Annotated in this window: 51 protein-coding genes, 3 tRNA genes and 1 riboswitch (1 of these 55 running past the window's edge); of the genes, 18 read left to right on the forward strand and 36 right to left on the reverse strand. The window is 72.0% G+C overall.

The annotated features are described in order from the left end of the window. Nucleotides 1–235: 235 nt before the first annotated feature. Nucleotides 236–1,000, reverse strand: a complete 765-nt coding sequence (locus OERS_RS21135; RefSeq protein WP_139107816.1) for a hypothetical protein — start codon at nt 998–1,000, stop codon at nt 236–238. A gap of 564 nt (nt 1,001–1,564) precedes the next feature. Between OERS_RS21135 and OERS_RS12120 the strand changes: the two genes are divergently transcribed. The 5 genes from OERS_RS12120 (at nt 1,565) to OERS_RS12140 (ending at nt 9,092) form a co-directional block, all read left to right on the forward strand. Then, on the forward strand, nt 1,565–2,527 hold the full coding sequence (locus OERS_RS12120; protein ID WP_068625954.1) for a carbohydrate ABC transporter permease: 963 nt from the start codon (nt 1,565–1,567) through the stop codon (nt 2,525–2,527). Beyond that, on the forward strand, nt 2,524–3,519 hold the full coding sequence (locus OERS_RS12125) for a carbohydrate ABC transporter permease (RefSeq protein WP_083201412.1): 996 nt from the start codon (nt 2,524–2,526) through the stop codon (nt 3,517–3,519). The genes OERS_RS12120 and OERS_RS12125 overlap by 4 nt, the downstream gene beginning before the upstream one ends. A 66-nt stretch (nt 3,520–3,585) precedes the next feature. Then, a complete protein-coding gene (locus OERS_RS12130; RefSeq protein ID WP_139107817.1) occupies nt 3,586–4,953 on the forward strand; it encodes an ABC transporter substrate-binding protein in 1,368 nt (455 codons plus the stop codon). Beyond that, complete coding sequence (locus tag OERS_RS12135; RefSeq protein WP_068625955.1) at nt 4,950–5,687, forward strand: glycerophosphodiester phosphodiesterase; 738 nt, start codon at nt 4,950–4,952, stop codon at nt 5,685–5,687. Before OERS_RS12130 ends, OERS_RS12135 begins: the two co-directional genes overlap by 4 nt. A gap of 255 nt (nt 5,688–5,942) precedes the next feature. Further along, nucleotides 5,943–9,092 (forward strand): right-handed parallel beta-helix repeat-containing protein, encoded by a 3,150-nt coding sequence (locus OERS_RS12140; RefSeq protein WP_068625956.1) that lies wholly within the window; start codon nt 5,943–5,945, stop codon nt 9,090–9,092. Between the two features lie 13 nt (nt 9,093–9,105). On the opposite strand, the gene OERS_RS12145 is transcribed toward OERS_RS12140, so the two are convergent. The 4 genes from OERS_RS12145 to OERS_RS12160 all read right to left on the reverse strand — a co-directional run bounded on the left by OERS_RS12145 (nt 9,106) and on the right by OERS_RS12160 (nt 13,170). Next, nucleotides 9,106–10,245 (reverse strand): VanZ family protein, encoded by a 1,140-nt coding sequence (locus OERS_RS12145; RefSeq protein WP_083201413.1) that lies wholly within the window; start codon nt 10,243–10,245, stop codon nt 9,106–9,108. Between the two features lie 78 nt (nt 10,246–10,323). Next, the gene (locus tag OERS_RS22355) at nt 10,324–12,009 is read right to left on the reverse strand and encodes a mechanosensitive ion channel domain-containing protein (RefSeq protein WP_068625958.1); all 1,686 of its coding nucleotides are present in this window, start codon (nt 12,007–12,009) and stop codon (nt 10,324–10,326) included. An 80-nt stretch (nt 12,010–12,089) separates the two neighbouring features. Then, nucleotides 12,090–12,686 (reverse strand): antibiotic biosynthesis monooxygenase, encoded by a 597-nt coding sequence (locus OERS_RS12155; RefSeq protein WP_068625959.1) that lies wholly within the window; start codon nt 12,684–12,686, stop codon nt 12,090–12,092. 124 nt (nt 12,687–12,810) lie between these two features. Next, complete coding sequence (locus tag OERS_RS12160; protein ID WP_056652365.1) at nt 12,811–13,170, reverse strand: iron chaperone; 360 nt, start codon at nt 13,168–13,170, stop codon at nt 12,811–12,813. A gap of 197 nt (nt 13,171–13,367) precedes the next feature. Here OERS_RS12160 and OERS_RS12165 point away from each other — a divergent pair, with 197 nt between their 5' ends. From OERS_RS12165 to OERS_RS22000, 4 genes are all read left to right on the forward strand, one after another. Then, the gene (locus OERS_RS12165) at nt 13,368–13,817 is read left to right on the forward strand and encodes a hypothetical protein (protein ID WP_068625960.1); all 450 of its coding nucleotides are present in this window, start codon (nt 13,368–13,370) and stop codon (nt 13,815–13,817) included. Nucleotides 13,818–14,017: 200 nt separating this feature from the next. Further along, nucleotides 14,018–15,289 (forward strand): threonine/serine exporter family protein, encoded by a 1,272-nt coding sequence (locus OERS_RS12170; protein ID WP_082848915.1) that lies wholly within the window; start codon nt 14,018–14,020, stop codon nt 15,287–15,289. A gap of 290 nt (nt 15,290–15,579) precedes the next feature. Continuing rightward, a complete protein-coding gene (locus OERS_RS22260) occupies nt 15,580–15,708 on the forward strand; it encodes a hypothetical protein (protein WP_269452532.1) in 129 nt (42 codons plus the stop codon). Further along, nucleotides 15,708–17,012, forward strand: coding sequence for a M15 family metallopeptidase (locus tag OERS_RS22000; RefSeq protein ID WP_068625962.1), 1,305 nt, complete (start codon nt 15,708–15,710; stop codon nt 17,010–17,012). Before OERS_RS22260 ends, OERS_RS22000 begins: the two co-directional genes overlap by 1 nt. A gap of 203 nt (nt 17,013–17,215) precedes the next feature. Here the strand turns inward: OERS_RS22000 and OERS_RS12180 are convergent, their stop codons facing one another. The 10 genes from OERS_RS12180 to OERS_RS12225 form a co-directional block, all read right to left on the reverse strand. After that, nucleotides 17,216–18,136: a prenyltransferase gene (locus OERS_RS12180; protein WP_068625963.1), complete on the reverse strand. Its 921-nt coding sequence runs from the start codon at nt 18,134–18,136 to the stop codon at nt 17,216–17,218. Continuing rightward, nucleotides 18,133–18,447 carry a lycopene cyclase domain-containing protein gene (locus OERS_RS12185; RefSeq protein WP_068625964.1) on the reverse strand — a complete coding sequence of 105 codons (315 nt, stop codon included), beginning with the start codon at nt 18,445–18,447 and terminating at the stop codon, nt 18,133–18,135. The genes OERS_RS12180 and OERS_RS12185 overlap by 4 nt, the downstream gene beginning before the upstream one ends. Continuing rightward, complete coding sequence (locus OERS_RS12190; RefSeq protein WP_083201414.1) at nt 18,444–18,875, reverse strand: lycopene cyclase domain-containing protein; 432 nt, start codon at nt 18,873–18,875, stop codon at nt 18,444–18,446. Before OERS_RS12190 ends, OERS_RS12185 begins: the two co-directional genes overlap by 4 nt. Continuing rightward, on the reverse strand, nt 18,872–20,593 hold the full coding sequence (gene crtI / locus OERS_RS12195; protein WP_068625988.1) for a phytoene desaturase family protein: 1,722 nt from the start codon (nt 20,591–20,593) through the stop codon (nt 18,872–18,874). The genes OERS_RS12190 and crtI overlap by 4 nt, the downstream gene beginning before the upstream one ends. Before the next feature lie 17 nt (nt 20,594–20,610). After that, nucleotides 20,611–21,516: a phytoene/squalene synthase family protein gene (locus OERS_RS12200; RefSeq protein ID WP_211268475.1), complete on the reverse strand. Its 906-nt coding sequence runs from the start codon at nt 21,514–21,516 to the stop codon at nt 20,611–20,613. Between the two features lie 55 nt (nt 21,517–21,571). Continuing rightward, nucleotides 21,572–22,756 (reverse strand): polyprenyl synthetase family protein, encoded by a 1,185-nt coding sequence (locus OERS_RS12205; RefSeq protein ID WP_068625966.1) that lies wholly within the window; start codon nt 22,754–22,756, stop codon nt 21,572–21,574. 137 nt (nt 22,757–22,893) lie between these two features. After that, a complete protein-coding gene (gene galE / locus OERS_RS12210) occupies nt 22,894–23,877 on the reverse strand; it encodes a UDP-glucose 4-epimerase GalE (RefSeq protein WP_068625967.1) in 984 nt (327 codons plus the stop codon). A 65-nt stretch (nt 23,878–23,942) separates the two neighbouring features. Continuing rightward, a complete protein-coding gene (locus tag OERS_RS12215; protein ID WP_068625968.1) occupies nt 23,943–24,869 on the reverse strand; it encodes a cation diffusion facilitator family transporter in 927 nt (308 codons plus the stop codon). Continuing rightward, the gene (locus OERS_RS12220; RefSeq protein WP_068625969.1) at nt 24,866–25,300 is read right to left on the reverse strand and encodes an ArsR/SmtB family transcription factor; all 435 of its coding nucleotides are present in this window, start codon (nt 25,298–25,300) and stop codon (nt 24,866–24,868) included. Before OERS_RS12220 ends, OERS_RS12215 begins: the two co-directional genes overlap by 4 nt. A 68-nt stretch (nt 25,301–25,368) precedes the next feature. Further along, on the reverse strand, nt 25,369–25,731 hold the full coding sequence (locus OERS_RS12225; RefSeq protein WP_068625970.1) for a metallopeptidase family protein: 363 nt from the start codon (nt 25,729–25,731) through the stop codon (nt 25,369–25,371). Between the two features lie 173 nt (nt 25,732–25,904). On the opposite strand from OERS_RS12225, the gene OERS_RS12230 reads away from it, so the two are divergent. From OERS_RS12230 to OERS_RS12250, 5 genes are all read left to right on the forward strand, one after another. Continuing rightward, a tRNA-Glu gene (locus OERS_RS12230) sits at nt 25,905–25,977 on the forward strand. Between the two features lie 88 nt (nt 25,978–26,065). After that, nucleotides 26,066–26,139, forward strand: a tRNA-Asp gene (locus OERS_RS12235). A gap of 45 nt (nt 26,140–26,184) precedes the next feature. Next, a tRNA-Phe gene (locus OERS_RS12240) sits at nt 26,185–26,257 on the forward strand. Between the two features lie 301 nt (nt 26,258–26,558). Then, nucleotides 26,559–26,981: a phage holin family protein gene (locus OERS_RS12245; protein ID WP_068625971.1), complete on the forward strand. Its 423-nt coding sequence runs from the start codon at nt 26,559–26,561 to the stop codon at nt 26,979–26,981. Beyond that, the gene (locus tag OERS_RS12250; protein ID WP_056652396.1) at nt 26,978–27,265 is read left to right on the forward strand and encodes a DUF3618 domain-containing protein; all 288 of its coding nucleotides are present in this window, start codon (nt 26,978–26,980) and stop codon (nt 27,263–27,265) included. The genes OERS_RS12245 and OERS_RS12250 overlap by 4 nt, the downstream gene beginning before the upstream one ends. A gap of 165 nt (nt 27,266–27,430) precedes the next feature. Here the strand turns inward: OERS_RS12250 and OERS_RS12255 are convergent, their stop codons facing one another. Beyond that, nucleotides 27,431–27,643, reverse strand: coding sequence for a BldC family transcriptional regulator (locus tag OERS_RS12255; protein ID WP_030151000.1), 213 nt, complete (start codon nt 27,641–27,643; stop codon nt 27,431–27,433). Nucleotides 27,644–27,994: 351 nt separating this feature from the next. On the opposite strand from OERS_RS12255, the gene OERS_RS12260 reads away from it, so the two are divergent. After that, nucleotides 27,995–28,294 carry a DUF3073 domain-containing protein gene (locus OERS_RS12260; RefSeq protein WP_369800640.1) on the forward strand — a complete coding sequence of 100 codons (300 nt, stop codon included), beginning with the start codon at nt 27,995–27,997 and terminating at the stop codon, nt 28,292–28,294. A gap of 175 nt (nt 28,295–28,469) precedes the next feature. On the opposite strand, the gene purM is transcribed toward OERS_RS12260, so the two are convergent. Then, nucleotides 28,470–29,588 (reverse strand): phosphoribosylformylglycinamidine cyclo-ligase, encoded by a 1,119-nt coding sequence (gene purM, locus OERS_RS12265; protein ID WP_056652401.1) that lies wholly within the window; start codon nt 29,586–29,588, stop codon nt 28,470–28,472. A gap of 57 nt (nt 29,589–29,645) precedes the next feature. Continuing rightward, nucleotides 29,646–31,193, reverse strand: coding sequence for an amidophosphoribosyltransferase (purF, locus tag OERS_RS12270; RefSeq protein WP_056652405.1), 1,548 nt, complete (start codon nt 31,191–31,193; stop codon nt 29,646–29,648). A gap of 117 nt (nt 31,194–31,310) precedes the next feature. Between purF and OERS_RS12275 the strand changes: the two genes are divergently transcribed. After that, entirely contained in the window at nt 31,311–32,675 is a 1,365-nt protein-coding gene (locus OERS_RS12275; protein ID WP_068625972.1) for a hypothetical protein, read from the forward strand. 159 nt (nt 32,676–32,834) lie between these two features. Here OERS_RS12275 and OERS_RS12280 read toward each other — a convergent pair whose 3' ends face one another. The 11 genes from OERS_RS12280 to gdhA form a co-directional block, all read right to left on the reverse strand. Next, nucleotides 32,835–33,263 carry a hypothetical protein gene (locus tag OERS_RS12280; RefSeq protein ID WP_068625973.1) on the reverse strand — a complete coding sequence of 143 codons (429 nt, stop codon included), beginning with the start codon at nt 33,261–33,263 and terminating at the stop codon, nt 32,835–32,837. Nucleotides 33,264–33,465: 202 nt separating this feature from the next. After that, nucleotides 33,466–38,172: an ExeM/NucH family extracellular endonuclease gene (locus OERS_RS12285; protein WP_068625974.1), complete on the reverse strand. Its 4,707-nt coding sequence runs from the start codon at nt 38,170–38,172 to the stop codon at nt 33,466–33,468. A 389-nt stretch (nt 38,173–38,561) separates the two neighbouring features. Next, nucleotides 38,562–38,939, reverse strand: coding sequence for a sterol carrier family protein (locus OERS_RS12290; RefSeq protein WP_068625975.1), 378 nt, complete (start codon nt 38,937–38,939; stop codon nt 38,562–38,564). Between the two features lie 96 nt (nt 38,940–39,035). Beyond that, nucleotides 39,036–40,634 (reverse strand): RNB domain-containing ribonuclease, encoded by a 1,599-nt coding sequence (locus OERS_RS12295; protein ID WP_068625976.1) that lies wholly within the window; start codon nt 40,632–40,634, stop codon nt 39,036–39,038. Nucleotides 40,635–40,838: 204 nt separating this feature from the next. Then, nucleotides 40,839–41,726, reverse strand: coding sequence for an ABC transporter ATP-binding protein (locus OERS_RS12300; protein ID WP_068625977.1), 888 nt, complete (start codon nt 41,724–41,726; stop codon nt 40,839–40,841). After that, on the reverse strand, nt 41,723–42,637 hold the full coding sequence (locus tag OERS_RS12305) for an ABC transporter ATP-binding protein (protein ID WP_083201415.1): 915 nt from the start codon (nt 42,635–42,637) through the stop codon (nt 41,723–41,725). Before OERS_RS12305 ends, OERS_RS12300 begins: the two co-directional genes overlap by 4 nt. Next, on the reverse strand, nt 42,634–43,794 hold the full coding sequence (locus OERS_RS12310; RefSeq protein WP_068625978.1) for an ABC transporter permease: 1,161 nt from the start codon (nt 43,792–43,794) through the stop codon (nt 42,634–42,636). The genes OERS_RS12305 and OERS_RS12310 overlap by 4 nt, the downstream gene beginning before the upstream one ends. Beyond that, nucleotides 43,787–44,782 carry an ABC transporter permease gene (locus tag OERS_RS12315; RefSeq protein WP_068625979.1) on the reverse strand — a complete coding sequence of 332 codons (996 nt, stop codon included), beginning with the start codon at nt 44,780–44,782 and terminating at the stop codon, nt 43,787–43,789. The genes OERS_RS12310 and OERS_RS12315 overlap by 8 nt, the downstream gene beginning before the upstream one ends. Nucleotides 44,783–44,828: 46 nt before the next feature. Beyond that, entirely contained in the window at nt 44,829–46,514 is a 1,686-nt protein-coding gene (locus OERS_RS12320) for an ABC transporter substrate-binding protein (RefSeq protein WP_248948536.1), read from the reverse strand. A gap of 382 nt (nt 46,515–46,896) precedes the next feature. Continuing rightward, nucleotides 46,897–47,652 (reverse strand): copper homeostasis protein CutC, encoded by a 756-nt coding sequence (locus OERS_RS12325; protein ID WP_068625981.1) that lies wholly within the window; start codon nt 47,650–47,652, stop codon nt 46,897–46,899. 274 nt (nt 47,653–47,926) lie between these two features. After that, on the reverse strand, nt 47,927–49,264 hold the full coding sequence (gene gdhA, locus OERS_RS12330) for an NADP-specific glutamate dehydrogenase (RefSeq protein WP_056652431.1): 1,338 nt from the start codon (nt 49,262–49,264) through the stop codon (nt 47,927–47,929). A 327-nt stretch (nt 49,265–49,591) separates the two neighbouring features. Continuing rightward, nucleotides 49,592–49,703, forward strand: a riboswitch (SAM riboswitch). Between the two features lie 20 nt (nt 49,704–49,723). On the opposite strand from gdhA, the gene OERS_RS12335 reads away from it, so the two are divergent. Together OERS_RS12335 and OERS_RS12340 are read left to right on the forward strand one after the other, a co-directional pair. After that, a complete protein-coding gene (locus OERS_RS12335) occupies nt 49,724–50,473 on the forward strand; it encodes an NADPH-dependent FMN reductase (protein WP_083201421.1) in 750 nt (249 codons plus the stop codon). Next, nucleotides 50,470–51,036, forward strand: coding sequence for a flavin reductase family protein (locus OERS_RS12340; RefSeq protein WP_056652434.1), 567 nt, complete (start codon nt 50,470–50,472; stop codon nt 51,034–51,036). The genes OERS_RS12335 and OERS_RS12340 overlap by 4 nt, the downstream gene beginning before the upstream one ends. A gap of 73 nt (nt 51,037–51,109) precedes the next feature. Here the strand turns inward: OERS_RS12340 and OERS_RS12345 are convergent, their stop codons facing one another. The 7 genes from OERS_RS12345 to OERS_RS12375 form a co-directional block, all read right to left on the reverse strand. Further along, nucleotides 51,110–51,526, reverse strand: a complete 417-nt coding sequence (locus OERS_RS12345; protein WP_235535456.1) for a hypothetical protein — start codon at nt 51,524–51,526, stop codon at nt 51,110–51,112. Nucleotides 51,527–51,726: 200 nt separating this feature from the next. Then, nucleotides 51,727–52,824 (reverse strand): LLM class flavin-dependent oxidoreductase, encoded by a 1,098-nt coding sequence (locus OERS_RS12350; protein WP_068625982.1) that lies wholly within the window; start codon nt 52,822–52,824, stop codon nt 51,727–51,729. Between the two features lie 111 nt (nt 52,825–52,935). After that, the gene (locus OERS_RS12355; RefSeq protein ID WP_248948538.1) at nt 52,936–54,093 is read right to left on the reverse strand and encodes an LLM class flavin-dependent oxidoreductase; all 1,158 of its coding nucleotides are present in this window, start codon (nt 54,091–54,093) and stop codon (nt 52,936–52,938) included. A 56-nt stretch (nt 54,094–54,149) separates the two neighbouring features. Continuing rightward, complete coding sequence (locus OERS_RS12360; protein ID WP_083201416.1) at nt 54,150–54,905, reverse strand: GNAT family N-acetyltransferase; 756 nt, start codon at nt 54,903–54,905, stop codon at nt 54,150–54,152. Beyond that, the gene (locus OERS_RS12365; RefSeq protein ID WP_083201417.1) at nt 54,902–55,303 is read right to left on the reverse strand and encodes a rhodanese-like domain-containing protein; all 402 of its coding nucleotides are present in this window, start codon (nt 55,301–55,303) and stop codon (nt 54,902–54,904) included. Before OERS_RS12365 ends, OERS_RS12360 begins: the two co-directional genes overlap by 4 nt. 129 nt (nt 55,304–55,432) lie before the next feature. Further along, a complete protein-coding gene (locus tag OERS_RS12370) occupies nt 55,433–56,719 on the reverse strand; it encodes an LLM class flavin-dependent oxidoreductase (protein ID WP_068625984.1) in 1,287 nt (428 codons plus the stop codon). A 64-nt stretch (nt 56,720–56,783) separates the two neighbouring features. Continuing rightward, on the reverse strand, nt 56,784–56,984 hold part of the coding region annotated (locus OERS_RS12375; protein ID WP_322788295.1) for an NADPH-dependent oxidoreductase (this coding region is incomplete at its 5' end). The annotated region continues 663 nt past the right edge of the window; 201 of 864 annotated nt are visible.

Here is a 56,984-nt window from a genome sequence, read left to right on the forward strand (position 1 = left end):
CTCACCTCGACATCCGTCTTCGACAGAATGTCCGCCGCATAGATACCAGCAGGACCAGCGCCGACGATAGCGACGCGCAAAGGACGGGAGCTGCTCACAGGAAAGAACGCCTTCCGATCGAGGAGGGAGAGGGGCGGTCCGCGCCGGGGTCGGCGGCCGCACCGTTCGACGGTACGTCCTCAACCAGGGTTGAGGTCAAGGTGCACGGTGGAGGCGGCGGGGAGGACCTGGGCCCTCAGGGCTCGTCGTCCTCGACGAAGCCCCGGATCTCTCGGCGCAGGGCGTCCTCGCTCAGCGGCTCGCGCGTCGAGGTCCCGATCGAGAACCCGTAGCCCTCGATCGGCCCGTTCTCCCAGTGGAAGTCGTAGCTCCCGGGCTCGTGGGGTCGGTCCTTGACCGTGAACACCTGCCCGTCGACCACCATGCGCCAGGTCTGTGGCGCCACGTGGGGGATCGGGAGCGCCCGGCTCTGCAGCCGCTCGATCCGCGGTCTCAGGAGCGCGTCCATCGCCGCCGGGTCCTCCCAGGTGCCGACGCTCACGAGCAGCCGGTGCGGGCCGAGGTCCCGGTGCCACGCACCGCCCACGGGAACGAGCTCGACGTCGTAGACCACCGGGACGTCCGGGTCGCCGATCGGCTCCGGGACGTAGCCAGGGGGAAGATCGGCCTCCGAGAGGAAGGAGCTCGGTCGCACCATCTGCTCCTCCCACGCCCGTGCCTCGTCCACGACGGCGTCGAACACCATGGCCAGCCGCTCCGAGGCCGGACGGACGACACGGCCCGTGGGCGCTTCGGCCAGCCGCTCCCACCATCCGCGCCACTCGGCCGCGAGCGCCGCGGCCTCGTCGCGCGGCAAGGCCTCGACCGTGACGCGGGGAACCAGGGCCGGGACGTCGTCCGCGACAGGGAGCGCGAGACGGTCACGGACGAGCAGCGCGACCGTGAAGCCGATACCGCGCGTCACGCTGATGTTCCGCAGGTCCTGTGGTTCGTGGGTCATCGCTCACCTCGTCGTCGGGCCGGCTTGTCTGCCCGTGCCGGTCCTGCTGCTCCCGCTGTTCTTGCCTGCTCTGCCGGCCTGCCGGTCCTGCTGTTCTTGCCAGCCCTGCGGGTCCTGCCAGTCCCGTTCGGACCGCCCATGCTAGGCGGCCGCCGCGCGCTCGGCGCGCTCTCCCACCGAGGTGCGGTGGCGTGCGGCATGTCGACGCCGTGCCGGTGGGGAGCAGGTCGGCTGCGGGAACAGGTACAGCTGCGGAGCAGGATCGGCTGAGCGGGATCCCCGTTCGCTGAACGAAACCAGTTCCCGCTCAGCGAACACTCTCCGCCAAGAGTTCCCCGTCCGGCCGCGCGGGAGCGTCCTCGCGCAGCGCACGAGCCACGAGCCACGAGACCCGCCCTCGGACGGCTCGCAGATGGCCGCACGGCATCCTCGATGACCTCGCGTCGAGGCGCCGATGAACGCCTCGGGAACGTTCGGGGAACGGAGCCGCTGAGGCCACTTCTCGGACACTTAGCCCTCCTAGGGTGACGGGCGTTCACCCGCTCGTGACTGGAGCCCCACCCCATGACCTCCGTGTCAGCCCCTGCGCGCCTCGCGCCACCGGACCGCCGTCCGTCGATCCCCGGACGGCGCCGACCTTCCCGCCCGACCCCGCGGGCCGTCCGCACCTGGCTCGCGTTCCTGCTGCTCGCGGGGCCCAACGTGGCCCTGCTGCTCGTGTTCGTCTACCGCCCGCTCCTGCAGAGCTTCTACTACTCGACCCTGCAGTGGAACATGGGCTCCCCGACGGCCCGCTCGGTCGGCCTCGGCAACTACGTCGAGTGGTTCCAGGACCCGACGACGGCCGACGTCATGGTCACGACGGGCGTCTTCACGGTCGCGACCGTGGGCGGTTCGCTCGTCCTGGGCCTGGGCCTCGCCCTCCTGCTGAACCGGCGCCTCAAGGGGCGCGGGTTCGCCCGGGCCGTGGCGTTCGCTCCCTACGTCCTGTCGGGCGTCGCGGTCGGCATGCTGTGGCTGTTCATCTTCGACCCGCGCTACGGCCTGCTGTCGGCCGGGCTGCGAGTGATCGGCCTCGAGTCCCCCGACTGGTACACGACCTCGCCGTGGGCCCTGGTCATGATCATCGTCGTCTACCTGTGGAAGAACGTCGGGTACGTCGCCCTCATCTACCTGGCCGGTCTCCAGGCCGTCCCGCTCGAGCTCAAGCAGGCCGCGGCCCTCGACGGCGCGTCCTCGGCCAGGACGTTCCGCTCGATCGTGCTGCCTCTCCTGGCTCCCACGACCTTCTTCCTCACGGTCACGACGCTGCTCAGCTCGCTGCAGTCGTTCGACATCATCCAGGCCATGACGAAGGGCGGGCCGCTCGGCTCGACCACGACCCTCATGTACCAGATCTACGAGGAGGGCTTCGTGACCGGCCGGGCCGGCTACGCGTCGGCCGTCGCGACGATCCTCTTCCTCCTGCTGCTGGTCGTCACGGTCGTCCAGCTGCGCTTCGTCGAGAAGAAGGTGCACTACGCATGAGCGTCCAGAACCCCGTGCGAGAGTCCCCGGCCTCCGCGCCCGCCCAGCACTCGACCGCAGCCTCGGGCGCGTCCAGCGCGCAGCCCCCCGGGTCCCCCGTCGACGCACCACCGGCCCCCGTCGGTGCGGGCCACCGCCCAGGCGGAGGCCGACCTCCGCAGCGCACGCGCCGTCGTCGGCCCCTGCACCTGGGCTCGTACGCGACCCTCCTGGTCGCGACCGTCGTCATGGCCCTGCCGCTCGTGTGGATGGTGCTCGCGAGCTTCAAGCGCCCCGACGAGCTGTACTCGATCCCGCTCCAGTGGCTCCCGCAGAACCTCGACCTCGCCAACTACGTCCAGACGACGCAGAGCATCCCCGTCGGGCAGCTCTTCCTCAACAGCGTGGGCCTGACGGTCGTGGGCTCGACCCTCAAGCTGCTGCTGGGCCTGTGCTGCGCGTACGCGCTCGTGTTCCTGGACTTCCCGTTCAAGCGCGCGGTGTTCGTCCTGGTCCTGTTCACGCTGCTCATCCCGCAGCAGATCACGATCATCCCCAACTACACGCTCGTCGCCCAGCTCGGGTGGCTCAACACCTACCAGGGCATCCTCGTGCCGGGCCTGGCGAGCGCGTTCGGGACCTTCCTGTTCCGTCAGCACTTCCTGTCGCTGCCGATCTCGATCCTCGAGGCCGCCGAGCTCGACGGCGCAGGCCACTGGCGCAAGCTGTGGCGCTTCGTCGTGCCGCTGTCCTACCCCACGGTCGCGGCCGTCGCGCTCGTGTCCGTGGTCGCGGAGTGGAACGACTACCTCTGGCCGTTCCTCGTGACCGACGACGCCGAGAAGATGACGCTCCCCGTGGGCCTCACGCTCCTGCAGAGCGTCGACGGCATGAACAACTGGGGCGTCCTCATGGCCGCGACCGTGCTCGTGACGCTCCCGATCCTCGTCGTCTTCCTCTTCCTCCAGCGCCGGCTCGTCGCCGGGCTCACCGCCGGAGCCGTGACCGGCTGACGCGCCGGTCCCCCTGTCCCCCCGGCACCTGCCGGGTCGCTGTTCCCCACCCCAAGGAGCATCACCGTGAACCAGCCCCTGCCCGCCCTGTGGACCCCGTCGCGTCGCGACGTGCTGCGCCTCGGCGGCCTCGGAGCCCTCGCCCTCTCCCTCGCCGCGTGCGCGGGACCGACCGTCGGTGGCGGCTCGTCCGCACCGTCCGCCTCGGCGGGCACCGACTGGTCCAAGATCAAGCCCGCCTCGCAGATCACGTGGTGGAGCAACCACCCCGGCGCCTCCAAGGCGATCGAGGAGGAGCTCATCCGCCGGTTCAACGCCAAGCACCCCGACATCGCGGTCAAGCTCGTGACCGCAGGAGCCGGGTACGACGAGGTCGCACAGCGCTTCCAGGCCGCGTCGTCGTCGAACAACCTGCCCGACCTCGTCATCGCGAGCGACGTGTGGTGGTTCCGCTACTACCTCAACGGGCAGGTCATGCCGCTCGACGAGGTGTTCGCCCACCTGGACGTCGACGTCGCCGACTACAACCCGACGCTGTACGGCGACTACGAGTACGAGTCGTCGCACTGGGCCGTGCCCTACGCGCGCTCGACCCCGCTCTTCTACTACAACAAGGCCATGTGGGCCCAGGCCGGCCTGCCCGACCGCGGCCCCGAGACCTGGGCCGAGCTCGCCGAGTGGGCCCCCGCCCTGCGCGGCCAGGTCCCGGCCGACGGCGCCCCGCTGGGCCTCGCGACCGGCACGTCCTGGGCCGCGTGGTGGTTCGAGAACATGCTGTGGGGCCAGGGCGGCCAGTACAGCGACAAGTTCACCGTCGCGCTCGACACCCCGCAGGCACTGGCCGCAGGCGACTTCCTGCACGACCTGTTCCACGGCTCGAAGGTCGCGGGCGTCGGGACCGACGCCGGGGCCGACTTCGCCGCGGGCATCTTCGCGTCGACCATCGGGTCCACGGGCAGCCTCACGGGCCTGCTCGAGGCCGCGCCGTTCGAGCTCGGCACGGCCTACCTGCCCGACGGCCCGAACGGCTCCGGGACGCCCACGGGCGGCACGGGCCTGGCCATCCCGGCCTCCCGCTCACCCGAGCAGCAGCTGGCCGCAGCGATGTTCCTGGCCTTCCTCACCGACCCCGAGAACACCGCATACTTCTCCCAGAACACCGGGTACATGCCGGTGCGCACGTCCGCGGTCGAGGGAGAGACCATGAGCAGCATCTACGCGGCCACGCCGCAGTTCCGCACGGCGGTCGACCAGCTCGCCGAGAAGTCGCGCTCGCAGGACTGGGTCCGGGTGTTCGTGCCCTCGGGCGACCAGATCCTCACGGACGGGATCGAGCAGATCGTGCTCAAGGGCACGCCCGCGGCCGAGGCGTTCGCGTCGATCACGCCGCGCCTCGAGAAGGCGTACCAGGAGAACGTGGAGCCCTACCTGTGACGGGCGCGTTCCAGGTCGTCGCGCACCGGGGGAACTCGTCGGTCGCCCCGCAGAACACGCTCGCGGCGTTCGAGGCCGCGTGGCGTGCGGGTGCCGACAGCATCGAGCTCGACGTGCAGCTCACCGCCGACGGCGAGGTCGTCGTGATCCACGACGACACGCTCGACGCCACGACCGACGGGAGCGGGCGCGTCGACGGGCTCCCTCTCGCGGACGTCCGGGCGGTCGACGCGGGGTCGTGGTTCGCCCCGGCGTACGCGGGGCAGCGGGTCCCGACGTTCGCGGAGGTCGTGGACCTCCTCGTGACCCGCCCGGGCATCGACCTCCTGCTGGAGGTCAAGGGCGACTGGGGGCCCGACGACGTCCGCAAGGTCACCGAGCCCGTCCTGCGCGCCGGGCTCGCCGACCGCGTGATCGGGCAGAGCTTCTGGCCCTCGACCGTCGCCTCTCTGCAGAAGGTGGCCCCGGACCTGCGCCGGGGACTGCTGGTCGAGCGATCCTCCGACGACCTGCTCGCGACGTGCGCCGAGCTGGGCGTCATGACCTGCAACCCCGCGGGCACGGTGCTGCTCGAGCAACCCGGGCTCGTCGCCGCGCTGCACGACGCGGGGCTCGAGGTCATGGTCTGGACCCTGAACGAGCCCGAGCAGTGGGCGCTGGCCCTCGAGGTCGGCGTCGACGCGGTCATCACCGACCGCCCCGACCGGCTCCGCGGGTGGCTCTCCGGGAATTGACGAGCTGCCGCTCCGACGCGCTGCGCCGGGGCCCCGCCGAGAAGTGAGCAGATGCCCCTGGATCCCGCGACCCGGGCGCATCTGCTCACTTCTCGGCACAGCGAGAGGCTCGCGGCGGCCGGGTTGCCGGTTCTCCGAGATCGGCTCACGATGGCGGAGCGGCCACAGCCGACCGCACGCGACGGACCGGGGGCGGGCATGCGCAGAGGGCGGGACGGCATGCACAGGTGGCGACGCGCTACGGCGGCGCTCGGTGTGACCGCCCTGCTCGGCGTCGGAGTGGTCGCGGTCTCGCCCGTGACGGCTCCGGCTCAGGCCGCCTCACCGCCCGACACGGTCGACACCGGGGACCCGCCGCCGCCCGCCGACCCGACGACGCCGGGCGGCCTCGAAGAACCGGCCCCCGTGCCGGACGACAGCGTCATCGAGGTACCTCCGACGGCCCCTGGTGTCGTTCCGAACGCGAACACCCTGCCCGTGGCCTGGGTCGGTACCCCGGACCAGCGTCCGGCCGACCCCGCCCTGCTCTCGCTCCAGGCCGCGATCAACGCCGCCCCGGTCGGCGGGACGGTCTCGTTCGACCCGAACGACTACGCCTTCACTGGCGCGATCACCGTCCCGCGCGCCGTGACGCTCGACAGCAGCGGCTCCTCGACGCTCTACACGCGGTTCACCGTGAGCGGGGGCGGTCTGACGCTCGACGACAGCATCACGATCGGCGCGGCCAGCACGGGCGCGATCGTCTCGGTCACGGCGTCGGGCGCCGTGCTGTCGAACCTCACGATCCGCAACCCGACCCCGGCGGCCCGCCCCACGGGAGTCCAGCTCGGCGCGACCGTGACGGGCGTCGTGATCGAGGGACTGGACATGGACGGCGCAGGCGAGGCCTCGTCGTACGGGATCAACCTCACGACGGGGTCCGCGACCGTCACGGGAGCTCGGATCGTGGGCGTCGCGACGGGCATCACCGCCACCGCGGCGTCGACCGCGAGCGCGATCGTGGTCTCCGGCGGCACGATCGGCGCCGCGACGTCGGGCATCTCGCTGGGCACGACGACCACGCCGAGCGTGTCGGGCGTCAGCGTCACCAGCACGCCGAGCAGCACGGGCACCGGGATCGACCTGGCGAACTCGTCCGGCGCTCAGGTCGACGAGGTCACCGTGACCGGCTTCGCCCGCGGAGTCGGCACGGCCCCCGCGAACCCCCGCACGGGCCCCACGATCACGGGCGCAGTCGTCGACGGGAGCACACGCGAGGGCATCTCCCTCGGCGCGACGACCGGTGCGAGAGTCTCGGACGCACGGATCACCCTGGCGGGAGCCACCCAGTCGACAGGCATCCTCACCCTCCTCGCCACAGGTGTCGTGATCGAGCGGCCGACGATCACGGGCGCCATGTACGGCATCACCACGAGCGCGGCCAACACGGGCTCGGGTCCGGCGATCACGGCCCCCACCATCACCGCGTTCGGCGGCATCACCCTGGGCTCGACCCAGAACGCTGTCGTGACGGGCGCTGTCCTCGACGCCGGCACCTGGGGGCCCGCCGGGACCGGCATCAACCTCGTCAACGCCGGACGCGTCACGGTCTCGAACGTGTCCGCCACGGGGTTCCTCTACGCGATCGGGGCGCAGTCCAACGTCGACGACACCTCGGACCGCGTCGACATCTCGATCTCGGACATCGACGTGGTCGGAGCGCCCGACGCGTCGAGCGGCGTGTACCTGCTGGGCGCGCGCAACGCGACGATCTCCCGCGTGACGGCCGACCTCACGGGCGCGGCGCTCGTCGTCCACCAGTCGATCGGGGTCACCGCGCAGGACATCACCGTGACGGGGCACGAAGGGCCGACCTCGGTCACGGGTGCGGCGATCCTGCGCGCCTACGGGTCGCAGGACGTCGACGTCGACCGCGCCTCGATCGACGCCGGGTCGTACGGGTTCTTCTACTCCGCGACCGACGGGTCGACCGTGACGAACGCGACCGTCGCGAACCTCGTCGAGTACGGCGTCTACGGGCGCAGCGTCGCGAACCTCGACGTCAGCGCGACGACGTTCACCCGGAACTCCGGGGTGGGCCTGTTCGTCGTCACGACCCCCGCCAACGGGATCAGCCACGACATCACCGTGCACGACAGCACCATGATCGACAACGACGGCGGTATCCGCGCGCTCCAGGGCACGACCGGCGTGCAGGTGGTGCGCAACACCGTGAGCGGCCAGCCCGACGTCGTGTCCGCGGGCCCGGCCCACGACCTCCTCGTCGCTGACAACACGATCTCCCAGACGGGCGGCGACGGGCTCGCCGCGATCAGCGTCGCCCCGTCGTGGGCCGACGGCGCCCTCCCGGACTCGTACTCGTCGTCCGACGTCCAGGTCACGGGCAACGCTTTCACGGGCGGGGGCACCTGGATCCAGGTCGGTACGGCAGACCCCACGGCGCCCGAGGCCGCCCGGCGCACGCTGCGCGACGACGTGCTCGTCACGGACAACTCCTTCCCCGCGGCCAGCGCGGCGATCCGCACGTACGCGAACGCGGTCGTCGGCGAGGACTCCGCCCCTGCCCTCGCCCGCGCGCTGCCGGTCGACGGCCCGGTCGCCGTGGACGCCCGGGACCACGGCACCCCCAACGACTGGGGGTCTGCGTGCCGGGCCACTGGCTTCCTCGACGGCGTCCCGTACTACGACGGCGGCGGCGCCGAGGTGCACGAGCTCACCGAGGACCCGGTGCTCTACCCGATGAGCTGCATCGACCTGTCCCTCACGGAGGAGCTCGCCGTTCCCCCGGGCACTTCCCTCCGTGCCGGGGACCTGGTCACCTGGACGCTGACCCCGCACAACGACGGCCCACGGGTCGCCCCGGCCGGGTGGACGATCACCCAGCTCCTGCCTGACGGCGTCGAGCTCGTCTCGATGAGGGGAGACGGCTACACGGTCGACGGGACCACGGCCACCGCCACGGCCGACCTCCCCGTGGACGCCGACGGTCCGCCGCTGACCGTGACCGCGCGCGTGGTCTCCCCCGCCCCTGGTGCAGGCGGCATGCGCAACGTCGCCTACGTGGCCGCCGCCCCCGACACCGACCTCGACGAGGACGGCTTCGTAGACCCGATCGTGGAACGGTTCAGCCCGCTCGTCGTGCCCACGATCGACACGGACACCGACACCTCCCCGACCGACAACGACGCCCAGGGCGTCTGGTCGACCGTGGGCGACACCGTACCGGGACCGCCCAGCCCGTGGCCCCCGTCGGGCTCGGGCACCGGCGGGTCCGACGACCGCGGCCCGACCCGGCTCCCCACCACCGGCGCGGACGCCGCACTCACGGCTCTCGCAGCGCTCCTCCTGCTCGGCACCGGGATCGCCGTCACGGCCCTGTCGCGTCGACGAGCGGACCACCGCTGACAGGCGGGCCCTCTCAGCTCCGTGCGTCGACCATCCGAGCCCCCGACACGACTCCCGAGAGCCCTCGCCGGTCGCGGGTGCACAGGACCGAGACGACCGCCACGAAGGCGACGAGACCACCGAGGGGTGCTGCGACGTCGGGAACGAGGCCACCACCTGGTACCTCCGCCAGGATCAGGCACGCTCCCCACAGCCCGCCCGACGCGAAGCCGCGCACCGCACGGCGGAGCGTCGTCCCGCGGCCCAGCCCGTCGGGCCCGACGGACCCCGCCGCGGCGTCGACCGTCCAGCGCGGCTCGAGCCACAGGGCGCGCTGCCCCCACGACGCCCCGCTACCGAGGAACGGCGGCACGAACAGGACCAGCACCACGGGCACCACGGTCCCGAGCGCGACGTCGACGCCGTCCGAGCCGAGCGGGATGTCCTGGCCCGTGGCGACCAGGACCACCCGGTAGGACAGCACCAGCACCGTCCCGACGACCGAGACCAGCAACGCGTCGAGCACCATGCCCAACCACCGCCGCCACACCGTGACCGGGCGCGGGACACCGCGCTGCGCCGCGAGGTCCGTCGCGCGCGGCATCCACCGCAGCACCACCGGTGCGATCAGCGCACCGATCAACCCGCCGAGCGTGTTGGTCAGGAGGTCGTCGACGTCGGCCAGGCGGTACGAGCACGGGATGAGGCCATAGATGCCCGTGCCCTGCGTCGTCTCGATGAACAGCGAGGCCGCGAACGCCGACAGCACCGTGAGCGGCAGCCGCCACCCGAAGAACCGGCGCACCAGCACACCCCACGGGATGAACAGCACCACGTTGAACACCGTCTGCAGCACGGCCGGGCTGCGCAACCGCGCTGCCGTGCTCATGCCCGCGGTGTCCCGGCGGATGTCCTCGACGAACTGGAACGGGTTCAGCTGAGGACCCGAGAACCCGTGCTGCGCGCACCACTGCGCCAGGTCGCCCGAGGGCAGCGGCAGGAGCGTGTACGCGACGAGCGCGACACCGTAGACCGCGACCGCGGCCGACCCCAGCAGGCGCAGCCCGCTGAGCCGCCCGTACCGTCGGTACTGCCACACCACGACGGGCAGCAGGATCGTCAGGAACACGACGAGGCCGCCGATCACGCCCACGTACGCGGGCCAGGTCCACATGCTCACGTCGAGACCCTAGCCAGGCGCGCACGGCGCGGCGCGGTGGACCGGCGTCGCGTGCGTCACGCCGGTGGCCGCTCAGGCGTCGCCGTCGTGCCCGCCGTCGCCGTGCGACTCGCCACGGCCCAGGTCGCCACCGTGGTCGCGGGTCCGGTCGCGATCAGGGGCACCACGGGCGCGATCGACGCCCGCGTCGCCCTCGCCGCCCGCGTGGTCCTCGTGCGCGTGGTCCTCGTGTGCGCTCTCCTCGTGCTCGTCCCGCTCGTCCTCGACCCGGTTCCGCTCGGCCGTCTCCTCACGCTCGTCGATCACGTCCTGCCCGGGGCCGGCGAACGCCTTGGAGCGCTCGACCCCCTCGGCCGTCCCGCTGAAGAACGCCGACTCGGACGCGCCCCCGGGCTGGTCCTCGGGGCCCACGTCACGTGCGTGGTCCGTCCCGTCCGGCGCGGCCGCGAGCGCCGCCTCGACGGGCGACATGACGCGCGTCTCGACGACGTCCTGCGGCGCACTGACCCGCCCGACGACCCGGGCCTGGTCGCGCACGGAGACGCGTCGTGTCGCGGGCCGGGTCGAGAGCGGGGGCTGCCCGGGGATGCCCGGACCGACGGGGATCGCAGGAGGAAGACTCACCTCGGGCTTCTCGCGGGCCGGGATCGTGGGCTGCGCCGCGACAGCCGCGCCGCCGGGCGCGACGTCCGGGTCCTCGCTGATCCGCCCCTCCTCGACCCCCTCGAAGCGCGTGCGGGGCAGCGAGTCGGCGCTCGACCGCTGGAGCCACTCGACGAGCCCCTCGCGCACGAAGCACCGCAGGTCGAACAGGGTCGGGGCGTCGCGCGCGCTCACGAGCGCGCGCACCCGGACGACGCCGTTGATCGCGTCGGTCACCTGGAGGATGCCCACGCGCTGGTCCCACAGGTCGGTGTGCGCGAGGAGCCGCTTGAGCTCGGCGCGCATGGCGCCGAACGGCACCCGGAAGTCGAGGTCGAGCTCGACCGTGCCGAGCAGGTCCGCGGCCCGTCGCGTCCAGTTCTGGAACGGCGTCGTCGTGAAGTAGGTGCACGGCATGATGAGGCGCCGGTCGTCCCACAGGTGCACCACGACGTACGTCATGGTGATCTCCTCGATCCGGCCCCACTCGCCCTCGAGGACCACGACGTCGTCGACCCGGATCCCGTCCGTGAACGCGATCTGCATGCCCGCGAACACGTTCGCGAGCGACGTCTGCGCCGCGAGGCCCGCGACGATCGAGATGACGCCCGCCGACGCCAGGATGCTCGCCCCGGCGGCCCGCGCCGCGGGGAAGGTCAGGAGGACCGCGGCGATCGCGCAGATGACGATGATCGCGACCGTGAGGCGCCTGACCACGATGATCTGGGTGCGGATGCGGCGCGCGTGCCGGTTGTCGACCACGTCGACCCGGAACCGCTTGAGCGCGCTGTCCTCGAGCACGAACGCGAGCGCGCCCACCCACCAGGCCCCCGCCGCGATGAGCAGGACCAGCAGCAGGTGCTCGACCGCCGCCCGCCACTCGACGGTCGGGGGCGTCGTGACCCGCACCGCGATCCACACGGCCACGACCATGAGGACGGCCCGGTCCGGGCGGCGCAGCCTGCGCGAGATGTCCCGGGCGAGCTCGCTGCGCCGCCCGATCCGGTTCACGATCGCCGAGATGATGGTGCCCAGCACGAACGCGGCCACGAGCGCTCCCGCGACGGCGGCCAGGGTCAGGGCGACGTCGGTCGCGTTCTCGATCTCCTCGTCCATCCGTCCACGCTAGGCGCGCGGGCTGCGAGGCGCCTGGACAGGCGTTGTGCGCGCACGTGTCCGGGGCGCGCGGACGCGCCTCAGCGCGCCAGCCACGGTGCCAGACGGCGGGTCACCCACGGCAGCACCGCGTACGTCATGATCGGGGTCAGCACGAGCGTCGTGACGAGCACCCTGGGGAGCACGGGCAGCTCGCCGAACCGCGGGACCGCCCAGGACATGAGGAGCGTGAAGGCGAGGTTCACGGGGAAGAACCCGAGCCAGATGCTCACCGACTGCTTCCACCGTGCCGGTGCGCGCTCGGCGCTGATCTGCGGCTCCTCGACGCGGGCCGGCGCGTCGAACCACCCCTCGATGCCCGTGCGGCGCTCGACGCGCTGCTCCTCGACGAGACCCTGCCCCTCCTGGAGCCAGGCGACGCGCTCGGGCGAGGAGTCCCAGGCGTCGAGCGTCGACTCGTCGGCGAAGCGGTAGAGCATGTGCCAGTCGTGCGAGTCCTTCGCCGCGCGCACCCAGCCGGACCCGAGGAACCCCGGGTACGTGTTGGCCATGTTGACGCCGGCCTGGACCCAGCGCGTCGCGTCCGGGACCAGGTCGGGGTGGATGCGGCGGTGGATGGAGACGGTGACGGGTCGGTCCGGGGATCGCCCGGCCGTGCCCGCGGAAGGAGCGGTCATGAGGGCGAGTACACGATGCCCGAGCTTCCGAGGTGTGAACTCGGGCCGTCCTGGGACGGCAGGTCCCGACAGGTGGACGCTCCCACCCGACGGGCAGCCCCGCGGAGGCGCTCCCCGGTCCCGGCTACGCCGAGGCGCCGTGCTGGTCGAGCAGGTGCCGCGAGACCGTCTCGATCACGCCGTACGGCACGGGCTCCTTGAGCATGAACTTGAGCGTCCCCTTGGACGCCCGGTACGGGGCGACGAGACGCTCGAAGTCCTCGTCGCCGTCGGGCACCGGGTACAGGCTCACGTGGTGCTTCCAGCCCGCGAAGTACACGATGACGCGCCCCTTCGCCGTCACAGCAGGGATCTGGTAGCTGATCTTCTCGCCCGCGTCGGGCACGACCCGGTGGATCGTGCGACGCATCTCCTGCAGGATCTCCTGGGTCTCGGGCGGGAACGAGCCGATGTAGTCGTCGACGGTCGCGAACGTCGCGGTCATGCCTGCCTCCCCAGGGTGCGCCCCGCCCGGACGCGGGGGCTCACCTCCTACTGTCCCGCGCGAGCGCGCGACCGGCCTGCGGGAGGTCACCACCGACGGGCTGGGGAACGTGCTCTACGGGTCGTCCGATCGCCCTCGGCGGGCACGTGCGACACCGTCAGCGCGCCGGTGCCCGCCGCCGCGACCATACTGGCCAGATGATCTCCTGGGACCTGGCGCTGGCCCTCCGCGAGGCGGGGGTCCGCTGGCACCCTGCCTCGGGGGACCGCTTCCGGCTCCTCGGCGTCGGACCCGAGGGCGACGTCTTCACCGTGAGCGACATGACGATCGAGCCCCACGAGTTCGACACCGGGGTCGTCCTCGGGTTCAACGGCACCACCGAGTGGGCGCTCGACTCCGTGGCCCTCGAGGACGCCCTGTGGCACCCTCTCGAGTCCCAGCTCCGCGCGCTGCTCGGCGGGACCTTCCGCTGGCTCCAACGCTTCGTCGAGGACGACGACCACCCCGCCTACCTCGTCGAGATCGAGCTCGCCGGGCGCAAGGTCTCGTTCCGCGGGCACGACCCGGCCGACGCCTACGGCGAGGCGCTCCTGCACCTCGTGATGGCGTCGTCGGGCCCTGACAGCGGGCGCGAGGTGGCGACCTGACCACCGGGGAGGCGCACCCCCCGGAGACGGCCGACGACTCCTCGTCGGCCGAGTCCCCGCCGCCCAGCGCGGAGGCCACGGACACCCCTGCGCCTGCCGCCCGCCCCCCTGCCGAGCCGGACCACGCGCCGCCCGGGCGACCTCGCCGGGGACCGCGACGGTTCGCCGGCCTGCGCCGGGCCCCGGCGACGTTTCGCCGGGTGCTCCAAGCCCTCGGCAACCCGAGCCCGCCCGAGGAGCAGCCGGACGTCCCCGAGATCTCCCCCGACCTCATCCCGCTGCTGCGCGAGCTCGGACGGGCCATGCTCGACTCGGGCCAGTCGGTCAACGACGCCCAGGACGTCCTGGAGCAGGTCGCCGACCTGCACGGCGCACGCACGGTGCAGACCCTGGTGCTGCCGACGTGCGTCTTCATCCGCGCGCAGACCGCGACGGGCGTCGTCACCGACTTCACCGACGCCGCGGGGAGCGGCCTGAACCTCGACCAGATCGGCGCTCTCTACGGCGTGATCCGCGGGCTGCGGACCCAGACGATCGAGCTCGCCGACGCTCGCGCCGAGCTGCGCGCGATCCGGCGACGGCCGCCGCGCTTCGGCGCCGTGCTCACGATCGTCGGGCACGCGATCCTGACGCTGGGGTTCGGGCTGATCCTCAACCCGACCCTCGACCTGCTGCCAGTCTTCCTGGTGCTGGGGCTCGGTGTCGGGATCCTGCGGTGGCTGGCCGGGCGCTGGCCCACGCTCAGCACGGCCCTGCCCGTCGTCGCGGCGTTCCTCGTGACGGTCGTCGCGATCCAGGTGGTCCATCCGTGGCTCGGCGACAGCCCCCTGCAGGTCCTCGTGCCGCCGCTCATCAGCTTCCTGCCCGGCTCGGTGCTCACGGTCGCCGCGATCGAGCTGACCAGCAACCAGATCGTCTCGGGAGCCAGCAGGCTCCTGTACGGGATCGCCCAGCTCCTCCTGCTGGTCTTCGGCGTCGTCGCCGGAGCGGCGGTCGCGGGCGACCTGATCGCCGGGCACAGCGGCGACCGCCTGGGCTGGTGGGCCCCGTGGGTGGGGATCGTCATGGTGGGCCTGGGACAGATGCTCTTCTCCTCGACCCCGCGCCGGAGCCTGCCCTGGGTGCTCGTGGTGCTGTTCGCGGCCTACGCGGCCCAGCTCGGTGGGTCCTTCGTGGCCCCGGAGATCTCCGGCTTCTTCGGCGCGCTCGTGATCGTGCCGCTCGCGACGCTCGTCGAGCGGACCAGCACGGGCCCGCCCGCGATCATCACGACCCTCCCCGCGTTCTGGCTCCTCGTCCCCGGTGCGCTGAGCTTCCTGGGGCTGTCCGAGCTCGTGGCGGGCAACACCGGATCGGTGTCGGACATCGCCAACGCGGTCGTCGCCGTCTTCGCGATCGCGCTGGGCATGCTCGTGGGAACGGCCCTGACTCGCGACGCGAGACGCGTCGGTCGTACCTTCTTCACCGAATAAGCCCAGACCAGGCACGCCATCACCCGCGGATCCTTGCGCATCGACGCCAGGCCGCTCACAAACGTAGTTGAAGATGGAACGAGTTGGCAGGCACCGAGGACCGTCCTCGCATCCCGTCTGCCGACGCACTGCGGCTCCCACGTCATCCGGACGCGCCGCGACCCAGGCCGCTGAGGCCCCAGCACGATCCCCGTCACCGCGACGGCACGGTACGGCGTCGAGCCCACGCTCGACAGCCGCAGTGCGCACGCGGTCCGGCCTCGGCCCGACGAACGGAACACCGGAACATCGTGACAACTGCATCGCTCAGCTCTGCCGCGCCCGTCGGGCGCCTCTCGACCCGTAGCACCGACCACCGCACCACGAACCTCCTCGGCGTCGCCGACCTCCCGGTCGTCGGCGCGGGAGGTGACCGCTGATGGGTCGGCACTCCCAGCGGCACTTCGCCGCCTCCCTGCCCGGTCGCTCGCTCAGGCGACGCTCGCCCTTCGCGGTGGCCGCTGCCCTCGCGGCGGTCGCCATCAGCACGACCGCGGGCGCAGCGAGCCTGGTGACCTCGCCGGGCACCGCCCCCGAGTCCGCCTCGACCGCTAGCGTGTCCGCCCCGGCCGTCACGAGCGTCGCGGGAGCGAGCGCGTCCACCCCGGAAGAGCAGGCAGCGCTCGATGCCGCCGGCACCGAGCTCGTCCGTGCCGAGTTCCTCGCCGGCGAGGGCGCATCGCGCCTCACGCCCGACCAGCTCGCGCAGATCACCGCGACCCGCGACCAGCTCCGCCAGCTCGTGAGCGCCACGACGACCACGGACGCCGCCCAGGCGTCGGGGGCCCCGACCGACAGCACCGCGGACGCGGCCACGAGCACCACGCTCGACGCGGCCGGCGCCGACGACACGCTCGACGGTCGCGACACGTTCCGCGCGAGCCGTGCGGGATCCGAGGGCCGCGAAGCGCTCACGACCGACGGCACTGCGGACGCAGCCACCGACGAGACCTCGTCCGAGGCCGCTCTCGCGGACGCAGCAGCTGCCGGCGAGACGGCAGCCGCGCCGGTCGGCGACGAGACCGCCTCACCTGCCGGGACGCCCGCCGACGCACCTGTCCCCGAGGCACCTGCCGCGGAGACGCCGACGACCGCGGAGGTCGTCCCCTCGGTCGCCGAGATCGACGCTGCGACCACTGCTCTGCGCGGGCTGCTCGACGCGACGGCGGTCGCCGTGGCGGTCGAGCCGGCACCGCCGACGGCCGAGGAGATCGCGGCCCAGCAGGCCGCCGAGCGCGCCGCCATGGCGCAGCAGCTCGCCGCCTGGGCCGCGAGCACGGCCGGCTACACCAACGGCACCATCCCGGCGAACCTCCTGTGCGCCCCGAGCTTCGCTCCCGGTGAGCTCGTGCGCTGCGACGCCGCGTACCAGCTCGAGCAGCTCAACGCGGCCTACGTGGCGGCGTTCGGCACGAACATCACCGTGACGTCGTCGTACCGCTCGTACGCCTCGCAGGTCGCAGTGAAGGCCCAGAAGGGCTTCCTGGCGGCGGCCCCCGGGACGTCGAACCACGGCATGGCCCAGGCGCTCGACCTGGGTGGCGGCATCAGCAGCTTCGGCAGCGCGCAGTACAGCTGGATGCGTGCGAACGCCCCGGCCTACGGCTGGGAGAACCCCGAGTGGGCTCGCCAGGGCGGCTCCAAGCCCGAGCCCTGGCACTGGGAGTACGGCGTCACGTACTGACCCGTGCGTCGTGCCGGGAACGGCCTGCGCCGACCCACGCACAGCAGCTCATGACACCGCCGAGGGCGGGGCACCGGAACCCGGTGCACCCCGCCCTCGGCGGTGCTGTCTCCCCTGGTCGCGCGGCACACACCAGCGCATGCCGCCCGGCACACGCCGGCATCGTGGCCCGGCACACGCCGGCATCCGAGCCACCCCCCGGCTCACGTCCAGGTGATCCCGATGAGCAGCATGGTCACGAGGAACCCGGTCACGAGGTTGAGCCACAGGAAGCGTCGCCACCCAGCGTTGGCCCGCTCGCAGTCCTCGTCACGCACGGACCAGAACGAGGCGACGTTCACGAGGTACGGCAGCGGGAGCAGGGCGGCGAGCCACCCCGGCCAGGGGAGGAAGGCCAGCAGCAGCGCGGCCACCAGGTAGGCGGCCGAGGCGACCACCACGGTCCGGTGCGCCCCGATCACGGTCGCGACCGAGCCGATCCCGCCCGCCCGGTCCGCCTGCACGTCCTGCACCGCACCGAACGCGTGCGACGCGGCTCCCCACAGCACGAACGCCGCCAGCACGGGCCACACGGACCGCGCCCCCAGGTCCGCACCGACCAGCACGAGCGCGTAGAGCAGCGGCCCCACGAAGTGCATGGCGGAGGTGAACGAGTCGAGGAAGGGCCGCTCCTTGAAGCGCAGCACGGGTGCGGAGTAGGCCACGACGAGGAAGACCACGACGGCGAGCGTCAGGTTCGCGCCCGCGTCACCTTGGAGCAGCATCCACGCGAGGAACGGGACGTTCGTCACGACGCAGGCCCACAGGATCCGTCGGTGCGTGCGTCGCGCGGTCGCGGGGTCGGCGAGCGCCCCCTCGATGCCGCCCTTGCGCGGGTTCCGCAGGTCGGACGCGTAGTCGAACACGTCGTTGACGCCGTACATGAGCAGGTTGTACGGGACGAGGAAGTACAGCGTCCCGACGACGAGCGCGGCGTCGATCCGTCCTCCCGTCGCCACGAGGTACCCCGCGGCGAAGGGGTATGCCGTGTTGATCCAGGAGAACGGGCGCGAGGCCGCCGCGATCTCGCGCAGGGCGACCAACGGCCCCGGCGACGCCCCGGGTTCCACGGCGACCCGCGTCATGACTGGCCTCCCGCGTGCCGCCGACGGCGACCGTCCCCCACCCAGGTCCACACCGCCGGCAGCAGGAGCACCGCGGCGATCGGGTAGGCGAAGTCCTCGAGCGGCGCACCGGCCAGGTAGACGCCCAGGATCTTGTCCGGCGCGTACACGTAGAGCCCCACCGCGATCATGATCGTGTCGAACACGAGCGTCAGGACGACCATCACCGCGGCCGTCCACAGGAGCGGACCGGCCCGGTGCCGGCGCAGCGCCTGCCAGGTCACCGCGACGACGAGCAGGACCACCACGATGTTGAGGACGATGTTGGTCATGCGCCGGCCCCCGTCGTCGGGCCGTCCGCTGCCTCGCCGTTCTCGCCCGCCGCACGAGGGGCAGGGGCAGGGGCAGACGTCGCAGCATGCGCACGAGCCGCCTCTCGACCGTCCCTCCCCCGCAGCCGCAGGTCCAGGAACCGCCAGACCAGCAGCGTGTTGTAGCAGAGCAGCGTCAGGAAGACCGCCTCCTCGACGGGCAGCTCGGGCGCGAGCTGGAGCCCCGTCATGTGGGGTGAGTCGCCGCGCGCGAAGATCCCCAGGGCGAGGCCGGCGACGTCCCACGCGAGGAAGAACAGCACGCCGACCACGAGCGTGATAGCAGTCCTGGCGGGGTCCGCCCAGAACGCGAGGCGGAACCGTCGGTCGAGCACCGCGAGCCCCCCGAGAGAGACCACGAGCGCACCGAGGTAGGCGAACCCGGTCACGAGGCACCGCCCCGCAACCGGTCGGGCCGCCGGCTCGCCGCGAGGAAGCCGCGGCGCAGAGGCGTCGGCAGCGGCCGGGACGAGGTCTCGCCGAGGAGCCGCTTGACGACGAGCTCGGCGCTGATGAGGCACATGGGCAGCCCGACGCCGGGCGCGGTCCCTGCGCCCGCGAAGTACAGGTTGGGGACCGCGCGCGAGCGGCCGGGCGGCCGGAACATCGCGCTCTGCGCGAGCGTGTGCTCCATTCCCAGGGCGGTACCGCGCCAGGAGGAGAACTCGGTCGCGAAGTGCGCGGGCCCCAGCACCCTGCGTGTCACGACCCGGCCGCGCAGGTCGTCGATCCCGGCCCAGGCGCCGACCTGGTCGAGGTACCCGTCGGCGAGGTCCTCGAGCGCGGCCTGCGAGGGCGCGTCGCCGCCGAGGGCCGGGTCTGCGGGGAACGGCACCAGGACGAAGAGGTTCTCGTGGCCGGGTGGCGCCGCGGGGTGGTCGAGGCTCGCGTCGTCGGTCGCCGAGGTCCGCGAGACGTAGAGCGAGGCCGGGGTGGGCACGCGCAACGTGCCCACGTCGCTCGAGGCCCCCTGCCCCAGGACGTCCTCGAAGTTGCCGCGCCAGTCCTCGGTGAAGAACAGCGAGTGGTGCGCGAGCTCGGGCAGCTCGCCGCGGACGCCCGCGAGCACGAGCAGCGCCGAGATGCCCGGCCCGCGGTCCTCCCACGACGCGGCGGGCAGGTCGACGTACGCGCTCGGCAGCAGCGCGGTCTGCGTGTGGTGCAGGTCCGCGCCCGACACCACGACGTCCGCGGGGACCACCTCGCCGTCCCGCAGCCGCACCCCGGTCGCGACACCTCGCGCGCGCCGCCGGGAGCGGACGGTCCTCGCCCGGGGCGAGGCTCCGCCGTCGGGCCCGGGGACGGCCGGAGTGACCTCGATCCCGACGACGTCGCTCCCCGTGCGGATCGTCACGCCCTCGGAACGGGCCAGCTTCTCCATGGCCTCGACGATCGTGTACATGCCGCCACGCGGGAACCGGACGCCCTCGACGAGGTCGAGATGGCTCATGAGCGAGTACAGCGCGGGTACGCGGTACGGCGACGAGCCGAGGAAGACCGCGTGGTAGCCCAGGAGCTGGCGCAGGCGCGGGTCCTCCACCCGGCGCTCGACGCGGTCGGCGAGCGAGCGTCCGAGGAGGGCCGCGAGGCGCGGGAGGCGCCGAAGCACCGAGCCGTCGATCGCGCGGTCGGGCCGCTCGAAGGTCGTGTAGAGGAAATGGTCGAGCGCCAGCCGATAGGCCTCGCTCGACTCCGCGGCGTACGCGCGCACGCGTTCTCCGTCGCCCGGCGAGAGCGCGTCGAAGCGCGCCCAGTTGGCGTCCGCGTCGCGCGTGACGTCGAGGACGGTCCGGGCGCGGGTGGCGTCAGCCTGCTCGGAGGACGGGGACCCTTCGAAGAAGACCCGGTACGACGGGTCGAGCGGGACCAGGTCCAGGTGGTCCTCGACGCGCTCGCCCAGGAGCGCGAACCAGTGCTCGAACACCTCGGGCATGAAGTACCAGGAAGGACCCGTGTCGAACCGGAACCCGTCGAGCTCGAGCGTCCCGGCGCGCCCGCCCACGTGGTCGTGCCGTTCGAGCAGCGTCACGCGGGCGCCACCGCGCGCGAGGAGCGTGGCCGTGGCCAGGCCGCCGATCCCCCCACCCACGACCACGACGTGCGGCATCTCGGGCGGTGCGTGGGTCACGGGGCTCCTCGGGTCGTCGAACGTGCGGTCGGTGCGGGTACTGCTGGTGGGACGTCGCGTCGCAGGGACTCGCGCGCGACCGCGCGGGCCGCGACCACGAGCTTGACCGGGTCGGGGACACGGACCCGGGCACGCAGCAGGTCCTCGGGGCGCGTCGACGAGAGGCGGCCGAGCAGGGTGTCGTAGAGCGCGAGGGTCGCCGCGACGGCCATCCGGGCACGGCGCGGCAGCGACGGGAGCGCGGCGCGGGCGGCGTCGAGGTCGCTCTCGATCTCCGCGAGGATCGCGTCGACGTCCTCCTGCGTGAGGTCCGCGGGGGTGATCCCGGGGAAGTAGCTGCGCCCCAGGTCCTCGTGGTCCGCACGCAGGTCGCGCAGGAAGTTGATCTTCTGGAACGCGGCGCCCAGGCCGCGCGCGCCGTGCACGACGGCGTCGCTCGCCCGCACGACCGGCTCGCCCGGGCGTCGCCCGGCGTTGAGGAAGACCGCGAGGCACATGAGCCCGACGACCTCGGCCGAGCCGTAGACGTACTGCTCGTAGCTGGCCTTGTCGTGGACCTGGACCGTGAGGTCCATGCGCATCGAGGCGAAGAACGGGTCGATCTCGGGGTGCCCGATCCCCGTGCGCCGCGCCGTGCGTGCGAACGAGTGGACCACGAGGTTGGTCGAGTACCCGCTGACGAGGGCCCGCGCGGTCTCCTCCTCGAGCCCCGTGAGGAGCTCGTCGGCGCCCTCGCCGCGACGTGTGTCGACGACCTCGTCGGCCACGCGCACCAGCCCGTAGACCGCGTCGATGTCGCGGCGTGCGGCGCTGCCGAGCAGCCGGGACCCCAGCCCGAACGACGTCGAGTACCCCGTGAGGACCGCCCGGCTCGCGCGGGCGGCGGTGCGGTCGTACAGCATCTGCGACACGTGGGCCTCCCCGACGATCGTGACGGCCTTCCCGCCTCCTCGCACCTCAGGCCGCCCTGTCGGCGAACGAGTCGGCCAGGTCGAGCAGGTACGGCCCCAGGGGGGCGGGCAGCTCCGCGGCCGCGGCGCGGGCCTCGTCCAGATGACGCGTCACGGTCGCGCGCACGGCCTCGGGGGCGGCAGTGCGCCGCATGACCGCCCGCACGACGGCGGCTCCCGCCTCGGTGAGGTCGGCCCGCCCCACGTGCTGGTCGAGCAGGGCGACGTCTGCCGGTTCCGCACGCCGGTAGGCGCAGGCCAGGAGCAACGTGCGCTTGCCCTCGCGCAGGTCGGAGACGGTCGACTTCCCGGTGACCCGAGGGTCCCCGAAGACACCGAGCAGGTCGTCGACCAGCTGGAACGCGACGCCCAGGGCCCGCCCGTAGGCCTCGAGGAGGGCGCAGGTCGCAGCGTCCGCGCCCGCGAGGATCGCCCCGCTCCTCAGCGGGACCACGCACGTGTAGGTCGCGGTCTTGAGCTCGGCGACGAGCTCGGGGTCCACGTCGCTCGGTGCGAGCAGCGGGCCCGAGACGTCCAGGACCTCGCCCGCGACGGCGACCTGCACCGCGCGCACGAGCTGACCTGCGACCGCGAGCTTCTCGCCCGGACCTGCCGTGGAGCTCAGGACGAGCTCGAAGGCGCCGGCGATCGCCAGGTCACCTCCGAGCAGCGCCGCGGCCTGGACGTGGACGTCGGCGCGAGAGTCGTCGATGCCTGCCTCGGCGAGCCGAGAACGCGTCGCACCCGCGAGGTTCGAGCGCCCGCGCCGGGTCTCGTCGTGGTCGAGCAGGTCGTCGTGCACGAGCATCGCGGTGTGCAGCAGCTCCTGGGCCGCGGCGACGGGAGCCACCTCCCGGAGGTCGCGTCCGCCGAGCCCGAGGTAGGCCGCGAGCGTGAGCCGCGGGCGCACGAGCTTGCCGCCGACCTGGTCCGCGAGGTCCGTCCAGAGGTCGGTGACCGGTCGGCCTCCGGTCGAGGCACGTGCCGTGCCCCGCGCGAGGTGCTCGTCGAGCGCTGTCTGCGTCGCCGCGAGCGCCTCGTCGAGCCGGGCGGCGAACCGCTCGTGGGTCGCTGACCCGTGATCGCGTGCGGACTCTCGCGGTGCCGCGACGGCGACCCTGGGCCCGTGCGGGGACGTCCCGGACGCCGACCGCTCGGCGACGTCGTCGATGGTCGTGCTGGTTCCGGACATGACCCACCCCTCGATTCCTCAGCGTACTGAGTATTTTGCTCAGCATACTGAGGATTTGAGTGCGTGTCAGCGCCGTACGCCGAAGGGGCCCCCTCGCGTGGTGCGAGAGGGCCCCTTCGGGGAGCACGTGGGGTGACTCAGACGTCGATGCGGCGCGGCCCTGCCTGCCAGGCCTCCCAGGCCGACGCGATGATCGGCTCGAGCCCCTGGGTGCCGGTCCAGCCGAGCACCTTGTTGATGCGCTCGGGCGACGCCACGAGCTGGGGCGGGTCGCCCGCGCGGCGCGGGAGGAACTCCGGGGTCACGTCCAGGCCCGAGACCTTGCCGATCTCGTCGATGACCTCGCGGACCGATGACCCCGTACCGGTGCCGACGTTGAAGACGTCGTACGCGCGCTCGTCCTCGTCCAGGTAGCCCAGCGCCGCGAGGTGCGCCTCGGCGAGGTCCAGGACGTGGATGTAGTCGCGGATGCACGTGCCGTCCGGCGTCGGGTAGTCGTCGCCGAAGATCTTGGGCTGCTCGCCCCGCTCGAGGCGGTCGAGGACCATGGGGACGAGGTTGAGGACCGCGGGGTCGCCCAGGTCCGGCCAGCCGGCGCCCGCGACGTTGAAGTAGCGCAGCGCGACGAACCGCAGACCCCACGAGCGGCTCGCAGCCCGGCCGAGCCACTCCCCGATGAGCTTGGTCTCGCCGTAGGGGTTGATGGGCTCGGCGTGCAGCTTCTCCTCGACCATCGAGACCGACGGCATACCGTAGGTCGCCGCGGAGGAGGAGAACACCAGGCGGTCCACGCCGGCGGCCTCCATCGCGGTCACGAGGTTCGTGAAGCCGCCGACGTTCTGCTGGTAGTACCAGGCGGGCTTCTCGACGGACTCGCCGACCTGCTTGCGGGCCGCGAAGTGCACCACGGCGGTGACCTCGTGCTCGGTCAGGGTACGGGTCAGGACCTCGACGGCCTCCGGGCTGGACACGTCCAGGCGCACGAGCGGCGCCCCTCCGATGCGGCCCTCCTGCCCCGTGCTCAGGTCGTCGACCACGACGACCTTCTCCCCCCGCTGCTGCAGCAGGCGCACCACGTGCGCACCGATGTATCCCGCTCCGCCGGTCACCAGAATCGTCATGGGGGCAGCCTAGTTGCTCTGCCTCGAGCCCCGGGGTGCGCAGCCTCCGGCGAGACGCGCAGGACTCACACGTGGACCGACGACTCGGTCTCCTGCATCTCGGGGGGCTCGATCTGGAACGTGCAGTGGTCGACGTCGAAGTGCCCGCCCAGGCATTCCTTGAGCCGTCGCAGCACCGCGGTCCCCTCCCCCCGCTCGAGCATCTCGGCCTCGACCACCACGTGGGCCGACATGACGGGCACGCCCGACGTGATGGTCCAGGCGTGCAGGTCGTGGACGCCGACGACCCCGGGGATGCCCTCCATGTGCGTCCGCACCTTCTCGAGGTCGACCCCTGCCGGCGTCGACTCGAGGAGCACCGCGGCGACCTCGCGCAGGAGCGTCAGCGCGCGGGGCAGGATCATGATGCCGATCGCGACCGAGGCCAGGCCGTCGGCCCATGCGAAGCCGAGGGCGACGAACACCCCGGCGACGATCACCGCGACCGAGCCCAGGAGGTCGCCGAGCACCTCGAGGTAGGCCCCCCGGACGTTGAGGCTCTCGCCCTGACCGGCCGACAGGAGGCGGAGCCCGACCACGTTCGCGACGAGCCCGACGACCGCCACCCCGATCATGAGGCCGGCCTCGACGTGCGGGTCGGGGGCGCGGACCCGCGAGACCCCCTCGACGATCGCGAGCACCGCGACGACCCCGAGGATCAGCGCGTTGGTCATGGCCGCGAGGATCTCCGCACGCTGCCACCCGAAGGTCCGGGTCGCCGACGCCGGGCGCGTCGCGAGCCAGCTCGCGAACAGGGCGATCCCGATCCCGGTCGCGTCGGTCAGCATGTGCCCCGCGTCGGCGAGGAGCGCGAGCGAGCCCGAGACCAGCGCACCGACGACCTCGAGGACCATCACGCCGAGCGTGATGGCCAGGACGATCACGAGCCGACGGCGGTGCGCGCCCGTGGCGGTCGCCGCGCCGTGCGAGTGGGAGTGGGAGTGGCCGCTCATCGCGAGCCGCCTCTGGTCGCCTCGACGACGCGCTCGGCGTCGGCCAGGATGTGCGCGACCTCGGGCCGCGCGAGCCGGTACCAGGAGGACCGTCCTTCGCGGCGCACGTCGACCAGGCCCGCGTCGCGGAGCGTCGCGAGGTGGACCGACACGGTCGACTGCGCGAGCCCGAGCTCGCTCGTCAGGTCGACGACGCGGTGCTCGGCCCGCGCCAGGAGGTGCACCATCGAGAGGCGGTGGGGCTCGGCGAGCGCGTGCAGGAGGCGGGCGACGGCCGCGTGGTCGTGCCCGGGGGCCGACGGCGGGGCCGGCTCGACCGCCACAGCGACCGGCGCACCGCCCACGTCGACCTGCTCCACCCCCGCCGCGGTGGCTGCGGCACTCCGCGAGCGGAGGTGCGTCCGCGGGTTCGTCTCACGTCTCATCGCCATGCGTCGATATTATCGTCAATCGACGATGAAAGAAACCCCCGTGCACCGGCAGCGAAGCGGGCGGCTCGTCAGGCCCAGCCCAGCTCGTGCAGCCGGTCGTCGTCGATGCCGAAGTGGTGGGCGATCTCGTGCACGACCGTGACGACGACCTCCTCGACGACCTCCTCACGGGTCTCGCAGATCGCGAGCGTGGGACGGCGGTAGATCGTGATCCGGTCCGGGAGCGCACCCGCAGCCCACATGAGGTCCCGCTCGGTGAGTGGCACGCCCTCGTAGAGCCCCAGGAGCTCGGGGTCGTCGTCGGGGGCATCGTCCTCGACGAGCACCACGACGTTGTCCATCTGCTCGGCCAGCTCCTCCGGGATCTCGTCGAGCGCATCGCGCACCGCGTCCTCGAAGTCCTCGCGCGTCATCTCCACCACGAGCACCATCCTCCCCTGCCGACCGGACGGAGGGGTCGCCCGGCAGGTTCGGCAACGCTTGCCGGGAGTCCGCAGCCCCGGGATCTTGCCGTTTTGCACCGCGCCCCCAGTTCCCCGTATGCTGACGGAGGTCTCTCGGCGACTCGTGCCCCGTAGGCGGTACGGGTTGTCCAGGAAACTAGGCCCCCATCGTTTAGCGGCCTAGGACGCCGCCCTTTCACGGCGGTAGCACGGGTTCGAATCCCGTTGGGGGTACTCGGAAAGATCCGATTAACGGATCGGCCCGGAAGTGAGATACGATTCTCGAGGTTCGAACGGCAAAGGCCGGGAGAAACTCACGCAAGGCCCTGTAGCGCAGTTGGTTAGCGCGCCGCCCTGTCACGGCGGAGGTCGCGGGTTCAAGTCCCGTCAGGGTCGCTCGACAGCGACTGCCCGGTCATCACGACCGGGCTTTCGTGTCAAGGCTCTGTAGCTCAGTTGGTAGAGCGTTCGACTGAAAATCGAAAGGTCACCGGATCGACGCCGGTCGGAGCCACTTCCACGAAAGCCCCATCTCGTTCACCCGAGGTGGGGCTTCGTCGTTCCCGTGCACCCGACGCTCCGACCGTCGACCCGCACCGCGCCGCTCGACCACCACCCACGACGCCGTCTCGACACCGGCCACCCGTGCGTCCCTGGCGCATCGCACATCGGACTCCCGCTCGCACCCTCGGCGCGCGGAATTGCCCTGGACGCCGTTGACCGGTTGAGTGGGACATGAAGAACGACTCTTCGAGCCGCAGGCATCCCCTGCGTGCACGGGCGCTCCATCCGGACGTGCCAGGAAGGTGACCACCATGAGCGACTGGGACGACGGGCAGACGCCTCCCCCGAACCCGAAGCCCTCGATCGGCAAGCTCGTCGAGCAGATGTCGGAGCAGGCCACGCGCCTGGTCCGCACGGAGATCGCGCTCGCCAAGAAGGAGCTGACGACCAAGGCCGCCCGATCAGGCATCGGGATCGGGATGTTCGTGGTCGCCGGCGTCCTTTCCCTGTACGCGCTCGGCTTCCTCCTGCACTCGGCCATGGTCGGCCTCGCGCACGCCGTCCCGCTGTGGCTCGCCGCGCTGATCGTCGGCGTCGCTCTGCTCCTCGTCGCCGGCCTCCTGGCGTTCGTGGGCAAGAAGCAGCTGACCAAGGGCATGCCGCCGACCCCCGAGGCGACCATCGCCAACCTCAAGGAAGACGTCGCCACCGTCAAGGAAGGACTGCGCCCGTGAGCACCGAACCGACCCAGGCCGAGCTGGAAGCCGAGATCGTACGGACCCGGGCCGAGCTCGCGAGCACGATCGACGAGCTGACCACGCGGCTCGACCCGCGCACCCAGGCCGCGAACGTGGCGCACCAGACCAAGCAGGCTGCCGCCGACACCGGGAGCTTCTTCACCGGTGGCGGGCTGCCCGAGCACGACCCGACGCGCGCGCGCAACGTGAAGATCCTCGTCACCGGGACCGTCGCGACCATCGCCCTGGTCGTCGCCGCGATCCTCCGCAAGAGGTCCTGACCGGCCCTGAACACGACCGAGCCCGGCGCCACCGGCGCCGGGCTGTCGGCTGGTCGAAGTGGAAGAGGCTGCGGACGCGACGGGGAGCACCGGGAAACTGATCCCGGAGCTCCTCAACGGACCGACAGCGTGGGCTGGGCGCAGGAGTGTCCACCGCGCCGTCGGTCAGCCCTTGTCGACGCCCTCGGCGTTCTCGCTCGCGGCACCCAGGAGTGCGCGGACCTCGGACTCGCGGTAGCGACGATGCCCCCCGAGGGTCCGGATCGACGACAGCTTGCCGGCCTTGGCCCAGCGAGTGACGGTCTTGGGATCGACGCGGAACAGGCTCGCGACCTCGGCCGGTGTGAGCAGAACTTCGGACTCTCCATGGACGGACATCACTGCACCTCCTCCTAGCGACTGGCTGGTCCGACGGTGACGTCGGAACGCGACGACAGCACTGCGCTAGCCCCTCTATTGTCGCAGCATGACGATTTTGGGCGACTTGGCAGACAGGGTGAATTAGACGGGGTATGGCCGGTACAGGTGATTCGGCCTCGCCGGGGGCCGTCGCGGCGGAGGCTCCGCGCGGAGCCGAACCACCTCCTCGCCACCCCCGGCACAGGCCGCTCACCCGTGCCCGCCGGGCTCGCGAAGCGCTCCCTCGGCCACGTCGTTGTGTGGAGACAGTGTGACAAGGCACCCGTTCGGAGCATCCGAGTGGCTGGAATGTATCCCGAGCATGTACCGTTGGACTCTGAACAGACGAAACAACACCCCGGGGCCGCACGTCTGAGTACGTTGCCGCCCCGCTTCTACGTTGAGGGGGTCGGAGCCATGGGCCGCGGCCGTCAGAAGGCTAAGCAGACCAAGGTCGCTCGTGCGCTGAAGTACTACAGCCCCGAGACGAACTACCAAGCTCTCGAACAAGAGCTCACCGGTCATAGCCACACGGATCTCGCGACAGATCCTCGCTACGGAGCGAGGTCTTCCGAGGACAACAACGGAGACTACGACCAGCCGTTCGCCGGCTGGTCCGACGACCGCTGACACGATCTCGTCCCCCTGCGACCAGCAGGCCCCAGGGGACCGCAGATCCGTATGATCGCGAGTTCGTCAGTCGACCGACCGACCCGCGAGGCGTTCCCCGTACGACGAAGGCGCGTCCTTCTCCCCCAGGCTCCAGGGCCCGAGGAAGAAGGACGCGCCTTCGTCGTCACCGCACTCAGTTGCGGTAGTCGCCCGTCAGACGCACCGCGCCGGCGTGCACGCCCTTGGTACCCACGACGAGGTCCTCACCGAGCGAGGAGACCGTGGTCGACTCGTCGAGAGCGCTGACCGTCCCCAGGACCCAGGCGGGCAGACCCAGCTCCGCGCACCGCGCGAGCGCCGCGTCGGCGCCGTCCGCACCCACGATCGCGACCATGCCGACGCCCAGGTTGAGCGTGTTCTCGAGGTCGCGACGAGGCACGTTGCCCAGGTCCCGCACCACGGTGAAGACCGGAGGGACGTCCCACGAGCCGCGGTCCACGGTGCCGACCAGCCCTGCCGGGAGGACGCGGGCGAGGTTCGCCGCGAGCCCACCACCCGTGACGTGCGTGAACGCGTGGACCTGCGCGGCGTCGTCGTGCGCCAGGGCGAGGCAGTCGCTCGCGTAGACGCGCGTGGGCTCGAGGAGCTCCTCGCCGAGGGTGCGGCCGAACTCCTCGACCTCGCGGTCCAGCTCCCAGCCCGCGTGCTTGACGACCGCGCGCACGAGCGAGTAGCCGTTCGAGTGCAGACCCGACGAGCCCAGCGCGATCAGGACGTCACCCTCACGGACACGCTCGGGGCCGAGCAGACGGTCCGCCTCGACGACCCCGGTCGCGGCACCCGCGACGTCGTACTCGTCCTCGCCCAGGAGCCCCGGGTGCTCGGCCGTCTCGCCGCCGACGAGGGCCGTACCGGCGACCTCGCACGCGGCCGCGATGCCGCGGACGATGCCCGCGATGCGCTCCGGGACCACCTTGCCGCATGCGATGTAGTCCGTCATGAAGAGCGGCTTGGCACCCACCACGACGATGTCGTCGACGACCATGCCGACCAGGTCGAAGCCGATCGTGTCGTGGATGTCCAGGGCCTGCGCGATCGCGACCTTGGTGCCCACGCCGTCGGTCGACGTCGCGAGCAGCGGCTTGGTGTAGGTCGCGACCTCGCTGAAGTCGTAGAGCCCGGCGAAGCCGCCCACTCCTCCGAGGACCTGGGGGCCGTGCGTGCGGCGCACGGCGTCCTTCATCAGCTCGACGGCCTTGTCGCCCGCCTCGGTGTCGACACCGGCTGCGGCGTACGTGAGACCTTCAGACACGAATGAACTCCTGGTGGTTGCGGCGCGCCCGGCGTCCGGGCGGTGCGTCGTACGGGGTCAGGGGTGGTCGAGGGCGGTCCCGCCGCCCACTCCCACGGAGAGCGAGCGCAGACCGTCCTCGGGGGCACCGAGCGGGAGCTCGGCCTGCTCGAGGAGGTGCTTGCCCAGCTGGTCGTCCGGCGGCAGCTCGATGGGGTACTTCCCGGTGAAGCAGGCGGTGCACAGCTGCGACGCCGACTGCTCGGTCGCCGCGATCATGCCTTCCTCCGAGATGTAGCCGAGGGTGTCCGCGCCCAGCGAGGCGCCGACCTCGTCCGGGGACAGGCCGTTCGCGATGAGCTCGGCACGGGACGCGAAGTCGATCCCGTAGAAGCAGGGCCACTTGACGGGCGGGGAGCTGATCCGGACGTGGACCTCGGCTGCTCCGGCCTCGCGGAGCATGCGGATCAGTGCGCGCTGCGTGTTGCCGCGGACGATCGAGTCGTCCACGACGACGAGGCGCTTGCCCCGGATCACGTCCCGCAGAGGGTTCAGCTTGAGCCGGATCCCGAGCTGGCGCAGGGTGTCCGAGGGCTGGATGAAGGTGCGTCCGACATAGGCGTTCTTGGTCAGCCCCTGCCCGAACGGGATACCCGACTCCTGCGCGTACCCGACGGCCGCGGGCGTCCCGGACTCCGGGACCGGGATCACGAGGTCCGCCTCGATGCCGTGCTCGCGGGCGAGCTGGCGTCCCATCTCGACACGCGCCGCGTGGACCGAGCGACCGTTGATCGAGGTGTCCGGGCGCGCGAGGTAGACGTACTCGAAGACGCAGCCCGCACGCTCGACCGGCGCGAACCGCTGCGAACGCAGGCCGTCGCCGTCGATCGCGATGAGCTCGCCGGGCTCGACCTCACGGACGAACGAGGCGCCCACGATGTCGAGGGCCGGGGTCTCGCTCGCGACGACCCAGCCGCGCTCGAGGCGCCCCAGCACGAGGGGGCGCACACCCTGCGGGTCGCGCGCCGCGTAGAGCGTCTTCTCGTCCATGAAGACGAGGCTGAAGGCACCGCGGAGACGAGGGAGGACCTCCATCGCGGTGTCCTCGAGAGAGTGGTCGTCGTCGCCCGCGAAGAGCGCGGTGATGAGCGCCGTGTCGGTCGTGTTGCCACGGGCCAGCTCGCCCCGGCGCTGCGCGCCGTAGCGCTCGGCGACGAGGTTCACGAGCTCTGCCGAGTTGGTCAGGTTGCCGTTGTGGCCCAGGGCCACCGTCCCGGCGGACGTCGCGCCGAGCGTCGGCTGCGCGTTCTCCCAGGTCACCCCACCCGTGGTGGAGTACCGGCAGTGCCCGACGGCGATGTGCCCGGTCAGGGCGTTCAGCGCACGCTCGTCGAAGACCTGGGAGACGAGTCCCATGTCCTTGTAGACGAGGATCTGCTCACCATTGCTGGTCGCGATCCCGGCTGATTCCTGACCGCGGTGCTGCAACGAGTACAGACCGAAGTAGGCAAGCTTGGCGACCTCTTCGCCGGGCGCCCAGACACCGAAGACGCCGCAAGCGTCCTGAGGGCCTTTCTCGCCGGGCATGAGGTCGTGGTTAAGAAGTCCATCTCCGCGGGGGGCCACGGCTCCAGTCTCCCATACGGTCGCCGTTCGCCAGAAGCCGCGATCAGGGGATGGACCGCTCGCCCCGACGCAGGCCCGCCCCTGTACGTGCCCCACCGTGGTCGCTACCCTCACGCAGTGACCGACTCCTCCGAAGACTCCCCGGGCCGCACGATCTCGGTGCTGGGTCGCCCGGTCCCGACGAGCACGCTCCGGCTCGCCGAGCCCGCACCGAGCGGCCCGCAGGTCCTCGCCGACGGCCTGCTGACGATCTCCAGGACCGTCCTGACCTCGGCCGGTCTCGGCTTCCTGGTCCTCCTCGGCGCATGGCTCACGCTCGAGGAGGGATTCCCGGACGTGTGGCGCGACCTGCACCTCGACCCGGTCAGCCGGGCCTCGATCGCCTACGTCTGCGCGGTCCTCGCCGCGGGCGGCATCCTGTACGCCCTGTCGAGCGCCGCGTCGCGCACGCTGCTCGGGCGCAGGCTCGACTCGCTCACGGGCACAGCTCCCGAGCGCGTGCCGGTGCGCACGGTACGGGCTCGAGCCCTCGCCGACGGCATCACTCCCACGGCGCCCCTCGCGGGGCTGTGCGTCGCCCTCCTGATCGCCGTCGGGGTCGCCGCCCTCCTGGTGGCCCCCATCCTGATCTTCGAGAGCGACATGGTGGCGGTCGGGCTGGTGGTGCTCGCCGGTGCAGCCCTCCTCGCCGGGCTCGTCGGGTCCGCGCTCTCGGCGCTGAGGAGCCGGGGACGACGGGCGTGGACGCTCCTGACCGACCGGTCCCGGCAGGCCTGGAACGACGAGGTCGTCCGGAACGCCGTGCGCACCGAGAAGCGTCTCCGCCCCGCCGACGAGCGGACGATCGACCTCGGCAGGGTGCACCGCCTGACGGCCAGAGCACAGAGGCCGCTGACCGTCGTCGGCGGCGTCCTGCTCGGTGCGGGACCGGTCGTGGGGTTCGTGGCGGTCTTCCTCCGACAACCGGGGCGGAACGCGGACACCCTGTACTACGACGAGAAGGGTGAGGCGGCGATCGACGTGCTCATCACGTCGGGGGCCGTGCTCGCGCTCGCAGGATCGGCGGCCCTCCTGCTCGCCCTCGTGGCGACCACCGTGGTCAGGGCCCTCGAGCGCGGCGCGCTGCGCAGGCACGCGCTGGCCGACGACGCAGGCTCGTGGCGGCCCGACGACGCGTTCCTCCGGCAGGCTCTCGACGGGCCACCTCTGCTCTGGGCGGGAGGCGTCCTGCTCCTCGGGCTCGCGACCGTCGTCGTCCCGGCCGTCCTGGCACTGCTCCAGGTCACCGGCGATCCCGCGCACCCTCTGACGACCTACCGCAGCACGATCGAGGCCACGGCCGCGGTGTTGCTCACCGTCGCGCTCCTCGGGGCCGTCGCGGTCACCGTCGGCATGCCGGTGGGGGTCGGGTTCCGTCAGCTGCTCCGCGAGGCGTGGCACCCGGGGGACGATCCGGCACCGGCAGCGGTCACCGGCTCCTGACGCGGGCGGTCCTCCCGCCGGCATGTCTCTCCGGTCGGCACTGCCTTCCGGCCGGCACGGCCTTCCGGCCCGCCGGCCGATGTCACCGCTCGACGGCGAAGGGCATGCGGGGCCGGCGCGCGGACTCGACGAGCCGCGCACCGCGCGACACCGAAGGCGTCAGCGGCGCAGGCTGCGCTTGTCGGCCCAGATCGCCAGGGCGCCCGCGACGAGCGTCGTGAGCGTCGTCGCACCGAGGACGATCACGCTGAGATAGACCCCCGGCTTGAGGACGCCGCTCGCAGCGGGAGAGACGAGCCAGGAGATGCCGACGGCCAGGCCCAGCACGATCCCTGCCAGCGCACCGGTCAGGAAGAACGCCTTGTAGCGCGGAGCGCGGCGGACCGTGGTCGGGTCGATGACCGACTCGATCTCGACCTCGTCACCACGAAGGCCCTGGTTCGCGTCGTCGCGCGGTGCGCCGAACGTCGTGGGGTCGGTGCTGCCGGCGGTGCTGGTGCTGCCGGTCGAGCCGGCCTCCGGCGTCGAAGCGGCGTCGAGGCCGGTCGGGGTCTCGTTCACGTCGGGGTCGGGGGTGCTCGTGCTCACGCGCCGACAGTACCCCGTCCCACTGGGAATCCCCTGTGCCCTCCCCCCGACCGGTGGCAGGCCCGCGCTCGCCGTTCGCCTTCTCCGCGGCGCGGCACGCACGGGTGCGCCCGCGCACCCGAGGGCGGGACGCCGTCGGGCCTGCTCCCCTGGCGACCAGGAGAGCAGGCCCGACGACGTTCAGACGATCACACGCGCTGCGTCAGCCGCACGTGACCGCCGGGTAGGCCAGGTCGTAGGTCTCGTAGAAGCCCTGGCCGTCCTGCCACTTGTACGCCGCGACGCGCACCGTGCCCGCGGGCACCGACGTCGCACGGCTGTTGAACGACTGCGCTGCGATCTTGCCCGGCTGCAGCTTGGTGAACTTCTTCTCGCCGTACGCCGTCGTGTAGCGCACGTCGATCGGGAGCGACTCGCCGTTCGTGCCCTTGACCGAGAGGTGCACGCGACCCGCCACGCACTGGGTCGTGGCCGTCAGGCCGTCCATGACGACGTCGGGCAGGTCCGCACCCTCGACCGTCAGGGCCAGCCGCGTGACCGTCCCGCTCGGGGCGGCGACGACGTACACGCCGTACTCGCCCCCCGCGGTCTCTGCCGGGACCGGCACCTCGAGGCTCGCAGCCCCGTTCGTGACCGTGCCCGTGGCCACGGGCGTGCCCGGGTTGGCCGCGTCGAACGCCGTGCCCGCAGGCACGAGGTACGCCGAGACGCCCGTGTTGAGCGGGCTGCCGAGCGACGTGAGGTTCAGGCGCGAGACCTGGGCCGTCACGGACTCGCCCGCGGTGACCGTCCCCAGACCGTCCGCGACCACGCTGCGACGAGCGAAGTCGGGGCTGAGGTTCGGGTGGGTCTGCAGGTAGGAGATCCACGCGTCGCGGTCGATCAGACCCGAGTCGCGCGCGTCCGTGCCCTGCGCGAAGACCCGGAAGTTGTCACCACCCGTGGCGAGGAACGAGAACGTCGCGACCCGGTACGTCTTGGCCGGGTCGAGCGGCTCGCCGTTGACCAGGACCGAGGTGACGTTGTCGCCGGGGGTGGCGTTCACGTCGGTCGTCTTGACCGTGTACTTGACGTTGTCCGACAGGCCCAGCGCCAGGAACGGGCGCGACGGGCGCGTGCCGTCGGGGTTGGTCTGCCACTGCTGCTCGAGCATCGTCTCGACCTGCGCGCCCGTGAGGGACACCGTCCACAGGTTGTTGACGAAGGGCAGGACCGCGTTGGCCTCGGCGTAGGTGATCACGCCGTCGTCGCCGTAGAACAGCTCGTTGCGCAGGCCGCCCGCGTTGACGACACCGAAGTCGGCGCCGCCTCGGGCCGGGTCGGCCAGCGTGTCGAGCAGCGAGGTCGCCACGAGGTTGCCCAGGGTCGACTCCGAGGCACGGTCGTCACGACCCGTGGAGGGCAGCGGGCCCGAGCCCTTGTACGTGCCGTCGACGTACGAGCCGCCCAGGAAGGCGGTCGTGATGTCCGCGGTGACCGAGCCGACCGGCTGAGCGCCGATGACCTCGGCCTGCGCGAGCGCCGCGTCGACGATCGTCTTGACCTCGGCCACGCGCGGGTACGCCGCGACGAGCTCCGGAGCAGGCGTCGTGGTGCGCTTGACGTTCGCGACCGAGTAGTCGGTGACCTCGTCCGTCGCGGTGTCGAACGTCAGGCTCACGTGCCCGATGTTCTCGCCGTAGCTGCCCGTCTGCAGGACGGGACGGGTCTTGTCGGTGCCGGGGATCGGCGCCTCCCACGCGTACTGCTTGTGGGTGTGGCCCGTGAAGATCGCCGCGACACGGGCGTCCGTGTCGTTGACGATCTGCTCGAACGCGCCCTGGTGGGCGAGCTCCTGCTCGAGCGAGGAGCCGTCCGGCGTGCCGGCGCTCGCACCCTCGTGGTAGAGCGCGACCAGCAGGTCGGCCTCACCGTTCGCCGGGTCGCCGTCACGCAGCTGCGCGGCCACGCGGTTCACGGCCTCGACGGGGTCGCCGAACGAGAGGTCCGCGATCCCGGACGGGGTCACGAGCGTCGGGGTCTCCTCGGTGACGGCGCCGATGACGCCGACCTTGACGCCGTCGACGTCGATCACCGCGTACTCCGGCAGGACCGGGTTGGTGGTGTCCTTGGCGTAGACGTTGGCGCCCAGGTAGGACCAGTCGGCCGCGTCGGTCACGCGCCCCGCCAGGTCGCTGAAGCCCTTGTCGAACTCGTGGTTGCCCACCGCGGAGGCGGACAGGTCCAGGGCGTTGAGCACGTCGATGGTCGGCTGGTCGTCCTGCAGCGCCGACGCGAAGAGCGACGCGCCGATGTTGTCGCCGACCGAGAGGAACGCGGTGCCCGCCGGGTTGGCGGCGCGCAGCTGCTCGACGGTCCCGGCGAAGTTGACCGTGTTCGCGTCGATACGACCGTGGAAGTCGTTGATCGCGAGCAGGTCGAGCTCCTTGACCCCGCCCGGCTCCTCGCCGCCCAGCTCGAGGCCGACGACGATCGGGTCGTGGTCGGACGAGCGGAACGCCGTGGTGTCGTACAGGTTCGAGACGTTGTAGTTGTAGCGGCTGTACTCGTTCGCGATGGGCTCGACCGAGTTGATGTTCCAGATGTCGGTGTCCGTCACGGCAGCGGCGGCACCGGGCGAGGCGAGCACGTGGTCGAGCGAGCCGACGAGGCCGTCGAACAGGTACGTCTCCTTGCCCGTGGTGGGACCGAGGTCCACGTAGCCCGCGTCCGTCAGGACCTTGATCGGGTCTTCCTGGGCGTAGGCGTTGAAGTCGCCCGCGAGCAGCACCTTGTCGGTGCCGGCGGCCGTGGAGACCTGGTCGGCGAACGTGACGAGCGCCGTGGCCTGCTTGACGCGCGAGGCGTTCGAGGCGCCCTGCCCGTCGCCCTGGTCGGCGTCGGCACCCGAGCCCGAGCCCTTGGACTTGAAGTGGTTGGCGATGACGACGAAGTCCGAGGAGGCCTCTCCCCCGGCGACCCGGAAGGTCTGGGCGAGCGGCTCACGCGCGTTGTCGAAGGCCGCGACGTCGTGGATGACCGAGGCCCCCACGGGCTCGACGGCCGCGGGACGGTAGATGAAGGCCGTGCGGATGACGTCCTCCGAGGCGGGCAGCGTGGCCGGGGAGGGCACGAACGCCCAGGTCCCCGCGCCGGCCGCAGCGTTGAGCTTCGAGGTGAGCGTCGAGAGCGCCGAGTCGCGGTCCTTGCCGAACGCCTTCGAGTTCTCGATCTCCTCGAGCGAGACCACGTCCGCGTCGAGCGCGTTGATCGCCGCGACGATCTTGGTCTCCTGACGCTGCAGGTTGGTCGCGTCCGCCGCGCCGCGGGCGTCGCAGCCCGTGCGCACCGTGACGGGGTTGCCCTCGCGGTCCGTGTAGAACTGGCACCCGCTGAGCTGGTCGCCCGTCGTGGTGAAGTAGTTCAGGACGTTGAACGTCGCCACGGTCGCGTCGCCGCCCACGTCCTCCGGCGAGTCCGTGCGCGTGTTCGCGAACGTCGCGGGCTGCACCGCGGCGGCGTTGGCCGGGGTCAGCTCCGTGACGGGCTGGAAGTTCCAGCCGTCGAACCGGTAGTCGAGGACCACGGGCGACGTGAACGTCGCGAGCGCTCCGACGCGCACGGGTGCGCCACCGGTCAGGTACGGCAGAGGCTTGGCCTTGTTGGCCGCGTTGTTGAAGTTGGTCGTCGCGCCGTCGTCGAGGTTGACCCGGCGGGCGTTCGCGTCGGCGACCGCGGCTGCGGCCTCCGCGCTGCCCGGGCGGCCGACCGACGTGGGCTGACGGAGCGGCTCGGTGCCGCTGGCCAGGACGACCGATCCGTAGTAGTTCGTGTCGTAGTTGTCGGCGACGGTGTAGTCACCGGCGGGCTGGACCAGCATGCCCTCGAGCTTCTCGCGGTCCGCGTCGGTCGCGGGGTACGCGACGTTCGCGGGCTTCACGACCTCGGCGGGGTCCGTCAGGACCGTCCAGCCGCCCGCGGCAGGCGTGACCTGCGTCAGGCCGAAGTACTCCGAGACGACTCCCGTGACCTCGACGTGCTGACCGACCTGCAGCGCCGTCGCCGCAGCCTTCGAGTACACGAAGAGGCCGTCCGACGCGGTGTGCGTCGCGAGGTCCAGGTCGCCGCCCGAGCCGGCCGTCTGGATGTAGAGGCCGTCGAAACCGCCCGAGGGGTAGGTCGCGGTCACGACGCCGCGCGTCGTGACGGTCTGGCCCACGAGGGGGCTCGCGGCGCCCGTGCCCTGGATCTCGGCGATGGTCTTGGCCGTGCCTGGCTCGGGGTCCGGGCCGGGGCCCGAGCCGCCACCGCTGTTCTGCGGGGTGACGGTGCTGCTGACCGCGAAGTCCACGGAGTTGTCGTCCGTGTCCGCGCCGGCCGCACGGTTGAGCGAGCTGGGCACGTTGTTCGCGGTGCCCGCAGGAGCAGCGGCGGTCTCGAACGTGTTGGACGAGCCGTAGCCCAGGAGGTCGACGACCTGCGCGTTGCCCACGAGCGAGCCCGGCGTCAGCGTGATCGCCGAGGGTGACTTGACCAGCGCGAGCGTGCCGTTCTGACCCTGCGGAGCGATGGTGCCCGTCGCGTCCGGAGTGGGGAGAGCGGCGCCGTTGGCGCCGTTCGAGGCGCCCTGGACCAGGTAGTAGCCACCGGCCTTGATCTTGCCCGACAGCGGGACGACGCCGTTCGAGGCCCCCGTGCCCGTCGCGGACCGGTACTGGACGGACCATCCGGTGAGGTCGATGTCCGCGGCCGTCGGGTTGTAGAGCTCGACGAACTTGTTGAGGTACGGGGCGTTGGCGCTGCCACCGTTGAGGTACGCCTCGTTGATGACGACGGACGACCCGTCGACCGCAGCAGAGGCAGCCCCCGCGGCTACCGTGCTGAACGCCGCCGTGGCGACGAGCGACGCGGACAGGGTGGCCGCGACCACACCTCTCCTGCGTCGGGACTGATCATGACTACCGATCACGCTGACTCCTTCGTGTCGTGGCCGGGTTCCCGGCGCGCCCACCTCGGCGCGGGTGGCGCAGGTGCGGGCTCTGGAATCCAACAGCAGGCTGATGAACGCGCGGTGTCCGGCCGGTCACTTCCGGTCGAACGCCCGCTTCCCCCTACGAACGGCACTGTCCTGCCGGGGTGCGCGACGTCGTCGTGCGTAGACCGGTCGACGGGCGCCGTCGCCCGTTCGTCCTGGCACGCTATCTCACGATGCAGACACTGGGAACTTCGGAGGTGCGGGTCGCGGGGCGAAGTTCACCCGCCGGTCGAGAAGTGCCCTGGGCCCGACGGCGGCGCGCGGGTCCGCGCGGTCGGCTCGCCCTAGCGGTCGCGGCGGCGGGCGGCCTGCAACGGCAGCAGCGCCGAGATGTCCGACCGTTCGCCGGACGCGCTGATGCGTCCGTCGGCGACGGCATCGGCCCAGGCCACGGCGCCCGTGACCAGGCCGAGCCAGGTCTCGGGGTCCGTCTCGACCACGTTGGGCGGGGTCCCGCGGGTGTGCCGCGGTCCCTCGACGGCCTGGACCGCCCCGTACGGAGGGACCCGGACCTCGACCGCGTGCCCCGGTGAGACCTCGGCGAGCTCCTCGAGCGTGAAGCGGACGGCGGTCGTGACCTCGGGGCGCCCGGCGGCACCGTCCTGCCAGGCGGCCAGGGCGGTACGGCCGACGGCCGGGTCGGTGCGGCGACGAGGAGGCATGGGTCCATCCTCCCCTCTGCCCCGCCGAGTGCATGATTCCGCTGCGACTCGCCGGGCGTTTCGCAGCGGAATCATGCACTCAGCGGGGAAGGCGACTCAGACCAGGTCGAACCCGACCTTCCGCAGCTCGATCGACGCCTCGCGCAGCCGCACCCGGACCGGGTCGCCGAGCGGCAGGCCGACGCCCTGGACGCTCGCACGGACCGCTGGTTCGGCGATCACGACCTGACCACGCACCAGGTCGTGGCCGGCCGTCGCCGGTGCTGCCGCTCCGGCAGAGGGGTCGCCGGAAGCGGAGGTGGCCGACCCGTCGCGGGCCGACGCCTTCGCCGCCCGCTCGGCATCCTTGGTCGCGCGGCGTCGGCGCTCGTCGTCGTTCTCGACGTCGACCACGACCGCGTCGAACTCCTCGCCCACGCGGCCCGCGAGCAGCGCGGCCTCGACGACGTCGACGCTCGACCGCTCGTACGAGCCGGCCCTCTGTCCCGTGCGAGCCATGGTCCGCGGTAGGCCGGGGAGCGCCTCGCGCACCCAGGTCGGGACCTCCGTCCCCGCGCTGAGCGCCAGGCAGATCTCGGTGCCGTAGCGGTCGACCAGGCGGCGCAGCGGTGCGGTCACGTGCGCGTACTCGGCCGCGATGGCGGCGTGCGCGACGTCGTCGGGCACCTCAGGAGGCTGCCCCACCCCGCCGAACGGCGCGTACGAGGCCCCCCGGAACAGCGACGTCGCCTCGTTGAGGAACGCGGCGTGCCGCGAGGTCCCCGAGTCGAGCGACGGCAGCAGGTCGCCGTACGCGACGTCCTCGGGCCAGTCGATGCCCAGCGCCCGGGCCGTGCGCCGCAGGCGCGCGAGGTCACGCGGGTCCGCCGCGGGCAGGGTGCGGAAGATCCCGACACCGCCCGCGCGCATGAGCCGTGCCGCCGCGATCCCGGTCAGCAGGGAGATCTGGGCGTTCCACCCCTCGACCGGCAGCGTCGAGCGGAACGCGAGCCCGAACGTCCCGTCCGGGTGCGCCACGACGTCCTGCTCGGGCACGTTGAGCGACACGCCGCCCCGCTCCCGCTCGCGCGCCTCGCGCAGCAGCCCGATCTCGCGGAGCAGGTCGAGCATCTCGCCCGCGTCGCCGGTGTCGAGGCGGGACTGGACCTCCTCGTAGGTGAGTCGCGCAGTGCTGCGCACGAGGGCACGCTCGACCCGCGCGGAGACGATCTCCCCGCGCTCGTCGAGCTCGACGTGCCAGACGGCGGCGGGCCGGTCCGCGTCCGGCAGGAGGCTCGCGGCCGACTCCGACAGCACCTCCGGGTGCAGCGGGGTCCGCTCGTCGGGGCCGTAGAGCGTCATGCCCCGCTCGTTCACCTCGGTGTCCAGCGCACCGCCCGGGGTCACGAACACCCCGAGGTCGGCGATCGCGTAGCGCACGACGAATCCCCCGGAGGTTCGTTCGAGGTGGACGGCCTGGTCGAGGTCCATGGAACCCGGCGGGTCGATCGTCACGAAGCCGACGGCACGCAGGTCCGCACGGCCCGACGACACGTCGGTCGCGGCCGCGGCCGCGGCGTCGTCGAGCACGTCCTGCGGGAACTCGGCGGGGATCTCCATCTCGGCACGCAGCGCCGCGAGCGCCGCGAGGACCGGGTCGGCTGCGGGCCGGACGGGGGCGGTGGTGGGCGCGATGCGCAGGTTCCTGGTGGGCACGTCCCGACTCTAGGCCGTCGCTCCGGCGTCGGACGGTGGCGCGACGGGATCGCCGGACGGCAGAGCCGGGTGAGCTGCCGGCGGGGCCGCGTGCCGGCGAGGCCGCCGCACTGGCGACGAGGAACGGCCCCGGGCAGATGCCCGGGGCCGTTCCTCGTCCTGCCGGTCGCCTGCTCGCCACCGGCACCGCTGTGGCGGCCGACCTCAGAGGTCGGCCGTGCCGAAGCGGTCGCGCACCGCACCGGCATCCCCCGAGGTTGCCGATGCCGACGCGAGCTCTCTGCGCACCTCGTCGCGGAGCCGTCCGTGGCTCTCCGGGTTCGGCGCTGCCCCGAGGAGGAGCTTCGTGTAGTCGTGCTGAGGATCGAGGATGACGTCGTCCGAGGGCCCTCGTTCCACCACCTTCCCGCGGAACATCACGATGATCTCGTCGCTGAAGTGACGAGCGGTCGCGAGGTCGTGCGTGATGTACAGGACACCGAGGTTCTCCTCGCGCTGCAACCGGGCCAGGAGGTTCAGCACCGACAACCGGATCGAGACGTCCAGCATGGAGACCGGCTCGTCCGCCACCAGGAAGCGTGCTCCCGGGGCCAGGGCACGGGCGATCGCGACCCGCTGGCGCTGTCCCCCCGAGAGCTCGTGCGGCCGTCTCGCCGCCACGATCGGTGCGGGCGTGAGGTTCACCCGCTCGAGGAGCTGGTGGACCTGCTCGTCGATCTCCTCGCGCCCCTTCGCCTTGCCGTGCAGCCGGAGGGGACGCTCGATGTGGTGCGCGATCGTGTGGAACGGGTTCAGGGAGGCGAACGGGTCCTGGAAGACCATCTGCACGTTGCGGCGGTACTCCGCCAGCGCGCGCCCGCGGGTCGCGCTCTTCCTGCCGTCGATGAGGATCTCGCCCGACGAGGGCTTCTCCAGCTTCGCGATCATGCGCGCCACCGTCGACTTGCCCGAACCGGACTCCCCGACCACGGCGATCGTCTTGCCAGGCTCCAGGGTGAACGACACGTCGTCGACGGCACGGAGCGTCCGGCTTCCCCGGCCACCACGGATGCGGAAGTCCTTGGTGAGGTTCTTGACCTCGAGCGTGCTCACAGTGCACTCCCTTCCGTGCTCTCACCGCTGCGCACGAACGAACCACGGTCCCCGGTGAGGCTCGGGAAGGACGCGAGGAGCTTGCGCGTGTACTCGTGCTGCGGCCTGGTGAAGATGTTCGCCGACGTGTTGAGCTCGACGATCTCACCGTGCCGCATCACCGCGATCCGGTCGCTGATCTCGAGCAGCAGCGGCAGGTCGTGCGTGATGAAGACGACCGCGAAGCTGAACTGCTCGCGCAGGCGCATGATCTCGCGGAGGATCCCCCGCTGCACGACGACGTCGAGAGCGGTCGTCGGCTCGTCCATGATCATGACCTGCGGGTTGAGCGCGAGCGCCATGGCGATCATGACGCGCTGGCGCATGCCGCCCGAGAGCTCGTGGGCGAAGCTGTTGAGACGATTCGGGTCCACCCCGACGAGCTGCAACAGCTCCCGGCTGCGCTCGAGCTTCTCGGTCTTGGTCATGGAGGGTCGGTGCGTGGTGAACACGTCGAAGAGCTGAGCCTTGATGTCGATCACCGGGTTCAGGGAGTTCATCGCCCCCTGGAAGACCATCGAGATCTTGTCCCACCGGAAGGCGCGCAAGGCGTCGCCCTCGAGGGTGGCGACGTCGATGTCCGTGCCGTCCTGGTCGTGGAAGACGATCTCACCGCCGGTCCGCAGCGCGGGCGGCTTGAGCAGCTGGTTGATCCCGTACGCCAGGGTCGTCTTGCCGCAGCCAGACTCGCCGGCCAGGCCGAGGATCTCGCCACGGTGCAGGGTCAGGGAGACCTCCTTGACGGCCTTGACCGGCGGGTCGACCTCGTACTCGATCGAGACGTTGCGGGCCGTGAGGACCGGCGCGAGCCCTTCGATCGCCTGGGCGTGGTCGGGCGTCGTCAGAGGCCCGGTCGTGAGCGCCGTGGTCATGCGTTCACCGTCTCCTTCTCCGTGGTGGTGCCGTCGTCCCCGACGAGCTCTGACGGGTCGCCAGCGCCCTGACCCGCTCCGCGAGCCTGCAGCTTGCGGGCCTTGCGGATGCTCTTGACGGCGGCGGGCGCCGTGCGCAGCTTCGGGTTGATGATCTCGTCGATGCTGAAGTTGATGAGCGAGAGGCCGCAACCGAACAAGGAGATCAGCAGCCCTGGCGGGACGTACCACCACCACTGCCCGGTCTGGAAGGCGTTGTACTGGAACGACTCGTTGAGCATGCTGCCCCAGGTGATGGAGCCCGACGGGCCCAGGCCGAGATAGGACAGGCCCGCTTCGCCGAGGATCGCGAGCACCACGGCGAAGAGGAACTGCGCCGCGAGCAGGGGCAGGAGGTTGGGGAGGATCTCGACCGTGATGATGCGCAGCGGACGTTCGCCGGCCACCCGGGAGGCGGCCACGTAGTCACGGTTGCGCAGCGACTTGGCCTGCGTGCGCAGCACGATCGCCGACCCCGCCCAGCTCGTCACGCCCAGCACCACGGCGATGATCCACATGCTGCGGCTCTCCATGTAGCTGGCGATGACGATGACCAGCGGGAGCCCCGGGATCACGAGCATGACGTTGGTGAAGAGGTAGAGCGCCTCGTCCGTCCAGCCGCCGACGTACCCGGCGACGATCCCGAAGAACAACGACAGCACGACGGCGATGGCACCGGCGACCATGCCGACGATCAGGGAGCTGGCTGCACCCGCCGCGAGCTGGGCGAAGATGTCGGCGCCGAGGTTGTTGGTCCCCAGGAGATGGTCAAGGCTCGGCGGCAGGTTGGCCGGGGCGTCGACGTTGCGCGGGTCCTGGGTGAAGAACGGAGCGATGAAGGCGAAGGCGATGATCCCGAGCGTGAGCACGAGTCCCGCGACGAGCTTTCCGGACCTGCGCGGGAGCATCTCGAGGGGTCCTTTGCGCGCCTTCGTCGTGCCGACCACGGCGACGCCGGGCTCGACCTCCGGAGCTCCGTCCCCGGGGGCGGGGACGTCGGGTACCCGTCCTGCCGTGCGGTCGTCGGGTGCGATCCCGTCGACCACCACGTCGGCGGCCGGGGATGCACTGGTCGCAGGGGTCACGAACTCCTGCGTGCGGATGTCGTCGTCAGTCATTGTGGCGCGCCCTGGGATCGATGAAGCCGTACAAGAGGTCCACGAGGAAGTTCGCTGCGAGCACCGTGATGGTGATGACGAGGAACACCCCCTGCATGAGGGCGAAGTCCTTGCCCTCGACCGCCCCGATCATCAGCTTGCCGATTCCCGGATAGCTGAAGACCTGCTCCATGACGATCGACCCCGCGACCACGAAGCCGAGCGAGACGCTGAAGCCCGCGAGCGACGGCATGATCGCGTTGCGCGTCGCGTAGGTCGTGAGCACTCGAGAGGGCCGGAGCCCCTTGGCCTCGGCGGTCGTGATGTAGTCCTCGGACAGCGTCGAGACCATCATGTTGCGCATCCCGAGCAGCCAGCCACCGACCGACGACAGCACGATCGTCAGCGCGGGCAGGAAGCCGTGGTAGATCGCGCTCGACACGAACGCCCAGCTGGCCTCCGGCCCGTCCGGGAAGTCGAACACGTCGTAGCCACCGATGATCGGGAACCAGGCCAGGTTCACCGAGAAGACCGCGACGAGGATCAGGGCGAGCCAGAAGTACGGAACCGACTGGAGCAGGGTGGATCCCGGGATGACCCCGTCCACCCAGGTACCCCGCCGCCATCCGACCCACACGCCGAGCGCGATGCCGATGATGAACGACAAGACCGTCGCGAGTCCGACGAGCACCAGCGTCCAGGGCAGTGCCTGGGCGATGAGCTCCGCCACCGGGGCGGGGTACTTGGTGAGAGACGTCCCGAGGTCGCCGTGCAGGATGTTGTTCCAGTACGTGAGGTACTGGTCCCATAGCGACGACTCGTCGGACGAGCCGAAGAGGAGCTGGATGGCCTTCTCCATCGCGGGGGTGAGATCTCCCGTCTGGGCGAACTTCGCCCGGAAGATGTCCTCCGCGTCCCCCGGCATCAGCCGGGGGAGGAAGAAGTTGAGGGAGATGGCGGCCCACAGGGTGATCGCGTAGAACGCGAGCCGCCGAGCGTAGTACTTCACCGTTCGGTACGTCCCATCATCATCGAAGCTCCTCCTCGGCCCGACATCACTCGGCGGGCTTGATGGTGCTCAGCACCACGCCGGCCGACACCGAACCCCACGACGGCGGGAAGGCGTACAGGTCGTCCTCGGTCGGCCAGCCGGTGAAGTCCTTCTGGTCGAAGAAGGTCTGCGTGGCGTTGATGACGATCGGGATGTAGGGCAGGTCGCGCGTGATCTCGGTCTGGATCGTCGCGTAGGCGGCCTTCTTCGCCGCCTCGTCGTTCGTCGCGGCTGCGGCGTTGACGGCTGCGTCGACCGTGGGGTTCGAGTACCGGGAGAAGTTCCACTCACCGGACTCGAGCTGGGTGCCCACGGGCTGCGTGTACTCGCCGCTGAACCAGTCGCGGTAGATCTGGAAGGGGTCCGGCACCGAGGTACCGACGACGCCGCCCATGATCAGCTCGAAGCCACCGGTCTGACGCGCGTCGGAGAACTCGTCCCAGGTGGCGGTCTCTGCCGTGATGGCGATGCCCGCGGTCTTGGCCTGCGCCGCGATGAGGTCTGCGGCGGCGTTGTAGTCGCTCCACCCCTCGACCGAGATGAGCTTCAGCTCGAGCTTCTTGCCGTCCTTCTCGTAGATGCCGTCGGCACCCTTGGTGTACCCCGCCGCCTCGAGGATCTTGCCTGCCTCGGCAGCGTTCGCCTCCTGCGGGCTGACCTTCTCGACGTCAGGCGAGATCCACTTGTCGTCACGGCCGAGCAGGGCGAACGTCGGGGAGATCTCGGCAGCGAGACCGACGAAGGCCTTCTCGTTGATGACGCCGCGGTCGATCGCGACGTTGAGAGCCTGGCGGACCGCGACGTCCGTCTGGGCGCCCACGCAGCCGGCATCGGCATTGGCGCAGGTGTACAGCACGGTCGGGTCCTGCGGCGTGTTGATGTACCCGAGGCGGCCGTCCTTCGTGAGGCTCTCGGGGTCTGCCACGAACATGCCGGCCCAGTCGATCTTGCCGGTCTTCAGGAGGCTCTCGGCCGAGGTGTTCGCGTCGATCCCGAGGTACTGGACCTTCTCGACGGCGGGAGCCCCGCCCCAGTAGTCAGGGTTCGCGACCATCGAGTAGGAGGCATCCGAGGTGCTCGCGACCGTGTAGGGACCCGTGCCGACCGGCTTCTCGTTGGCGAAGCTGATGGTGTCCGGCACGTCCTTCCAGATGTGCTCGGGGACCATCCAGGAGGCACCGAGGAGGGCGAACTCGTTGGTGAACTGCGGACCGGTGAACGTCAGCTTCACGGTCGTGGGGTCGACGACCTCGGCAGAAGCCAGGTACACCGGCTTGGAGGTCTCGTTCGAGAACGAGTACACGACGTCCTCGGCCGTGAACGGCTTGCCGTCGTTCCACGTGACACCCTCGCGGATCTTGATCGTCAGCTCGGTGCCGTCCTCGTTGAACTCGTAGGACTCGCCCAGCATCGGCTGAGGCGCGTCGGAGCTCGCCTTGTTGAAGTAGAACAGCGTCTCGTACACGCCACCGAGCGCGGCGTGGAGGACGGTCGGTGCGTACGGGTTGAAGTTCGCAACGATCGGCGTCTGGCTGCCTGCCCACACCGTGAGCACGCCGTCGCCCTTGCTCGCTGTGCCCTGGTCGCCGTCGTCACCCGACGAGCCGCAGCCCGTGGCGAGCAGCGTGAGGCCGGAGGCGAGCGCCACCGCGGTGAGAAGGCGCTTGCGCCCCTTGCTTCGGATCATCATCGGTCCTTTCGAGTCGTCGACGCCTCATCACGTCGATCAGCCCCGCTCGGCGGGTATGTGCAGGAACACTAACGAATCAATGGGGCCCCACGGAGCAATACAACAGGAAAGTTACCTAAATGAAACACGTGACGGGTCGAACGCGGCAGGATCCGCAGGAACCCGGGGATCTAGCGCGTCGTCGACCGCGCTCGGTGAGCCGCTGGACGCATCCAGGACCCCGGATGCACCCCCACCGTGACCGTCGGGAGCCTCCCCTCGAGAGGGGGACGGACGCCCTGCCCGGCGCACACCGCAGGGCCACACTGCCCCGCACCCGACCGGTCGGTCAGGTACGAGGCAGCGCGGATCTCAGGGCGTCAGGATCCGACGCGCCCCCTGCTCAGGAGCCCAGCGCCACGTCGAGCGCAGCGCGGGCCTCGCGTGCCGCTCCCAGGTCCGTGACCTCGTAGCCGGACCCGCCCCCGCCGCCGGGGCCGCCGTCGTCGGGCCGGACGCCCTTGGCCGACAGGTGGACCGCGTCCACGCCCGCCGCCACGAGGTCCCCCATGTCCTGGGCCCGCACTCCCCCGCCCGCCTGGATCTGCACGCGCCCTGCGGAGTGCCGAGCCATGGCCCCCAACCGGTCGACCCCGTCGATGCTGCGAGCCGCACCACCCGACGTGAGCACGCGCGTGACCCCCAGTCCCGCGAGGAGGTCGAGGGCCGCGGTGACGTCCTCGACGACGTCGATCGCCCGGTGGAAGGTCACCTCGCGCCCGCCTGCGGCCGCGACCAGGGCGCGGACCGCGGCCTCGTCGACGAGACCGTCGGACGTGAGCGCCCCGATCACGACGCCGGCGGCGCCTGCAGCGACGGCCGCGCGCACGTCGCGCACCTGCACGTCGAGCTCGGCCGTGCTGAAGACGAACCCTCCCGGGCGCGGCCGGACCAGCGGGTGGACCTCGACCGGCACTCCCTCGCCCGCGGCCTCTGCGGCCACCGCGACGGCCGCCTCGAGCAGCCCGACGCTCGGCGTCAGCCCACCCGTCGCCCCCAGCGCCGAGCACAGCTCGACCCGGCTGGCGCCGACCTCGGTGGCGATCCGTACGCCGTCGGTGTCCTGGACGGCGATCTCGAGCGCGACCTCGCGTGCCATGTGCTGGTGCTCCTTGCCTCGGGGGCCGGCGCGCGACGGCGCACCGGCGGGTCAGCGGCCAGCGTAGACCCGCGCAGGACCGCGGCCCGACGGCGTCCCGTACGTGACGTCGTCGGGTCGCCCGCCCGCGAGCACGGCCCGCGAGCCCACCTCACGCCCCGCCGGAGACGACGAGAGCGGTGCGCCCCGTGCGTGCTCGAGGCACGCGGGGACGCACCGCTCCTGGTCGTGCGGGGCAGTGCCCGGGCCGCTCAGCGGCCCGTCAGGACGACCGTCAGATGACGCCCTGGGCGATCATCGCGTCGGCCACCTTGGTGAAGCCTGCGATGTTCGCACCGAGCACGTAGTTGCCCGGCTCGCCGTACTCGTCGGCCGTCTCCTCGCAGCGCGAGTGGATGCCCTCCATGATGTGCGCGAGGCGCTCCTCGGTGTACTCGAACGTCCACGCGTCGCGCGAGGCGTTCTGCTGCATCTCGAGGGCCGAGGTCGCGACGCCGCCCGCGTTCGCGGCCTTGCCGGGCGCGAAGAGCACCCCGGCCTCCTGGAGCAGGGCCACGGCCCCCGGCGTGGTGGGCATGTTGGCGCCCTCCGCGACCGCGAGGACACCGTTGGCGACGAGCTGCTTGGCGTCCTGCTCGGTCAGCTCGTTCTGCGTGGCGCAGGGCAGGGCGACGGTCGCGGGGACGTCCCAGATGCTCCCGCCCGTGACGAGGCGCGCACCGGGGCGACGCTCGACGTAGTCGGCCACGCGTCCGCGCTCGACCTCCTTGATCTGGCGGAGGAGCTCGACGTCCACGCCTGCCTCGTCGACCACGTAGCCCGAGGAGTCGGAGAACGAGACGACGTTCGCGCCGAGCTGCTGGGCCTTCTGGATCGCGTAGGTCGCGACGTTCCCGGAGCCCGAGACGACGACGCGCTGGCCGTCGAAGCTCTGACCCTTGGTGCGCAGCATGTGGTCGGCGAAGAAGACCGTGCCGTAGCCCGTGGCCTCGGTCCGCACGAGCGACCCGCCCCAGCTGATGCCCTTGCCCGTGAGGACGCCGGACTCGTAGCGGTTCGTGATGCGCTTGTACTGGCCGAACAGGTAGCCGATCTCGCGGCCGCCCACGCCGATGTCGCCGGCCGGGACGTCGGTGTACTCACCGATGTGGCGGTAGAGCTCGGTCATGAACGACTGGCAGAAGCGCATGACCTCGCCGTCGGACCTGCCGCGCGGGTCGAAGTCCGACCCGCCCTTGCCGCCGCCGATGGGCATGCCGGTGAGCGAGTTCTTGAAGATCTGCTCGAACCCGAGGAACTTGACGATGCCCAGGTAGACCGACGGGTGGAACCGCAGGCCACCCTTGTACGGGCCGAGAGCCGAGTTGAACTCGACGCGGAACCCGCGGTTGATCTGCACGCGGTTCTTGTCGTCGACCCACGGCACGCGGAAGATGATCTGGCGCTCGGGCTCGCAGATGCGCTCGAGCACGGCGGCGTCGACGTACTGGGGGTTCTTCTGGAGCACCGGGCCGAGCGAGTCGAAGACCTCGCGCACCGCCTGGTGGAACTCGGCCTCACCAGGGTTGCGGGCGAGGACCTCGTCGTAGACGGAGTGCAGACGACTATCCATGAAGTGCTCCTCGGCAGGGCTGGTTCTTAACTGCACCAGGTTACGTACGTGTAAACACCGCCGTACTCCCGTCCCACTCTGAAAGACAGCAGGCTCACGACCTGGGACATCACCGTTGCCCGGAGCCACTTACTGGGCCAGCCCCCGGACCCGGCTAGCGCGGGCGGCGGCCGGGCCGCGGCCCGGCCAGCACCCCGCGGGACGGTACCCGCCAGAGCCCCGACCGCGCCCCACCCTGGCCCCGCCACGAAACAACCGTCCACGCCGTGAGAAATCTCGACCGGATCGGTACAGATTCGCGTCGACCGGGCTATACCCCTACCCAACGGTCACGAGCACCAGCGCCAAGCCCCGGCTCGCTGGTCAGCAACCCCTCCCACGACGGGGTGCTCCGGGAGATGACCTGGTCGCGCCGGCACCGGCGCGGCAAGCGTGCAGCACGACGACAGCGAGGACACCATGACGCAGCACCAGGCACCGCCCACCGACCCAGCCGGAGCCGACAGCGGCCTCGGCACCCGACCCGGCCCTGCCGACGGCTCGCCCCTTCCGCCCCGGCCCGCCGTGGTCACCCTGGTCGGCAACCCGCGCCCGGGGTCACGGACCCTGGGCGCGGCACAGGCCGTCGCGGCCCGGGTCGCCGACCACCTGGGCCTCGCGGCCGGGCCGGCAGAGGCGGGTTCGACAGACCCCGCGAGCTCCCCGGGCTCCCCGGGCTCCCCGGGCTCCCCGGGCAACCCGACCACCGCGACCATCGACCTCGCCGAGATCGCGGCCGAGATCCTGACCACCGTGCACCCCCGCGCGGACGCCGCGCGCGAGGTCGTCGCGGGCGCGACCGTGCTGGTCGTCGCGACGCCCGTCTACAAGGGCTCGTACACCGGGCTGCTCAAGGCGTTCCTCGACCTCTACGGTCCGGACGGCCTGGCCGGGGTCGTCGCGGTGCCGGTCGTGGTGTCGGGCAACCCGGCGCACGCCCTGGCCGGCGAGGTGCACCTGCGCCCGCTCCTCGTCGAGCTCGGCGCCACGGTCCCCACGCGCACGCTCGCCCTGCTGGACTCCCAGCTGGGCGAGGCCGAGCTCGCGAGCACCGTCGACGCCTGGCTCGACCGTGCGGGAGGCCCGTTGCTCCGGGCGGCGAGCGCCGCCGTCGGGCAGGACGTCCCCACCCACCAGACCGCCCCCGAGCTCGCCGAGGTGACCCGATGACCGCCGAACCCACCACCCGCTCCGACGTCGCGGGCCTCGCCGGGCTCGAGGCCCTGCTCCACGAGCAGGACGAGCCCCAGCTCAGCCCCGACGCCTACAAGGCCGTGTTCCGGCAGCACCCCGCGGGCGTCGCGGTCGTCGCGCTGCACCACGAGGGGCGGCCCGTGGGCTTCACCGCGACGTCGGTCATCTCGGTCTCGGCCGCGCCGCCGCTGCTCGCGTTCTCGCTCGCGTCGACGTCGTCGTCGTGGCCCGCGATCTCCGCGGCCCGCACGGTCACGGTCAACTTCCTCAGCGCCGACCAGGACGACGTGTCGGCGCGCTTCGCGACGAGCGGAATCGACCGCTTCGCAGCCGGCGGATGGTCACCGCTCGACTCCGGGGAGCCCGTGATCGACGGCGCGCTGTCCTGGGTGCGCGGGCGCATCATCCAGCGCACGCCCGTGGGCGACAGCTACCTGGTCTCGTTGCGCGCGCTCGCGTCGGGGACGCGCAGCGACGCGACGCCGCTGGTCTACCACGACCGGTCCTACCACCGGATCGGGGACCACTCGGCCCTCTGAGGCCACGGCAAGGGCGAGGGGCCCGACGGCGGTGCGCACCGCCGTCGGGCCCCTCGTCTTTGTCGTGGGTCGGCTACCAGGTCCAGCCGCGCGCGCTGAGCTCGAGCTCCTCGCGCAGCCGCTCGTCCTCGTCGCTGCGCAGGCCCGCGGCGAGCGGGTCCGCGTCGACCTCGAGACCGCTGAGCCGGCACGCCTCGCGCAGCAGCGCGTCGTACGCGCCCTGTGCGGCGAGGTAGTGGTGCGCCCGGGCGTAGACGCCCGGGTCGTCCTGGACGTCGCGCAGCTCGTGCGCGAGCTGGCCCAGGCGGATCTGGAGGCCCAGCGCCACGAGGGGATCAGGTGCCCGACGGCGCCGCTCGCGCCAGGTGGTCCGGTGCGGCCGGAGGGGAGGGAGGACGTCCACGGGGGGCCGGTCGTGGCGCACCGTGAGCCACGCGATGACGGCGACCGTCGCCGCGCCCACCACGCCGGAGATCACGAGAAGCCACATCGTCGGAGCCTTCTTCCGTGCCCCTGCGCGCAGCGCACGTGCCCGCAGGACACTTCCAGCCTAGGGCGTGTGGGAGCGCTCCGCCAGGGTCGGGGACGGCCACGTGGCCCTGTGCGAGAGACGGGAGGTGCCCGCCGGGACCTGGGTCCGGGCGGGCGCCTCTCGCGTCTCGTGGGGGCATCGCCTGGCGACGCCCCGTGCTAGCCCGCCGTGAACCCCTTGGCCCGGCGGGCGTCGGCCGGGCCCCACAGGTCGGTCTTGACCTCGGCCCTGACGAGCGGCACGACCTCCTCTGCGAACCGGCGCAGCACGTCGTCCTGCCGCGCCGGCTCCAGGAGGTGGTTGATCGAGACCGACTGCAGGTCGTGCCCGTAGCTCTGGTGGTAGTCGAGGATCTTCTCGGCGACGCGCTCGGGCGAGCCCACGAGGGCCGGCCCGCGCTCGACCGCCTCCTCGATGGTCCGGAAGCTCGTGACCTTGCCGACCGCGGCCGGGTCGTGCTTGCGCAGGTCTGCGCGCGCGACGGCTCCCTCGTAGATGGGGCGGAACTCCTCGATCGCCTGCTCGGTCGTGTCCGCGAGGAACAGCCCGCCCGAGCCGGACCCGACGAACCCGTACGCCGGGTCGTGGCCCGCGGCCGCGTACTGCTCGCGGTAGTGGTCGATCAGCACCTGGTAGTTCTCGCGGGGCTGGAACGCGTTGGCGCTCACGATCGGGTCGCCCCACCTCGCGGCGAGCTCGACCGCGAAGCGCGAGGTCGCGGACCCGTGCCAGATCCGGAACGTGCCGTCGTACGGGCGGGGCAGGGTCGTGGCGCCCTGCAGGTCGGGGCGGTGGCGGCCCTCCCAGTCGACCTCCTCACCGCTCAGGAGCAGGCGGAGCAGCTCGTAGTTCTCCGCGAGGTACTCGTACTGCCGGTCGATGTCGAGGCCCAGCAGCGGGTACTGGAGCGCCTCGTTGCCCTTGCCGATGACCATCTCGAACCGGCCCCGGCTGAGCTGGTCGATCGTCGCGTAGTCCTCCGCGACGCGGATGGGGTCCAGCAGGGACAACACCGTCACACCCGTGCTCAGCAGGATGCGCGACGTGCGCGCGGCGATCGCCCCGAGGATCACGGTGGGCGACGACGACAGCACGTCCCCCGCGTGCCGCTCGCCGACCGCGAACGCGTCGAGGCCGAGCTCCTCCGCCAGGACCGCGGTCTCGACGACGCGTTCGAGTCGGTCGGCCGCGGGCACGGCCTCGCCCGTGACGGGGTGGGGCGGGTTGAAGACGATGTCGAGGACCTGGAAACGCACGGATGCTCCTTGGTGGGGGTGGGTGGTGGTGCCGAGGTAGAGGGCGGGCGTCGAGGTAGAGGGCTCGGGCCCTCTACCTCGACGGGTGCCCTCTACCTCGCGAGGGAGTGCTCAGGCCGCCTGCGCCGACGCCGCCTCGGCGTCCCGCTTGGCGACCTCCTCGCGCACGATCGGGATGACGTAGCGGCCGAAGTCGGTCGCGTCGTCGAGCAGGTCGTAGCCGCGCGCCGAGACGATGCGGACGCCCAGGTCGTAGTAGGCGAGCAGCGCCTGCGCGACGGTCTCGGGCGTCCCGACGAGAGCGTTCGAGTTGCCCGCGCCCCCGGTGGCCTTGGCCGTCGCGGTCCACAGGGCCGTGTCGAACCGGTCGCCCTGGGCCGCGATCTCCAGGAGGCGCTGCGAGCCCGCGTTCTCGGGCTTGTCGATCGGGTGGCGACGGCTCAGCACGCCGCCCGCCGCGGCCTTGCGCTCCTCGATCCGGTCGAGCACGCGGTGGGCCTTCTCCCAGGCCAGCTCCTCGGTCGCGCCGAGGATCGGGCGGAACGCGGCGTGGATCCGCGGGGGCGTGGAGCGCCCGGCAGCCACGGCCTCGGTGCGGACGCGCTGGATCTGCTCGGCCGTGCGGTCGAGCGGCTCGCCCCACACCGCGTAGATGTCGGCCTCGGCCGCACCGACCTTGAACGCCGCGTCCGAGGACCCGCCGAACGAGATGGTCGGCGTGCGCCCCTCGAAGGGCTTGGTGTCGAGCACGAAGTCGTCGAGGTCGTAGAAGCTCCCGTGGTGGTCGAACGGTTCGGCGCTCGACCAGGCCTTCTTGACGATCTGGATGTACTCCTGGGTGCGGGCGTAGCGCTCGTCCTTGGCCAGGGTGTCGCCCTCTCGCCGCTGCTCGTGGTCGTTCCCGCCCGTGATGAAGTGGACGGACAGGCGCCCCTCGGCGAGCTGGTCGAGGGTCGCGAAGGACTTGGCCGCGAACGTCGGGTAGGAGACGTTGGGGCGGTGCGCGAGCAGCAGCTCGACCGTGTCGAGGCGGGCCGCGGTCCAGGCCGCGAGCGCCGACGGCTCGGGTCCGCTCGACCCGTAGGCGAACAGGACACGGGTCCAGCCGTTGTCCTCGTGGGCGCGCACGATGCGCTCCAGGTACTGCTTGTCGAACGGTGCGGTCGTGCGGGACGTGGTCTCGGAGGCGTCGCTCGTGGTGGCGATGCCGAGGAACTCGACGGGCATGGTCTTCTCCGGTTCAGGTGGGGTGGGGATCTCGGCAGGCACGCACTACCTCGGCGGGACGGTGGGCGCGGGTGGGGTGCCCTGTGGCGGACGAGCGGTCAGGGTGACTGCGGGGCGGGAGCCTCGACGGGCGGGAGGTCCAGGCCGTACGCGTGCAGCCGCCCGCCGCCCTCTCCCTCGATCACGCGGGTCTCGCGCTCGGGCAGCCGCCTGAACCCGAGCGCCTCGTAGAGCCGGTGCGCCCGGGTCATCTGCGGACCCGAGTTCATGACGACCCGCTGCGCCCCCTGGGCACGAGCCACGTCGAGGACGTGCCGCGTGAGCGTCGTCCCGATCCCCCGTCCCCGAGCGGCGGGGGCGACGCCGAGGAGGCGGAAGTCCAGCTCGCCGTCGAGCGCCAGGGGTGAGATGTGCCGGCCAGGCGGCGGGGTCGCGACGGTCCCGAGCAGCGCTCCGGCGTCGTCGTCGACCGCGACCCACACGTCGTGCTCGGCCGCGCGGCTCGCGACGTCTCGCAGCACGTCCCGGTACGACTCCGAGATCGTGTACTCGAACCCGTACGCCGCTTCGAGCAGGTCGGCGACGGCCTCGTGCTCGACGGGCGTCACGAGCCGGACGGTCACCCCGGCGCCGTCCCCGGGCGACCCTGCTCCTCCGTGACGGCTCCCGTCCGGGCGAGCGGCGCCGTCGGGCACCCTGCCCCCGTGACCGTCGCGGCGCGCCGACTCGACGAGGCGGGCGACGCCGTCGGCCACCTCGCGCACCCGCCGGGCCCGGCGGGAGGACTCTCCTGGATCAGCAGCGCCGGCGGGCGGGTTCCCGACGCCCGCGCGCGACGTGGTGGGCGCGCTCATGCGCGCTGCCGGACCGGCTCGTGCGGGCCCGACGACGCCGGCTCGCCCTCCGCGCCCGCGCCCGGCTCGGCCGGGAGGCCCGCGTCGCGCCAGGCGGGGAAGCCGCCCTCGACGTGCGAGACGTTCGTGTAGCCGCGAGCGGCGAGGGCCTCGGCGACGGGGCCCGAGCCACGCTCGGAGCCGCAGACCACGACGATCGGGGTGTCGAGAGAGACCGCGGGCGCCGCGACCGAGCCGAAGATCGCGTCGAGGTCCTCGCGGTCCGTGACCGTGGCACCCGGGATGGCGCCCGCGCTCGCACGGCCTCCCGCGCTGCGGACGTCGACGAGGAAGGCTCCGGCCGCGACGCGGTCGCCCGCGTCGGTGGCCGGGGTGAGCAGGGGCTGGTGCTGGGTCATGTCGTCTCCTGGGTCGGGTGGCGCGATGGGTGGCGCGATGGGTGGTGCGGGTCGAGCGGGTGCTGCTGCCGAGGTAGAGGCCTCCCGTCGAGGTAGAGGTCTGAAGCCCTCTACCTCGACGGGTTCCCTCTACCTCGCGAGGGCTGGTTCGCGGTCGGCCGCGACCTCGGGCCCGGCCGCGTCCGCCGCCGACAGGCCCCAGCGGGCCGCGAGCAGCTCGAACGACCGGGCCCGGTCGGCGGGGTCGTGCGCGACGGTCGTCACGACGATCTCGTCGGCCACGGTCACGCGCGCGAGGGTCTCGAGGCGTTCGACGACCGTGTCGGGCGACCCGACGAACCTCGTGTCGACGCGGTCCTGGACGGCCGCACGGTCGGCGTCGGACAGGTCGTCCCACGCGGGCGTCGTGCCGGGCGCGGGGTAGGCGATCGCGCCGTCGGCCCCGCGGCGGATCGACAGGACCCAGGCCGTGAAGGGGTCCGCGATCCGGCGGGCCTCGGCGTCGGTGTCCGCGACCAGGACGTCGGCCGAGACCACGACGTACGGCTGGTCGAGCACGCCCGGCCGGAACGCCGCACGGTAGGCCGCGATCGTGTCGAGCGTCGCGGACGGGCCCACGTGGTAGTTCGCGGCGAGCGGCAGGCCCAGCTCGCCCGCGACCCGCGCGCTCACGCCGCCGCTCGACGCGAGCACGAACAGGTCGAACGCCGCGCCCTCGACGGGCGGGCTCGTGTACGCGGTGCCCGCGCTGTTGGTGAAGGTCCCCGCACGCAGGCCCAGGACCAGCTCGAGCTCGTCGCGGAACTCCGCGGGCGTCCGGCTCGCACCGACGACCTCCTTCTGGGCGAGCAGCCGCTGGCGCAGCGCGGTGTCGGTGAAGGCGACGCCGGGCGCGGCGGGGATCAGGAGGCCGTCGACCACGCGCGTCCCGGCGGGCTGCGCGGGGGCGGGCGCGGGCTCGCCCGCCGTCGTCGCCTGCGTGCCCGACGACGGAGCCTCGGCTCCCGTGCTCGCCTCGCTCCTCGCGGGGGGCGGGGTGAAGGCCCGGCCCAGTCCCAGGTCGACCCGGCCCGGGTGCAGGGCCGCGATGGTCCCGAACTGCTCGGCCGCGAGGAGCGGGCTCGTGGTGCTCAGCAGCACGGCGCCCGACCCCACGCGGATGCGCGTCGTGCGCTCGGCGACGAGGGCCGCGAGGACCGCGGGGGACGCCGAGGCGACCCCCGGGGACAGGTGGTGCTCGGCGAACCAGATGCGGCGGTAGCCCAGCTCGTCGGCGCGGACCGCGGTGTCGAGGGTGTCGCGCAGGGCCTGAGCGCCGGTCGAGCCCTCGCTCACGACCGCGAGGTCGAGGATCGACAGCGGGACCCGGGTCGGGTGCGGGGTCTGCGGGGTGGTCGGCTGGTCGGAGACGGTCATCGGGTTTCCTCGGTGGTCGTGGGGGTGTCCTGGTCGAGCGGGGGTCGGGCGGGCGGTCCGCCGGTCAGCGCGAGGGCAGCCCGCGCGCTGCGAGCGCCGAGTGCAGGTGCGCGTGGCCGCGCTCGGGTCCGGGGACCGCGAGCCGGTCGACCACGCGGCGGCGCCAGCTCTGCGCGAGCCCCTCCTCGCGGTAGAAGGGCGCGATGAGGTCCTCGTACGCGTCGACGTACGGCGCCTGGACGGCCAGGTCGTAGGTCTCGTGGTG

Origin of the sequence: Oerskovia enterophila (genome assembly GCF_001692445.1) — a bacterium.
GTDB classification, from domain to species: Bacteria; Actinomycetota; Actinomycetes; order Actinomycetales; family Cellulomonadaceae; genus Oerskovia; species Oerskovia enterophila.

What these genes read in the sequence shown, in the direction of transcription:
- OERS_RS21135 (WP_139107816.1), bottom strand. Translation starts at nt 1,000, where the DNA reads ATGACCCACGAACCACAGGACCTGCGGAACATCAGCGTGACGCGCGGT.
- OERS_RS12120 (WP_068625954.1), top strand. Translation starts at nt 1,565, where the DNA reads ATGACCTCCGTGTCAGCCCCTGCGCGCCTCGCGCCACCGGACCGCCGT.
- OERS_RS12125 (WP_083201412.1), top strand. Translation starts at nt 2,524, where the DNA reads ATGAGCGTCCAGAACCCCGTGCGAGAGTCCCCGGCCTCCGCGCCCGCC.
- OERS_RS12145 (WP_083201413.1), bottom strand. Translation starts at nt 10,245, where the DNA reads ATGTGGACCTGGCCCGCGTACGTGGGCGTGATCGGCGGCCTCGTCGTG.
- OERS_RS22355 (WP_068625958.1), bottom strand. Translation starts at nt 12,009, where the DNA reads ATGGACGAGGAGATCGAGAACGCGACCGACGTCGCCCTGACCCTGGCC.
- OERS_RS12155 (WP_068625959.1), bottom strand. Translation starts at nt 12,686, where the DNA reads ATGACCGCTCCTTCCGCGGGCACGGCCGGGCGATCCCCGGACCGACCC.
- OERS_RS12160 (WP_056652365.1), bottom strand. Translation starts at nt 13,170, where the DNA reads ATGACCGCGACGTTCGCGACCGTCGACGACTACATCGGCTCGTTCCCG.
- OERS_RS12165 (WP_068625960.1), top strand. Translation starts at nt 13,368, where the DNA reads ATGATCTCCTGGGACCTGGCGCTGGCCCTCCGCGAGGCGGGGGTCCGC.
- OERS_RS22000 (WP_068625962.1), top strand. Translation starts at nt 15,708, where the DNA reads ATGGGTCGGCACTCCCAGCGGCACTTCGCCGCCTCCCTGCCCGGTCGC.
- OERS_RS12180 (WP_068625963.1), bottom strand. Translation starts at nt 18,136, where the DNA reads ATGACGCGGGTCGCCGTGGAACCCGGGGCGTCGCCGGGGCCGTTGGTC.
- OERS_RS12185 (WP_068625964.1), bottom strand. Translation starts at nt 18,447, where the DNA reads ATGACCAACATCGTCCTCAACATCGTGGTGGTCCTGCTCGTCGTCGCG.
- crtI (WP_068625988.1), bottom strand. Translation starts at nt 20,593, where the DNA reads ATGCCGCACGTCGTGGTCGTGGGTGGGGGGATCGGCGGCCTGGCCACG.
- OERS_RS12200 (WP_211268475.1), bottom strand. Translation starts at nt 21,516, where the DNA reads ATGCTGTACGACCGCACCGCCGCCCGCGCGAGCCGGGCGGTCCTCACG.
- OERS_RS12205 (WP_068625966.1), bottom strand. Translation starts at nt 22,756, where the DNA reads ATGTCCGGAACCAGCACGACCATCGACGACGTCGCCGAGCGGTCGGCG.
- galE (WP_068625967.1), bottom strand. Translation starts at nt 23,877, where the DNA reads ATGACGATTCTGGTGACCGGCGGAGCGGGATACATCGGTGCGCACGTG.
- OERS_RS12215 (WP_068625968.1), bottom strand. Translation starts at nt 24,869, where the DNA reads ATGAGCGGCCACTCCCACTCCCACTCGCACGGCGCGGCGACCGCCACG.
- OERS_RS12220 (WP_068625969.1), bottom strand. Translation starts at nt 25,300, where the DNA reads ATGGCGATGAGACGTGAGACGAACCCGCGGACGCACCTCCGCTCGCGG.
- OERS_RS12225 (WP_068625970.1), bottom strand. Translation starts at nt 25,731, where the DNA reads ATGGTGCTCGTGGTGGAGATGACGCGCGAGGACTTCGAGGACGCGGTG.
- OERS_RS12245 (WP_068625971.1), top strand. Translation starts at nt 26,559, where the DNA reads ATGAGCGACTGGGACGACGGGCAGACGCCTCCCCCGAACCCGAAGCCC.
- OERS_RS12255 (WP_030151000.1), bottom strand. Translation starts at nt 27,643, where the DNA reads ATGTCCGTCCATGGAGAGTCCGAAGTTCTGCTCACACCGGCCGAGGTC.
- OERS_RS12290 (WP_068625975.1), bottom strand. Translation starts at nt 38,939, where the DNA reads ATGCCTCCTCGTCGCCGCACCGACCCGGCCGTCGGCCGTACCGCCCTG.
- OERS_RS12305 (WP_083201415.1), bottom strand. Translation starts at nt 42,637, where the DNA reads ATGACCACGGCGCTCACGACCGGGCCTCTGACGACGCCCGACCACGCC.
- OERS_RS12310 (WP_068625978.1), bottom strand. Translation starts at nt 43,794, where the DNA reads ATGACTGACGACGACATCCGCACGCAGGAGTTCGTGACCCCTGCGACC.
- OERS_RS12320 (WP_248948536.1), bottom strand. Translation starts at nt 46,514, where the DNA reads ATGATGATCCGAAGCAAGGGGCGCAAGCGCCTTCTCACCGCGGTGGCG.
- OERS_RS12325 (WP_068625981.1), bottom strand. Translation starts at nt 47,652, where the DNA reads ATGGCACGCGAGGTCGCGCTCGAGATCGCCGTCCAGGACACCGACGGC.
- gdhA (WP_056652431.1), bottom strand. Translation starts at nt 49,264, where the DNA reads ATGGATAGTCGTCTGCACTCCGTCTACGACGAGGTCCTCGCCCGCAAC.
- OERS_RS12335 (WP_083201421.1), top strand. Translation starts at nt 49,724, where the DNA reads ATGACGCAGCACCAGGCACCGCCCACCGACCCAGCCGGAGCCGACAGC.
- OERS_RS12340 (WP_056652434.1), top strand. Translation starts at nt 50,470, where the DNA reads ATGACCGCCGAACCCACCACCCGCTCCGACGTCGCGGGCCTCGCCGGG.
- OERS_RS12345 (WP_235535456.1), bottom strand. Translation starts at nt 51,526, where the DNA reads ATGTGGCTTCTCGTGATCTCCGGCGTGGTGGGCGCGGCGACGGTCGCC.
- OERS_RS12360 (WP_083201416.1), bottom strand. Translation starts at nt 54,905, where the DNA reads ATGAGCGCGCCCACCACGTCGCGCGCGGGCGTCGGGAACCCGCCCGCC.
- OERS_RS12365 (WP_083201417.1), bottom strand. Translation starts at nt 55,303, where the DNA reads ATGACCCAGCACCAGCCCCTGCTCACCCCGGCCACCGACGCGGGCGAC.
- OERS_RS12370 (WP_068625984.1), bottom strand. Translation starts at nt 56,719, where the DNA reads ATGACCGTCTCCGACCAGCCGACCACCCCGCAGACCCCGCACCCGACC.